Annotated in this window: 55 protein-coding genes, 2 pseudogenes and 1 riboswitch (2 of these 58 only partly in view); of the genes and pseudogenes, 28 read left to right on the forward strand and 29 right to left on the reverse strand. The window is 59.4% G+C overall.

What is annotated here, in order from left to right; genetic code table 11:
• Together pcaC and pcaD are read right to left on the reverse strand one after the other, a co-directional pair.
• On the reverse strand, positions 1-302 hold the 5' portion of the coding sequence (gene pcaC / locus LH464_RS07995) for a 4-carboxymuconolactone decarboxylase (protein WP_226785852.1). Its footprint begins 130 nt before the window's first position; 302 of the gene's 432 nt are visible here — the first part of the coding sequence; its start codon is at positions 300-302; its stop codon lies off the left edge, out of view.
• Between the two features lie 3 nt (positions 303-305).
• Positions 306-1,103 carry a 3-oxoadipate enol-lactonase gene (gene pcaD, locus LH464_RS08000; protein WP_226785853.1) on the reverse strand — a complete coding sequence of 266 codons (798 nt, stop codon included), beginning with the start codon at positions 1,101-1,103 and terminating at the stop codon, positions 306-308.
• Between the two features lie 92 nt (positions 1,104-1,195).
• Between pcaD and pcaQ the strand changes: the two genes are divergently transcribed.
• A complete protein-coding gene (gene pcaQ, locus LH464_RS08005; RefSeq protein WP_226785854.1) occupies positions 1,196-2,122 on the forward strand; it encodes a pca operon transcription factor PcaQ in 927 nt (308 codons plus the stop codon).
• Positions 2,123-2,147: 25 nt separating this feature from the next.
• On the opposite strand, the gene LH464_RS08010 is transcribed toward pcaQ, so the two are convergent.
• On the reverse strand, positions 2,148-3,212 hold the full coding sequence (locus LH464_RS08010; protein WP_390624944.1) for an ornithine cyclodeaminase: 1,065 nt from the start codon (positions 3,210-3,212) through the stop codon (positions 2,148-2,150).
• Positions 3,212-4,132 carry an arginase gene (gene rocF, locus LH464_RS08015; protein WP_226785855.1) on the reverse strand — a complete coding sequence of 307 codons (921 nt, stop codon included), beginning with the start codon at positions 4,130-4,132 and terminating at the stop codon, positions 3,212-3,214. The genes LH464_RS08010 and rocF overlap by 1 nt, the downstream gene beginning before the upstream one ends.
• Before the next feature lie 112 nt (positions 4,133-4,244).
• On the opposite strand from rocF, the gene LH464_RS08020 reads away from it, so the two are divergent.
• Positions 4,245-4,682 (forward strand): Lrp/AsnC family transcriptional regulator, encoded by a 438-nt coding sequence (locus LH464_RS08020; protein WP_226785856.1) that lies wholly within the window; start codon positions 4,245-4,247, stop codon positions 4,680-4,682.
• A gap of 40 nt (positions 4,683-4,722) precedes the next feature.
• Here LH464_RS08020 and LH464_RS08025 read toward each other — a convergent pair whose 3' ends face one another.
• A complete protein-coding gene (locus LH464_RS08025; RefSeq protein WP_226785857.1) occupies positions 4,723-5,061 on the reverse strand; it encodes a hypothetical protein in 339 nt (112 codons plus the stop codon).
• A 134-nt stretch (positions 5,062-5,195) separates the two neighbouring features.
• On the opposite strand from LH464_RS08025, the gene LH464_RS08030 reads away from it, so the two are divergent.
• Positions 5,196-6,452, forward strand: coding sequence for a glycerate kinase type-2 family protein (locus LH464_RS08030; protein ID WP_226785858.1), 1,257 nt, complete (start codon positions 5,196-5,198; stop codon positions 6,450-6,452).
• Here LH464_RS08030 and LH464_RS08035 read toward each other — a convergent pair.
• Positions 6,421-7,335, reverse strand: coding sequence for a helix-turn-helix domain-containing protein (locus tag LH464_RS08035; RefSeq protein ID WP_226785859.1), 915 nt, complete (start codon positions 7,333-7,335; stop codon positions 6,421-6,423). The two genes, LH464_RS08030 and LH464_RS08035, sit on opposite strands and share 32 nt — an antisense overlap.
• 110 nt (positions 7,336-7,445) lie before the next feature.
• Here LH464_RS08035 and pobA point away from each other — a divergent pair, with 110 nt between their 5' ends.
• Positions 7,446-8,615 (forward strand): 4-hydroxybenzoate 3-monooxygenase, encoded by a 1,170-nt coding sequence (gene pobA, locus LH464_RS08040; RefSeq protein WP_226785860.1) that lies wholly within the window; start codon positions 7,446-7,448, stop codon positions 8,613-8,615.
• Positions 8,616-8,621: 6 nt separating this feature from the next.
• Here pobA and LH464_RS08045 read toward each other — a convergent pair whose 3' ends face one another.
• Entirely contained in the window at positions 8,622-9,032 is a 411-nt protein-coding gene (locus LH464_RS08045) for a TIGR02588 family protein (protein WP_226785861.1), read from the reverse strand.
• Positions 9,033-9,039: 7 nt separating this feature from the next.
• Positions 9,040-9,909, reverse strand: coding sequence for a TIGR02587 family membrane protein (locus tag LH464_RS08050; protein ID WP_226785862.1), 870 nt, complete (start codon positions 9,907-9,909; stop codon positions 9,040-9,042).
• Between the two features lie 186 nt (positions 9,910-10,095).
• Between LH464_RS08050 and LH464_RS08055 the strand changes: the two genes are divergently transcribed.
• The gene (locus LH464_RS08055) at positions 10,096-11,817 is read left to right on the forward strand and encodes a sensor histidine kinase (protein WP_226785863.1); all 1,722 of its coding nucleotides are present in this window, start codon (positions 10,096-10,098) and stop codon (positions 11,815-11,817) included.
• Positions 11,818-11,834: 17 nt separating this feature from the next.
• Here the strand turns inward: LH464_RS08055 and LH464_RS08060 are convergent, their stop codons facing one another.
• The 8 genes from LH464_RS08060 to LH464_RS08095 all read right to left on the reverse strand — a co-directional run bounded on the left by LH464_RS08060 (position 11,835) and on the right by LH464_RS08095 (position 19,276).
• A complete protein-coding gene (locus LH464_RS08060) occupies positions 11,835-12,614 on the reverse strand; it encodes a DUF1194 domain-containing protein (protein ID WP_226785864.1) in 780 nt (259 codons plus the stop codon).
• 120 nt (positions 12,615-12,734) lie between these two features.
• On the reverse strand, positions 12,735-12,893 hold the full coding sequence (locus LH464_RS08065; RefSeq protein WP_226785865.1) for a YqaE/Pmp3 family membrane protein: 159 nt from the start codon (positions 12,891-12,893) through the stop codon (positions 12,735-12,737).
• A 152-nt stretch (positions 12,894-13,045) separates the two neighbouring features.
• Positions 13,046-13,486 (reverse strand): type II 3-dehydroquinate dehydratase, encoded by a 441-nt coding sequence (locus LH464_RS08070; RefSeq protein WP_226785866.1) that lies wholly within the window; start codon positions 13,484-13,486, stop codon positions 13,046-13,048.
• Positions 13,487-13,498: 12 nt separating this feature from the next.
• The gene (locus LH464_RS08075; RefSeq protein ID WP_226785867.1) at positions 13,499-14,800 is read right to left on the reverse strand and encodes a TRAP transporter large permease; all 1,302 of its coding nucleotides are present in this window, start codon (positions 14,798-14,800) and stop codon (positions 13,499-13,501) included.
• Entirely contained in the window at positions 14,797-15,315 is a 519-nt protein-coding gene (locus LH464_RS08080; protein ID WP_226785868.1) for a TRAP transporter small permease, read from the reverse strand. Before LH464_RS08080 ends, LH464_RS08075 begins: the two co-directional genes overlap by 4 nt.
• A gap of 90 nt (positions 15,316-15,405) precedes the next feature.
• Complete coding sequence (gene dctP / locus LH464_RS08085) at positions 15,406-16,392, reverse strand: TRAP transporter substrate-binding protein DctP (RefSeq protein WP_226785869.1); 987 nt, start codon at positions 16,390-16,392, stop codon at positions 15,406-15,408.
• A gap of 113 nt (positions 16,393-16,505) precedes the next feature.
• Positions 16,506-18,395: a bifunctional sugar phosphate isomerase/epimerase/4-hydroxyphenylpyruvate dioxygenase family protein gene (locus tag LH464_RS08090; RefSeq protein WP_226785870.1), complete on the reverse strand. Its 1,890-nt coding sequence runs from the start codon at positions 18,393-18,395 to the stop codon at positions 16,506-16,508.
• Complete coding sequence (locus tag LH464_RS08095; protein WP_226785871.1) at positions 18,392-19,276, reverse strand: shikimate dehydrogenase; 885 nt, start codon at positions 19,274-19,276, stop codon at positions 18,392-18,394. Before LH464_RS08095 ends, LH464_RS08090 begins: the two co-directional genes overlap by 4 nt.
• A gap of 186 nt (positions 19,277-19,462) precedes the next feature.
• On the opposite strand from LH464_RS08095, the gene LH464_RS08100 reads away from it, so the two are divergent.
• From LH464_RS08100 to thiD, 10 genes and pseudogenes are all read left to right on the forward strand, one after another.
• Positions 19,463-20,137 (forward strand): TetR/AcrR family transcriptional regulator, encoded by a 675-nt coding sequence (locus LH464_RS08100; RefSeq protein ID WP_226785872.1) that lies wholly within the window; start codon positions 19,463-19,465, stop codon positions 20,135-20,137.
• Positions 20,138-20,247: 110 nt separating this feature from the next.
• A pseudogene (locus tag LH464_RS08105) lies at positions 20,248-20,621 on the forward strand (GFA family protein).
• A gap of 197 nt (positions 20,622-20,818) precedes the next feature.
• Positions 20,819-21,274 (forward strand): MarR family winged helix-turn-helix transcriptional regulator, encoded by a 456-nt coding sequence (locus tag LH464_RS08110; protein ID WP_226785873.1) that lies wholly within the window; start codon positions 20,819-20,821, stop codon positions 21,272-21,274.
• A gap of 115 nt (positions 21,275-21,389) precedes the next feature.
• Positions 21,390-22,970 (forward strand): MFS transporter, encoded by a 1,581-nt coding sequence (locus LH464_RS08115; RefSeq protein WP_390624947.1) that lies wholly within the window; start codon positions 21,390-21,392, stop codon positions 22,968-22,970.
• Between the two features lie 28 nt (positions 22,971-22,998).
• Positions 22,999-24,090 carry an HlyD family secretion protein gene (locus LH464_RS08120; protein ID WP_226785875.1) on the forward strand — a complete coding sequence of 364 codons (1,092 nt, stop codon included), beginning with the start codon at positions 22,999-23,001 and terminating at the stop codon, positions 24,088-24,090.
• A gap of 149 nt (positions 24,091-24,239) precedes the next feature.
• Entirely contained in the window at positions 24,240-25,922 is a 1,683-nt protein-coding gene (locus LH464_RS08125) for a glycoside hydrolase family 13 protein (RefSeq protein ID WP_226785876.1), read from the forward strand.
• A 93-nt stretch (positions 25,923-26,015) separates the two neighbouring features.
• The gene (gene treZ / locus LH464_RS08130) at positions 26,016-27,968 is read left to right on the forward strand and encodes a malto-oligosyltrehalose trehalohydrolase (protein ID WP_226785877.1); all 1,953 of its coding nucleotides are present in this window, start codon (positions 26,016-26,018) and stop codon (positions 27,966-27,968) included.
• 42 nt (positions 27,969-28,010) lie between these two features.
• Positions 28,011-28,108, forward strand: a riboswitch (TPP riboswitch).
• Between the two features lie 44 nt (positions 28,109-28,152).
• On the forward strand, positions 28,153-28,959 hold the full coding sequence (gene thiM / locus LH464_RS08135) for a hydroxyethylthiazole kinase (protein ID WP_226785878.1): 807 nt from the start codon (positions 28,153-28,155) through the stop codon (positions 28,957-28,959).
• Entirely contained in the window at positions 28,956-29,591 is a 636-nt protein-coding gene (gene thiE, locus LH464_RS08140) for a thiamine phosphate synthase (RefSeq protein WP_226785879.1), read from the forward strand. Before thiM ends, thiE begins: the two co-directional genes overlap by 4 nt.
• Complete coding sequence (gene thiD / locus LH464_RS08145) at positions 29,588-30,385, forward strand: bifunctional hydroxymethylpyrimidine kinase/phosphomethylpyrimidine kinase (RefSeq protein ID WP_226785880.1); 798 nt, start codon at positions 29,588-29,590, stop codon at positions 30,383-30,385. The genes thiE and thiD overlap by 4 nt, the downstream gene beginning before the upstream one ends.
• Positions 30,386-30,407: 22 nt before the next feature.
• Here the strand turns inward: thiD and LH464_RS08150 are convergent, their stop codons facing one another.
• The 11 genes from LH464_RS08150 to ehuR all read right to left on the reverse strand — a co-directional run bounded on the left by LH464_RS08150 (position 30,408) and on the right by ehuR (position 41,885).
• The gene (locus LH464_RS08150; protein WP_226785881.1) at positions 30,408-31,904 is read right to left on the reverse strand and encodes an acetyl-CoA hydrolase/transferase family protein; all 1,497 of its coding nucleotides are present in this window, start codon (positions 31,902-31,904) and stop codon (positions 30,408-30,410) included.
• 345 nt (positions 31,905-32,249) lie between these two features.
• A complete protein-coding gene (gene doeB, locus LH464_RS08155; RefSeq protein ID WP_226785882.1) occupies positions 32,250-33,257 on the reverse strand; it encodes a N(2)-acetyl-L-2,4-diaminobutanoate deacetylase DoeB in 1,008 nt (335 codons plus the stop codon).
• Positions 33,258-33,264: 7 nt separating this feature from the next.
• The gene (gene doeA / locus LH464_RS08160; protein ID WP_226785883.1) at positions 33,265-34,446 is read right to left on the reverse strand and encodes an ectoine hydrolase DoeA; all 1,182 of its coding nucleotides are present in this window, start codon (positions 34,444-34,446) and stop codon (positions 33,265-33,267) included.
• A 33-nt stretch (positions 34,447-34,479) separates the two neighbouring features.
• On the reverse strand, positions 34,480-35,472 hold the full coding sequence (eutC, locus tag LH464_RS08165) for an ectoine utilization protein EutC (RefSeq protein WP_226785884.1): 993 nt from the start codon (positions 35,470-35,472) through the stop codon (positions 34,480-34,482).
• Positions 35,469-36,470 (reverse strand): hydroxyectoine utilization dehydratase EutB, encoded by a 1,002-nt coding sequence (eutB, locus tag LH464_RS08170; protein WP_226785885.1) that lies wholly within the window; start codon positions 36,468-36,470, stop codon positions 35,469-35,471. The genes eutC and eutB overlap by 4 nt, the downstream gene beginning before the upstream one ends.
• Before the next feature lie 4 nt (positions 36,471-36,474).
• Positions 36,475-37,254, reverse strand: a complete 780-nt coding sequence (gene eutA, locus LH464_RS08175; protein ID WP_226785947.1) for an ectoine utilization protein EutA — start codon at positions 37,252-37,254, stop codon at positions 36,475-36,477.
• 1 nt (position 37,255) lies between these two features.
• A complete protein-coding gene (gene ehuD, locus LH464_RS08180; RefSeq protein WP_226785886.1) occupies positions 37,256-37,915 on the reverse strand; it encodes an ectoine/hydroxyectoine ABC transporter permease subunit EhuD in 660 nt (219 codons plus the stop codon).
• Between the two features lie 2 nt (positions 37,916-37,917).
• Positions 37,918-38,577: an ectoine/hydroxyectoine ABC transporter permease subunit EhuC gene (gene ehuC, locus LH464_RS08185; RefSeq protein ID WP_226785948.1), complete on the reverse strand. Its 660-nt coding sequence runs from the start codon at positions 38,575-38,577 to the stop codon at positions 37,918-37,920.
• A gap of 110 nt (positions 38,578-38,687) precedes the next feature.
• Positions 38,688-39,536: an ectoine/hydroxyectoine ABC transporter substrate-binding protein EhuB gene (gene ehuB / locus LH464_RS08190; RefSeq protein ID WP_226785887.1), complete on the reverse strand. Its 849-nt coding sequence runs from the start codon at positions 39,534-39,536 to the stop codon at positions 38,688-38,690.
• Positions 39,537-39,591: 55 nt separating this feature from the next.
• On the reverse strand, positions 39,592-40,377 hold the full coding sequence (ehuA, locus tag LH464_RS08195) for an ectoine/hydroxyectoine ABC transporter ATP-binding protein EhuA (RefSeq protein ID WP_226785888.1): 786 nt from the start codon (positions 40,375-40,377) through the stop codon (positions 39,592-39,594).
• A gap of 122 nt (positions 40,378-40,499) precedes the next feature.
• Positions 40,500-41,885 carry a MocR-like ectoine utilization transcription factor EhuR gene (ehuR, locus tag LH464_RS08200; protein WP_226785889.1) on the reverse strand — a complete coding sequence of 462 codons (1,386 nt, stop codon included), beginning with the start codon at positions 41,883-41,885 and terminating at the stop codon, positions 40,500-40,502.
• An 87-nt stretch (positions 41,886-41,972) separates the two neighbouring features.
• Here ehuR and LH464_RS08205 point away from each other — a divergent pair, with 87 nt between their 5' ends.
• From LH464_RS08205 to LH464_RS08220, 4 genes and pseudogenes are all read left to right on the forward strand, one after another.
• Positions 41,973-42,464 (forward strand): Lrp/AsnC family transcriptional regulator, encoded by a 492-nt coding sequence (locus LH464_RS08205; protein WP_226785890.1) that lies wholly within the window; start codon positions 41,973-41,975, stop codon positions 42,462-42,464.
• Between the two features lie 120 nt (positions 42,465-42,584).
• Positions 42,585-44,081: an NAD-dependent succinate-semialdehyde dehydrogenase gene (locus LH464_RS08210; RefSeq protein WP_226785891.1), complete on the forward strand. Its 1,497-nt coding sequence runs from the start codon at positions 42,585-42,587 to the stop codon at positions 44,079-44,081.
• Positions 44,082-44,108: 27 nt separating this feature from the next.
• The gene (locus tag LH464_RS08215; protein ID WP_226785892.1) at positions 44,109-45,488 is read left to right on the forward strand and encodes an aspartate aminotransferase family protein; all 1,380 of its coding nucleotides are present in this window, start codon (positions 44,109-44,111) and stop codon (positions 45,486-45,488) included.
• Between the two features lie 10 nt (positions 45,489-45,498).
• Positions 45,499-45,814: pseudogene (locus LH464_RS08220) on the forward strand (alcohol dehydrogenase catalytic domain-containing protein); the annotation flags it as partial.
• A 27-nt stretch (positions 45,815-45,841) separates the two neighbouring features.
• Here the strand turns inward: LH464_RS08220 and LH464_RS08225 are convergent.
• Both LH464_RS08225 and LH464_RS08230 read right to left on the reverse strand, forming a co-directional pair.
• Positions 45,842-47,062 (reverse strand): metallochaperone AztD, encoded by a 1,221-nt coding sequence (locus LH464_RS08225; RefSeq protein ID WP_226785893.1) that lies wholly within the window; start codon positions 47,060-47,062, stop codon positions 45,842-45,844.
• 544 nt (positions 47,063-47,606) lie between these two features.
• Positions 47,607-47,924 (reverse strand): helix-turn-helix transcriptional regulator, encoded by a 318-nt coding sequence (locus LH464_RS08230; RefSeq protein ID WP_226785894.1) that lies wholly within the window; start codon positions 47,922-47,924, stop codon positions 47,607-47,609.
• A 164-nt stretch (positions 47,925-48,088) separates the two neighbouring features.
• Here LH464_RS08230 and LH464_RS08235 point away from each other — a divergent pair, with 164 nt between their 5' ends.
• From LH464_RS08235 to LH464_RS08275, 9 genes are all read left to right on the forward strand, one after another.
• On the forward strand, positions 48,089-51,007 hold the full coding sequence (locus LH464_RS08235) for a monovalent cation/H+ antiporter subunit A (protein WP_226785949.1): 2,919 nt from the start codon (positions 48,089-48,091) through the stop codon (positions 51,005-51,007).
• Positions 51,007-51,345, forward strand: coding sequence for a Na+/H+ antiporter subunit C (locus LH464_RS08240; RefSeq protein ID WP_226785895.1), 339 nt, complete (start codon positions 51,007-51,009; stop codon positions 51,343-51,345). The genes LH464_RS08235 and LH464_RS08240 overlap by 1 nt, the downstream gene beginning before the upstream one ends.
• Positions 51,342-52,970, forward strand: coding sequence for a monovalent cation/H+ antiporter subunit D (locus LH464_RS08245; RefSeq protein WP_226785896.1), 1,629 nt, complete (start codon positions 51,342-51,344; stop codon positions 52,968-52,970). The genes LH464_RS08240 and LH464_RS08245 overlap by 4 nt, the downstream gene beginning before the upstream one ends.
• A gap of 3 nt (positions 52,971-52,973) precedes the next feature.
• Positions 52,974-53,450, forward strand: a complete 477-nt coding sequence (locus LH464_RS08250; protein WP_226785897.1) for a Na+/H+ antiporter subunit E — start codon at positions 52,974-52,976, stop codon at positions 53,448-53,450.
• Positions 53,447-53,728, forward strand: a complete 282-nt coding sequence (locus LH464_RS08255; protein WP_226785898.1) for a K+/H+ antiporter subunit F — start codon at positions 53,447-53,449, stop codon at positions 53,726-53,728. Before LH464_RS08250 ends, LH464_RS08255 begins: the two co-directional genes overlap by 4 nt.
• Positions 53,725-54,123: a monovalent cation/H(+) antiporter subunit G gene (mnhG, locus tag LH464_RS08260; RefSeq protein ID WP_226785899.1), complete on the forward strand. Its 399-nt coding sequence runs from the start codon at positions 53,725-53,727 to the stop codon at positions 54,121-54,123. The genes LH464_RS08255 and mnhG overlap by 4 nt, the downstream gene beginning before the upstream one ends.
• Before the next feature lie 145 nt (positions 54,124-54,268).
• Positions 54,269-55,042, forward strand: coding sequence for an amino acid ABC transporter substrate-binding protein (locus tag LH464_RS08265; RefSeq protein WP_226785900.1), 774 nt, complete (start codon positions 54,269-54,271; stop codon positions 55,040-55,042).
• Between the two features lie 172 nt (positions 55,043-55,214).
• A complete protein-coding gene (locus LH464_RS08270; RefSeq protein WP_226785901.1) occupies positions 55,215-55,895 on the forward strand; it encodes an amino acid ABC transporter permease in 681 nt (226 codons plus the stop codon).
• Positions 55,892-56,440, forward strand: partial view of an amino acid ABC transporter ATP-binding protein gene (locus LH464_RS08275; protein ID WP_226785902.1) — the 5' portion only. The gene runs 207 nt beyond the window's last position; the window shows 549 of its 756 coding nt (coding positions 1-549); the start codon lies at positions 55,892-55,894; its stop codon lies off the right edge, out of view. Before LH464_RS08270 ends, LH464_RS08275 begins: the two co-directional genes overlap by 4 nt.

The raw sequence follows: 56,440 nt of genomic DNA on the forward strand, positions 1-56,440 counted from the left end.
GCTTCGCAGATGTCCTCTCGTGTCGCACCCGTCCTCGCGGTTGCCCGGACGTGCATCGCAACTTCCTCATCGTGGCCCAAAGCCGCCAGAAGCGCGATGGTTACCATCGACCGCTCGCGCTTGCTCCAGCCCTGACGAGACCAGAGCGTACCCCAAGCGCCTTCGGTGATGAACTGCTGGAAGGGGCGGTCGAATTCAGTTTCACGGTTCAAGGCCCGGTCAACATGAGCGTCCCCCAGAACCGAGCGACGCGTCTTCAGCCCCTGCTTGTAACGGTCCGAACCGGCGGAAGTCTCGGCCATGTCTCAATCCCTGATGTCGTTGGAAATAAAGCCCCGCAGGAGCGCGGCAAAGGCGGCCGGCGCTTCGACGCAGGGAATGTGGGCAGCGCCTTCGATCACTTCATATCGTGCGCCGGGAATAAGATCGGCCAGCGACCGCACCAGAGCGGGCGGTGTGGATCCATCTTCAGCGCCGACGATGCAAAGCACCGGCACGTTGATCTTGGCCACAATCTCCGTGAAATCCGCATCGCGAACGGCCGCACAGGTTCCGGCATAGCCCGCTACCGGCTGACGCACCAGCATATTGCAGTAGGCGCTATAGGCCGCATTGTCAGGCTGGCGAAACGGCTGTGTGAACCAGCGCTCCATGATCGCGTCAAGCAGGCTGGCAATTCCATCTGCCTCAACGGCCGCAATCCGCTTGTTCCACATCTCCGCCGTACCGATCTTGTGGGCGGTGTCGGAAAGAATGAGCGCCTGAACGAGGTCCGGCCGACGGGCGTAGAGCCCTTGCGCGATCATGCCGCCGACCGACAGGCCGCAGACAATCACCCTGGAGAATTCCAGATGGTCCAGAAGCCCGATCAGATCGGAAACGTGGTCATCGATACTGTACGGCGCGATGCCCAGGTCGGACAGCCCATGGCCGCGCTTGTCATAGGTAAGGATGGTGAAGTCGCCAGACAGTTTCGGCAATACATGGTGCCAGATGCGACTGTCGGTGCCGAGCGAGTTGACGAACACCAGAACCGGATTGGCCGGATCAACCGTCGTCACATCGTAGGTGATCGTCACATCATTGATTTGCACAAACTGCATCGCGCGCTCCTCCGCTGAGATTGATTGCAACAAATATTTGGTTAGGTAAAATGACTTTGAAGGCATTTCTATTAACCTGAGGGTTATGGCTCGTGATCGACTCCCGCGTAAAATTTCGTCATCTGCATACATTTCTGGAGGTTGCGCGGCAGAAGAGTGTCGTCAAGGCCGCCAGCATCCTGAATATCAGCCAGCCGGCGGTGACTAAGACCATTCGCGAACTGGAAGAGGCGCTGGGGGTGGCGGTATTTGAGCGGGATGGCCGCGGAATTCGCATAACGCGATATGGGGAAGTCTTTCTACGCCATGCGGGGGCATCACTTACAGCGTTGCGACAGGGGATCGATTCCGTTTCCCAGGAGATATTCGACGCCGCAGTGCCCGTGAGGGTAGGGGCGCTGCCGACTGTTTCAACCCGCGTCATGCCACGCGCAATGTCATTGTTTCTCCCCGAGAAGACCGGCAGCCGCATCAAGATCGTTACGGGCGAGAACGCCGTTCTTCTGGAGCAGTTGCGCGTCGGGGATCTCGACCTCGTCGTCGGACGCCTGGCGGCACCGGAGAAAATGACCGGCCTGTCCTTCGAGCACCTCTATTCAGAGCGGGTGGTCTTTGCGGTTAGAGCCGGACATCCCTTGCTCGATGGCCGACAATCCGTGTTCGAGGGTATCGCCAGTTACCCGATCCTGATGCCGACACGCGGCTCGATCATCCGGCCGTTTGTCGAGCAGCTGTTGATCGCCAACGGCGTCGCCAATCTGCCAACCCAGGTGGAGACGGTTTCCCATGCGTTCGGACGGGCCTTCGTGCGCTCGAGCGATGCCGTCTGGATCATTTCAGAAGGCGTGGTGGCCGGCGATATCGCCGAGGGACTGCTGGCTGTGCTTCCAGTCGACACCAGCGAGACAAAAGGCCCCGTCGGACTGACGCTGAGAGCCGATGTCACGCCATCCGCACCCCAGGCAATCCTCATGCAGACAATTCGGCAAGCCGCCAACGAAATATTCCCAAAGCGCTAGAATGACCCTGCAATCTGCGACCGCGTCACGCCACCTGCGGTGTCATCAAGATAGACTGACGCCGCAGCAGCATCCCATAGAGGTCGCGCGGTTCGTCCGGATCGGCCAACAGGTCCAGTTCCGCGAAATGCTTCGTGCCCTGGAGCTTGTCATAGACGTAGCGTAACGCAGAGAAGTCTTCCGTCGCAAAGCCGACACTGTCGAAAAGCGTGATTTGACGGGTATCGGCCCTGCCATCCGACAGACCGGCGATGACACGCCACATCTCCGTGACCGGGTGGTTCGCGTCGAGTTGCTGGATTTCCCCTTCGATGCGGGTCTGCGGCGGATATTCCACGAAAATGCCGGAGCGCAGCAGGATATCGCGGTGCAATTCCGTCTTGCCAGGGCAATCGCCACCAACCGCATTGATGTGGACCCCCGGCCCAATCATGTTGTCAGTGAGGATGGTGGCATTCTGCTTGTCGGCCGTTGCCGTTGTGATGATGTCTGCCCCCTCGACCGCTTCTTCGGCGGTCCGACACGCGGTGATGGTCATACCCAGCCCTGCAAGGTTACTCCTGCATCGCTCTGTGGCTGACGGATCGATGTCGAAAAGGCGGAGGTTATCGACGCCCAGCAGCGCGTGGAAGGCGCGAGCCTGGAATTCGCTTTGCGCACCGTTGCCGATCAGCGCCATGGTCCGGGCATTGGCTGGAGCGAGATAGCGAGCGGCCACGGCAGACGTTGCTGCCGTTCTCAGTGCAGTGAGGATCGTCATTTCCGACAACAACAACGGGTAACCGTTGTCGACATCGGCGAGCACCCCAAATGCGGTGACGGTCTGCCTGCCTGACCGGGTATTTTTCGGATGGCCGTTGACATACTTGAAGCCATAGAGCCGCCCATCACTCGTTGGCATCAATTCGATAACGCCCTCGGCCGAGTGAGAGGCGACGCGTGGGGTTTTGTCGAAGTGCTCCCAGCGGCGGAAATCCTCCTCAAGATACTCCGAAAGCTCGACCAGGAACGTATCTATGCCGATTTCGAGCACGAGATCCATCATGTGCTCGACACTGACGAAGGGTACGAGGTTCAGGCTTTTCGACATCAGTAGCTCCTGGTCGGTCGGTCGAGGACTTTGCGGCCCATCAGGCTGGCCGTCAGATCGACGAGCAGCGTCGCAGTACGGCCACGCTCATCGAGGAAGGGGTTTAGCTCCACCAGATCAAGGCTTGAGACCAGGCCACTGTCGTGCAGCATTTCCATCACCAGATGGGCCTCGCGGAAGCTCGCCCCACCCGGCACCGTTGTGCCAACTGCGGGCGCAACCGTCGGATCCAGAAAGTCGACGTCGAGGCTGACATGCAGCAAACCACCAGCCTCAGCCACGCGATCGAGAAAGGTCCGCAGCAGGACTGCAATGCCATGCTCATCAATCGTGCGCATGTCGTGAACAGTAATTTCCGTGGCGTTGAGAGCAGCCCGCTCCGCCGGGTCGACGCTTCGGATACCGATCATGCAGACATTCGAGGTCGCGACCGCTACCGCCAGCGGAGGAAAATAGCCGTCAAAACCGTTGCCGCCGGTAAAATAGGCGACCGGCACGCCATGGAGATTGCCGCTCTCCGTCGTGTCCAGAGAATGCAGGTCGGTATGAGCGTCCAGCCAGAGAACGAAAAGTGGGCGGCCTATCTCGGCAGCTCGTCGTGCCATCCCTGACACGGTTCCCGCAGATAGCGAGTGATCGCCACCCAGGAAGATGGGCATCCCGTCGCCACTTTCCCGATAGGCGGCATCGGCGAGTATGCCTGTCCAGGCGGAAATCTTATCGAGATTCTGGATAACATCATTCGGATGAAGTTCCACCTTGCCCGTTGGGGCAGAGAGGTTGCCGAGGTCGCTCACTTCATGGCCTAGACCACTGAGAGCTGCCGCCAGACCTGCAACGCGCAACGCACTTGGGCCCATTTCACAACCGAGCTGAGACGCCCCTTCCTGGAGCGGAACCCCGATCAACTTGCAATGCATTTGAGTCTCCTTTCGCAATAGACACCATGGCCACCCGGCGGATCGAACAGCAAGAATTGCCGAATGATCGGATTGTTGTTATCAAAACGGCAGCGAAATTGGACGATTTGGCATGGATGCTCTCGACGAAAAGCTGATTACGCTGCTGCGCCACAATGCCAGGCGCAGTATTTCCGATATCGCCATCGACCTGGGCACCTCCCGGGCTACAGTGCGCGCCCGCATGGAAAAGCTGGAAAGAAACGGCAGCATCATCGGCTATACGGTGATCCTGCGTGCTGATGCGGTAGAGCTGCCTGTTCGCGGTATCATGATGATCGAGATCGAGGGGCGAGTGACAGATCGGGTCATCACTGCCCTCGGGGCATTTCCGGAAATCTCGTCCGTTCATACCACCAATGGTCGCTGGGATCTGATCGTCGAGCTTGGTGCCGCCACTCTAACCGATTTTGACGGTGTCCTGCGTCGTATACGCTTGATGCCCGGCATAACCGCCAGTGAAACCAACCTCCTGCTCGCCACGCCCAGAAGCACGAAAGCCCGGCTGTAGTGCCGGGCCCTTGGCGCCATTGAACTATAGATACCCACTACTAGGCGGCCGCCCTGCTCAACTCAGGAAACATCCGGCCCATGTCATCCAGGTTCTTGCAGACGACGTTTTCGGCACGCAGGGTGACTGCAATGTTGTCTGCAACATTGAGGGTTTCTTCGAAGCGGACGGGAATTGGCTCGCCGCTCTTCCTCAGCAGCAACGCCTCATGCCGGAAGCCATGCTTGAGCAGCCAGTCGCGTGGCGCCGTCAGGCTTAGAGCGACATGGATCGTCCCGTCGTCTTCCTTGCTGGCCTTCAGCTTATAGCTCACCGGCGAGCGATCGCCCTGGATGTCGATTTCACCCGGATAGCTGGTCTGCGTGAGATGTTCACTCATGCTTTCGTGCTCCTCCGTTACTGTCACGCAGGGACAACCCACCATATGCGGCTTTGTTCCAGCCCCGGCGAGCCACGGTTGACGGGCACCTTCGCAACGTGCTCGAAAGACTTTACGGAAGCGGGGGGTGCATCATGAACGATCGGGATCTGCTGGCGAGCCTGTTTAACGCTGCAGTTGCCGCGGCTGACCCGGTGGAGGGTATCCGCAGGCACCTCCCGACGCCACCAAAGAGCGGCAAAACCGTCGTCGTGGGGGCAGGCAAGGGTGCGGCGCAGATGGTTGCGGCACTTGAGGGCCTGTGGGAAGGACCTCTTTCCGGTCTTGTCGTGACGCGCTACGGCTACGGCTGCTCCACCCGGGTCATCGAAGTGATCGAGGCAGCACATCCAGTGCCCGACGCCGCTGGAATGGCGGGCTCCAGGCGATTGATTGAAGCGATCCACGGCCTGAGCGAAAACGATCTGGTGATCGCGCTGATCTGCGGCGGCGGCTCCGCACTCTTGCCGGCCCCCCCACCAGGCGCCACACTGGCCGACGAGATCGCATTGAACGAACAGCTGCTCGCTTCGGGAGCGCCGATTTCTGCCATGAACGTGGTGCGCAAGCATCTGTCTACGATCAAGGGCGGACGGCTGGCGGCGGCGACCAAGGCGCGGGTGGTGAGCATGATCGTGTCCGACATACCCGGAGACAATCCCGCCTTCGTCGCCTCCGGCCCCACCATAGCGGATGCCACGACGCGACATGACGCACTGGACATCGTGGCGCAATACCGGCTCGATTTGCCCGACACGTTGGTTGCCCATCTCAACTCACCGGCCGCCGACGCACCTCTTCCCGACGACCCGATCTTCGCACGCAACGAACAGCACATCATTGCATCGGCCGGCGTATCACTGGAGGCAGCAGCCGACATGGCGCGTCACCACGGGCTGACCCCTCACATTCTTTCAGATTCGATAGAAGGCGAAGCCCGCGAAGTCGCACTCATGCATGCTGCAATCGTCCGTGAAATGATCGCCCGCGACCGACCATTCCGCAGGCCAGGCATCCTGCTGTCCGGTGGGGAAACGACGGTCACCTTGCGCAGCAAGGGAGGGCGCGGAGGGCGCAACGGAGAATTTGCTCTCGCCCTCAGCCTGGCAATTGATGGCCAAAGCGCCACAGCACTTGCAGCCGATACTGACGGCATCGATGGATCTGAATCGAATGCCGGTGCATTTGTCGATGGCACTACGGCGCGACGCCTGCGGTCCGCCGGTTTGGACGGTCGCCGGCTGCTTTCGGAAAACGACAGTTTCACTGGCCTGGATAAAATTGGCGATCTCTTCGTCACCGGACCGACCGGCACCAACGTCAACGACTTCCGGGCAATTCTGGTGCGCTAATGTCGTCGCCAAACTTGAGACGCTCGGCACGGCGATAGTTTCCAGGTGTCAGTCCGGTGCGATGCCGAAAACAACGCGAGAAGTAGGCGGGATCGGAAAACCCGAGACTACCGGCGACCTGCTGAATGCTTGCCGGAGTGAAGACCAATGCCCGGCGGGCTTCATCGATGACTCGTGCCATGATCAGGTCATGCACCGTTGACCCTGTCACCTCGCGCACCAGGCGACTGAGATGGGTCGGCGAAAGACCAAGGAGGCGAGCGTATCCCTCCGCCGGCATCTGATCGCGGAAATGTCGGGCAATCAGCCCTTTCAATGCCTCGACGCGGTTTCGCTTTACGTCCCCATACGCGTTTTCCGTTACAGGACGGGCCGCGCGGCCCACCAGGAGGATGGCGGCGGTGAGATAGGCTTCCAACAGATCGTTGCGGCTGTTGCGCCGTTCGTCGAACTCCTCGGCGATCCGGCGGATCGTGGCGTCGAGATAGGCTTGGTCTTCGCCCTCGAGCGCTACCACTTGTGGCGCCCACAGACCGCCTCCCGTACTCTTTGATGAGCCAGCTGTTGCCCGCAACTGGTCGGCAACGACCGTAACCACGAAGCCCTCGACATCCTGCGAAAAGCGATATCCGTGACTAACGCGCGGAGGCATGATGACGACGCATGGAGGCACAAGCGCCGTCGCATTGCCCTTGAACAGGGCATCGCCCGATCCGGTTCGAATGTACAAGAGCTGGAAGAAATTCTCATGCCTATGAAGCCCGATTTCCCAGTGATGGGCACTGCTCCGGGCAGCGATCGTTTCACAATGCACCCAGAATTCCGGGCGCTCAGCCCGCTGCTCGCCGTAAAGGCCGTATGTTGGAACGGAAACAGCACCCATCGTCAGCCCTCGATCAATGTTCGTTTTGTCCCACAAGATGACGGAAAAGTCCATTTCAGCCGGCGTTCCCGCGAACTAGCATTTCTCAAGTGCGTTCGGGAGGATGATGGATGCGAACCAAGGTTGTTATTATTGGATCTGGCCCGTCAGGCCTGTTGCTGGGCCAATTGCTCACCAATGCCGGCATCGACAACGTCATTCTCGAGAGGGTGAGCAGAGACTATGTCCTTGGCCGAGTACGCGCCGGCGTGCTGGAGGAAGGCATGGTCAGCCTGATCGACCGTGCCGGGGCCGGCCAGCGGATGCATGCCGAGGGCTTACCGCATGACGGGATCTCACTCGCCTTCGACGGGCGCGATCACCGCATCGACCTGCACGGCCTCACGGACAAGCGGGTCCTCGTCTATGGCCAGACGGAAGTGACCCACGACCTGATGGACAAGCGCGACGCAAGCGGTGCACTCTCGATCTATGAGGCAGGCAGCGTAACCCCCCACGACTTCGCGAGCGATCATCCCTATGTGACCTATGAGAAGGACGGCCTTACGCTTCGTATCGATTGCGACTTCATCGCCGGTTGCGACGGCTACCATGGCATCAGCCGAAAATCGGTGCCGGAGACAGCCATTCAGACCTTCGAAAAAGTCTATCCTTTCGGTTGGCTTGGTATCCTTGCGGATGTTCCGCCCGTCAGTCACGAGTTGATATACGCCAATCACCCGCGCGGCTTCGCACTCTGCTCGATGCGCTCTCAAACGCGCAGCCGATACTATATCCAGTGCGCTCTGGACGAGCACATCGACGACTGGAGCGACGAGCGCTTTTACGACGAGTTGCGCCGCCGCCTGCCCGCCGAGCATGCCGAGGCCCTGATCACCGGGCCATCGTTCGAGAAGTCGATAGCACCACTCCGATCATTCGTTGCCGAGCCGATGCGTTTCGGCCGCCTGTTTCTCGTTGGTGATGCTGCACACATAGTTCCACCGACCGGGGCTAAAGGTCTCAATCTCGCGGCCAGCGACGTTCACTATCTCTTCGAAGGCCTGCTGGAATATTGCAATGAAGGGTCGGCGGCAGGTATCGATGCCTATTCCGGCCGCGCATTGAAGCGTATTTGGAAGGCAGAACGCTTCTCCTGGTCCATGACGATGCTGCTGCATCGTTTTCCCGACACGGGGGAATTCGGCCAGAAGATTCAGGAAGCGGAACTCGACTACCTGGTGCATTCCACCGCCGCATCCACGGCACTCGCGGAGAACTATGTCGGCCTTCCCTACTAGAGAGAATCAGGGGTCGGTATAGCCGATGGCACGAAGACGTATCTCCCGTCCGGCGGGATCCTGCGCAAATATGACTCCACCGTTGGCCTTTGAATTGCCCGGCACGTAATCGAAGGTTACCTCGGCGGTTTCTGCCGGGCGCCCCGCCTCCATGATCTCCGCTCGGACCACGACAGCCGCGGCTGTGGTGGTCCCTTGGTTGGAGATTTCAAATTCCACCCGGTGTCCTCCCTCAACCACCGTAATTGCGCGCACCTGCGAGCGAAAGCTTGGGGCCGTCACCTCTTGGACGAGGGCCTCCCCTGCAATCCATGCGACCATCCCCAGGATCAGGACCGCCGACACCGCCCCGGTCATCCATTCGATCCAATGCGGCTGCTGTGTTTCGGTATGACGGTTTTTCGAGGTGGTGGTCATGGAAACCCTAAAGGATAAGTCGCGCAGCGGCGGCGCCTATGGAAGCCGGAAAGCCCAGCACAATTGCGAATGTGAGAATTTGCCCGAAAGCCACGTCGTCCAGCCGGCCGAACGTCCACAAGACATAGAGGCTGATCGCGATGGCGACGACATATCCCGGCAACGTGAAACGGATAAAGGCGTGCCAGCCAGGCGTTTCTTTCGTCAGTTCATGCGTGCCACGAAAGGCGACCGCATAGACAAATCCATGCATCAGAACGATGGATAGGACGAGCAGCGCGATTGCATGCCAAGGCGTCATCTTGAACGCGATCAGGATGATCTCCTCGGTTGGTGCCACGTTCAGGCTGAGGAACAGCGCGCCAACCGCCATCATGAAGAGTTCGCGGCCATAGCCTGTGCTGACCTCGCTTCCTTTATTCTCCTCATCCTGCTGCTCGCTCTTATCCAACTCACCACCGAGTTGCGAACGCCCCAGGAGTGCGCCGATACTGGCTGGAACCGCCTGTATCGCGATCTTTCCGAGAACTTCCATCAACAGCATGTCCGGCCGGATACTGCCGAACAGGGTCAAAACCAGCGCGCTCATGACGAGTGCAATCCCATAGGCAATCGTGGCGTCCCGTATCGCCTCACGCCATGTGAACGTTTCTTCGAAACCAACCCGATGGGCGAGCAGGATGAGCAGAGGGATGTTGGCGATCAACAGAAGGAGCAGGCGGTACCGTTCGATGTAAAAACCAAGGAACCAGAGCTCCATCGTCATCAACATGGGAACGCCGAAGATCAGCGCTCCCGCCGCGCCACGGCCAAGCCCGATCAGAAATCGGCGCGCTTCATCGGGATCCCGCTCCCCTCTCGAAACGGTTCCTGCCACGGCCACATCCTCGTCCATAACGTTGATCTACCTTTAGTTAGCTTGGTCGCGAACCGCGTCAAGGGACCGACAATCCTTGAGCGAATGCCATGGCCCGATCCGTCGCCATAGGGATGTTGCGAGCTTTGCCACCGGGTGTTTTTGCTCTAGAACAATTCGAGGGTGCCGTGTCTTGCGGGGAGCGCGATGAGGAAAATGTCCGTCACGGGGCGGTTGCTGCTTTTGACCCTGCTGGCGCTGATGCCTGCCATGCTTGTGCTGACATATAACCTTTTCTCCGCGCGGCAGGCCGCCTACGGCGAAATTCACACCACCGCCCTGACCGCAGGCCACCTTGCATCGCTTGAGATGCGCCGCATTGTCTCATCCGTCCGCAGTACACTCGACGTCCTGGCGACAGTTCCGATTATTCGGACCGGTCTGGGGCAACCGTGCAGCGACTACGTCCGCCTCGTGGACGACAAGCTCGACATGGTGGAGAACATCACGGTTCTCGATGCTGCCGGACAATTGCAATGTACATCGAAGCCCTCGACCGTCACGGATTTCTCGGATCGGAGTTATTTTCACGAAGCGGTAGAGAAGCAAGACTTGGTTGTCGGAACATACATTATCGACCGGATCACCAAGCGTGCTGCCTTGCCGCTGTCGCTGCCGGTGACCGAAGGGGGTTCCATCAAGAGGGTCATCGTCGCCTTCGTCGATCTCGAATGGCTCGGGGCCTGGGTCCGGGAGCGGGAATTCTTCGGAGGCAACGCCCTGACGATCGCCGATCGCAACGGGGTCATCCTCGCTCGCGAACCTTACCCGGAGCGCTTCGTGGGCACCAGGATTCCGGACGAGTACCAGCACCTTGTGCGCGGTACGACACCTGGCACCCTTGAAATGACGGGCCAGGACGGCATGCGACGGATAATCGGATACTATCCGGCGCGTGATACCTTCTATGTCAGCGCCGGCCTGTCGGTTGACGGAGGCCTTGAACAGGTCAGCAAAGTTACGCGTTTCGGACTTGCAGTGATTGCCCTCGCCATCGTCGGTCCATTCTTCGCTGTCTGGTGGGCCGGCTTTACGCTTATCCGCCGGCCGGCGCGGCAGCTCGTGCACTCGATCAACGCCTGGCGAAAGGGCAACGAAAACGTTCGGACCGGCATGACGGGCTCCGGCACGTTCGAGACGATCGGCTCCGCGATCGATGCGTTCATGGACGAACTCGCCCTCAGGCGTGAGCAACAGTTGAAGGACGACCGAATGCGGCAGACGCTCATCCATGAGCTTGATCACCGCATCAAGAACATCCTCAGCATGGTTCAAGCTGTCGCGCGACAGACCTTCCGCTCCTCTCAGTCGATGGATGAAGCTTCCGATGCGTTCTTCCGCCGCCTGCACGCCATGGCTGGCGCTCACCAACTGCTGACGAAGAATTGGCAAAGTGCCTCGTTCAGGGCGACCGTGGAAGCGGCGATTGCACCTTTTGAAAATCCCGCCGCTCCCCATTTCACGGTCGAGGGCGCGGATTTCGAGGCAGCTGCAGCAATTGCTCTGTCCCTTTCGATGGCACTGCACGAACTGTGCACCAATGCCGCAAAATACGGGGCATTGTCGGCCGACCGCGGCCATATCGACATCGGATGGACGCTCGGGGAGGGTGAGCAGGACTCCTTTGTATTCACCTGGAAGGAACGCGGCGGTCCGATGGTCAAAATTCCCGAGCGCGAGGGCTTCGGAACCTTGATGATCGAGCGTGTGCTGTCCCAGCAGCTACACGCCAAGATCACGCTCGACTATCAGCTGGACGGCCTCTTCTGTGAAATTCGCGCGCCAATGGCCCGTTTGTTGTCGACCGCCCAGGACGAGGACGAGCGATCGGCAATGAACGGCGACAATGAACTTTTCAGGTCCGTCTAAGCCGCAAGCCCCGGAATTCAACGGTCAAGAAAATGCTGCCACTGCCGTTCGCCAACCAGGCAATCCGGCTCCGTGGCCGCCACTTTTCGTGACGTGGCTGGCGGGAGCGTACCGCTGATTTCCAGCACCAGCTTGCGTCGTACGGCGACGGCGAAGTCCTCGATACGGTGAACGGGGAGCACAAAGGCCCCCGGGCCGCCAATGACGCAGTCGCCGTAATACTCGTCCAGCGAGGAAGGGGTTCCGGATGGCCGCAGCATAATCGCAAGCCCATTGATGACGATACCGGCTTCCACCGCCTTGTCTCGCACCGGAATAACCGGTTCGCCTACATTGTTCGGCCCGTCGCCCGAGACGTCGATGACGCGGCGCATTCCCTCGAACTGGTTGGAGACGATCATGACGGTACCCTCGGCAATAGCCGCGGATATTGAGGTGCGCCTCTGCGTGTTGATCGGTCGTGCCTGCAACTTGTCTGCGAAGGCTTCGGCATCCGCAGTCTTTTCAATGACCTGCCAGCCTAGGACAGATGCAGGATCCACAGCACCCGCCCATTCGTAATAGGCAATCGCGATTCGGCCTATCAGTCCGCTTCGGACTGCATTGATGAAGTCCGGATGCCGGATGGCCGCAACGTAGCCCTCGCGCTGGATACTTACCTCTTCAAAATCCATCGACCGCGAAACATCCACGGCCAGAACCAGCTCGACATCGACGTTCCCCCCGTCGGGAGACTGGACGACGAGCATTTCTGGAGTTCCCGAAAGACCAAGTAGCATCGCAAGTGTGGCCAACATCGCCCCGATCCCTGCCTTGTCAGGGGAAGACTGTACCACAGTATCCGTTCGTCGCGATTGGACTGCCGCAGACGCCCTTCAACTTTGAGTGAAACGCACCCTGGCTTGATTGGCCGATTGCTATTTCTTCAGGATGACCCACAGGGCATGCACGATACCGGGCAGCCAACCCATTAGCGTGAGGAGGATGTTCAGCCAGAAGTGCAGTCCGAGGCCGACCTGCAGAAAAACGCCGAGCGGCGGCAGCAGGAAGGCAAGAAGTATGCGAACGATATCCAAAGCCCGTCTCCATAGAATGTTGTTCCGCACAACAACGCCAATGGCGGCCTCTGGTTCAATTCATCGGGACTGGCGGAGTTAACGGCGACGGACCGACTAGGCCGTGAACTCCCATAACGTGACAATGGCGATCGGCCCTGGAGCGGGAGCGTCTAGCGCCGCTCGTCCGCAATCAGCGATTCCAAAGCCCTGACGGCCAGCGGATATCCCTTTGCACCGAGCCCTGCCATAACTGTCGTCGCCGTCATCGAAACATAGGAGCGGTGGTAGATCGACTCACGACGATGGACATTGCTGATATGGAACTCGATGATCGGACCCTTGAACATCTTGAGCGCATCGAGCAGTGCCAGGGACGTGAACGTGAACGCTGCCGGGTTGATGATGATGCCGGCACCCTCGTCGATCGCCTCATGCACCCAGTCGATCAGCCGTTCTTCGCTGTTCGTCTGTCGAAACTCGATCGGCCGGTCTCCGGCCACCTCGCGGCACATGGCTTCGACTTCCGTCAAAGTCGTCGTGCCATAGATCTCCGGCTCCCGTTTTCCGAGACGGTTGAGGTTTGGTCCATTGAGAATGTAAATCGGCTTCATTTGATGCCCCCCTTATCCCTGATAACCCATGAGGCGCGGCAGCCAGAGGACTGTCTCCGGAACGAACGTGATGATCGCCAGGCACACCACCATCCAGAACAGGAAAGGCAACGCATCACGGATGATGTCCTTCACGGGAGCACCTGAAATATTGGTCATGATGAATAGCAGCAGGCCATAGGGCGGCGTCACAAGACCCAGCATGATGTTGACGACCACGACCACGCCGAAGTGGACCAGATCGATCCCAAGTGCCTGCGCCGTCGGTATGAAGACCGGCACGATGATCAGCAGGATCGCAGTGCCTTCCAGAACGCACCCAAGCAGCAGAAGGATGACGTTGACAAGGATCAGGAAGCCGAGGGGCGACAGATCAAGACCTGTCAGCATGACCCGCAGACTGTCAGGGATGTTTTCGATCGTGACCACGTAGTTGAACACCAGCGCGCCTGCGATGAGCATGCCGATCGAGGCGGAGGATTTGCCGCTGACCAGAAGGGAGCCGTAGAAATCCTTCAGACTGATGCTGCGATAAATGACGATCGAGATAACAAGCGCATATGCTGCGGCAATGGCTGCCGCCTCGGTCGGCGTGGTGATACCGGTGTAGATACAACCGAGCAGCACCACAGGCATCATCAGGGCCGGGAAAGCCCGCACCGTAATCCTGGGAACCTCGCGAAGCGGAATGGGATCCTCGACCGGAAAATTCTTCCGGCGCGCGGTAATTGCCACCTGCATCATTTGCAGTGCCGCCATCAGCAGACCGGGAACCATGCCGCCAAGGAAAAGGTAGCCGATCGATGCATCTGAAACGAGCGCATAGATGATCATCGGGATCGACGGGGGAATAATCGGGCCGATCACCGAGGTGACCGCAGTCAATGCCGCAGCATAGCTTGGCGTATAGCGCCCGTCGCGCGTCATCATATTCTGCATCATCCGGCCGCTACCGGCCGCATCGGCGATCGCCGAGCCCGACATGCCCGCGAAGATGATGCTCTGCACGACGTTGACCTGAGCCAGGCCGCCCCGAAAACGCCCGACGAGCACGTTGCAGAAAGTGAGAAGCCGTTCCGTCATGGACCCGACGTTCATGAACTCGGCGGCCAGAATGAAGAGCGGCACGGCAAGGATCACATAGTTGGAGTACATGCCGTTGAGGAACTGTTCGGCGACGATCCCCATGTCCGCTCCCACGAGGAACAGGTAGAGCGTCGAACCCGTGATCATGGCAAGACCAATTGGGAGACCGAGAAAGGCGAGAACAGTGATGACGACAATCGAGATGGAAAAAGGACTTGCGAGATTCATACGCCTGAGCCTGCCTTGGTCGGATCGAATGCCTCTGGTGCCCGGCCCCGGATAGCTTGGATCCCAAGCCACATGTACCGAATGATCATAGCCACCGCGAAAACCACATAGATGGAATAGAGATAGTCAAACCGAACCTTCAGGTAGGCAGTGCTTTCCACCTTCATGAAGGTTACGTAATCGATGATCCCCGGAAGAGAGATGCCGAAAAGGATGACGAGGGCAGCTGCGCAGATGATCTGCATGACGCGCCGACTGTTGTCTCCGACACTGCCCCAGATGAGATCGAAGCGGATTTCATCCGCCTCCCGGATCACAAAGGCAGATCCGAACAACACGATCCAGATCCATATTGCGACGCTGATTTCGTGTGTCCAGCCGATCGCCAGGTTCAGCGCGTAGCGAAAGACGATCTGCATCACGAAGACGACAAACATCGCCAACAACATGAGGCATAGGCAGTTCTCGGCGCGCCGCCGCAGCCACTCGCCGGCGGCCAGATATTTCGGAGCCATTCAATATTCCCTCCCGGAAAAGAAGCGGGCGATGCTATCGCACGACCCGCTTCCGCCGTTCTTAGCGGTCTTACGTCGGAAGATGCGGGCTTAGAGCGCCGCCACCTTCTCCAGAACACCTTCAGGCCAAGATTTGGCGAGGTCCGAGGCAAGGTACTTTTCCTGAGCGAACTTGCGGAAAGCAGCAATATCCGGTTCGTAGATATCGAGCCCTGCCGCTTTGAATTCTTCCAGAAGCGCTTTCTCCTGCGCAACGTGTTGCTCTTCGCTCCACTTCATTGCGCTGTCGGCTGCTGCCTGGAAGGCCTGCTGCTGCTCGGGTGCCATCTTGTTCCACACGTCACTGGAGATCACCAGCAGATCGTAGCCGATCAGGTGGGACGTCAGCACGATCTGCGACATCACCTCATAGAACTTCATGTTCTTGACGTTCGGCAGCGGGTTGTCCTGGCCATCGATGGCACCGGTTTGCAGCGCCGTGTACACTTCGGCATAAGCAACCGGAACCGGGTTTGCGCCAATTGCCTCGCCGAGGAACTGCCAAGCGTCGCCGCCCGGCATGCGAAGCTTGATCCCGGACATGTCCTGCGGCGTGCTGATCTTCTTCGTCGGCTTCAGGCCGACTTGGCGGGCGCCAAAATAGGTCGGGCCGAGAACGTGAATGCCGAGTTTTTCCTCAGCCATTTTCTTGAATTCAGTGCCTACTTCGCTGTTGAAGAAGGCGCTCACATGCGCCGCATCACGGAAGAGATAGGCCGAGGTCAGCACCGACCATTCCGGTATCTGCTTGGAGATATCCTGCGGAGCGACGTTGCCCATCTGCAGGTTGCCACGCTGGATTGCAACAAGCTCGGTACCCTGCTTGAAGAGATTCCCGCCGTAGTAAGGCTCCAGCTTGAAGTTTTCGGCGATGCCTTCCGCCAGTTTCTTCGTCATCTCTGCGCGAATGTCCTGCTCGGAGAACACTGCGGAAAATTTCAAGGACGGCTTGTCCTGCGCCATCGCAGGCAAGGTTAGGCTCGCTGTTGCCAGCATCGTGGCGCCCAGAAAATTGCGGCGCGTCAGATTGATCCTCATGGAATTCTTCCTCCTGGTTTCCCTTTCATCCTGACGGATGATCCTCCCGACCAATGACCCTTGGGTCCTGCTCGAATTCAGAATGTACGAAATAGTTCGTTTAGTCAATTAAGCTACTTGGCAGGCATACCCTCTGGTCTGATCTGCTTCTTGAGTGCAGCGATGCGGAAGATAGCGTTGGCAGCACCATAACCGCGATAGTTTCGGCGCTCCACGATCTCGAAGAAGAAGCCTTCGCCATACGTGCCGCTGTAGAGCTGAAAGTATTCTCCGTGTTCGTCACGATCATACAGGATGTTCTCTGCCTTCAGCCGCTCTGTCAGCTCGGGGTCAAGACCAAAGCGCGCTTCCACATCACCATAGTAGTTCGGCGAGATCTGCAAGACTCTGAATCCGTTGGCCCTGAGCGCCGACGAGGTGGCGAAGATATCGTCGGTTCTCAAGGCAAGATGCTGAATGCCGGAGCCAAATTTCTCCGCGATGAAGCGGCCCGCCAACGTGCGCCGGTTTTCGGCACCGTTCATCGTGATGCGGAGTGTGCCGGTGTCATTCTGGATGACCTGACTACGCACCACGCCGGCAGGATCGATAATATCGACCACCGGAGTTTTCTCCGTTTCGAAAATCGATGTGTAGAACAGAAGCCAGGTCAGCATTTCGTCATAGGATACGGTCTGCGCTATGTGATCCACGGCCTGCAGATGGGCGGGCTGCGGAGCGTTATCGTCATCGACGGCCGTGAAGTCGATATCCCAGATGCGGCCGAGGTCGGCTTTGGCATCGATCAAATAGACAAGTCCGCCACCCACGCCCCGAATTGCCGGGATCTCCACTTCGCTCGGACCAACAGGCTGGCTGAACGCCTCGGCGCCGAGTGCAACCGCACGCGCCATGGCGTCTGCCGCGTCCGGTACCTGGAGAGCCATGGCATATGCGGAGGTGCCATGCACCGCGTAAGCAGCGTTGGCAAAACCTGCCTCGTCGGTATTGACGAGAACCCGGATCTCTCCCTGCTGATACACATCGACTTTCTTGGTCTTGTGCACAGCCGCCTTACGGAAGCCGAGGGAGCGCAACATGGCCGTCAGCTGCACTGCATCTGCCCCGCCGGCCGAGAACTCGACAAAGCCGACGCCCGTGACAGGCTGCCGCGCCGGCATGGCTGGAAGTGTCAGGCTTGCCACGCTCGGATTTCGCCGCACCTGATCGCCGAGATAAATCAGCGACCGGTGGCCGTCCGCAGCAATTGCCTTTGGCAGGCCGCCGCGGAACTGATCGTTGAAGATCTCCAGCGAAAAATAACCGTCATACCCGGTCTCGGCGACCGCCGCGACAAAGTCGGCTACCGGCAGGTCACCCTCGCCGGGCATGTTCCGGAAATGACGGCTCCAGTAGAGAAGGTCCATATCGATCAGCGGTGCATCGGCAAGCTGGACGATGAAGATTTTGTCTTTCGGGATCGACCGGATCGAGCCAATATCGATCTTCCTGGATAGCGTATGGAAGCTGTCGAGGATGAGGCCGATGCTCGCGTGATCGGCGCGTCGGACGATCTCCCAGGCATCGCGATGGTCGAAGATGTGCCGCCCCCAGGCCAGCGCCTCGTAGCCTACCCTCAAACCACGTTTTGCCGCCCGCTCGCCCAGTTCATGGAAATCGGCCGCGGCCCTGTCGATACCACCCAGAGAGACTGGAGACACGTTGGAGCAAACGAGCACAAGATCCGTTCCCAGTTCCTGCATCACGTCGAACTTGCGCTCGGCACGGTCGAACGTCCGCGAGCGGTGGGGCTCCGGCATTCCTTCAAAATCGCGGAAGGGCTGAAACAGCGTAATTTCCAGCCCGAAGTCGCGAACCATGCGACCGACATCTCGGGGACTTCCGTCGAAGGCGAGAAAGTCGTTCTCGAAGATCTCGACCCCGTCGAACCCTGCGCTCGCGATTGCCTCCAGTTTCTCCGGAAGCTCACCACTGATCGATACCGTCGCGATCGAAGTCTTCATCCCATCATCCCGCTGGTCAATTGCCGCCCCTCGCCATCGCCCGTCAACTCAGCAAAGTGCCGCTGCATGCGTTCTGGATCAGGCTCGACATTCGTAAACAGATGGAAGGCTTTGACCGCCTGAAACACCGCCATGCCTCCCCCATCCAGCGTGCGACAACCTCGGCTGCGCGCCTGCGCCAGCAATTCCGTAATCAACGGGAAATAGACAATTTCCGCAACCCATTGAGCGGGGCGCAACATATCTGGATCGAGCGGTAGCCCAGGATACTTTGTCATTCCGGTCGGCGTTGCATGGATCAACCCCGATGCTTCAGCCATAGATGCGCCGAGATCGACGCCAGCCTGAACGATGGCGGCAGGAAAATAACGGCGCATCGTCTCAGCCAGGGCTTCTGCGCGGCTTTGGTCCCTGTCGAAGATGATGAGCGCGCCGGCGCCGGATCGAAGAATGGCGAACGCAGTCGCGGCTCCCGCTCCGCCCGCTCCAAGTTGCACCACGCAGCCAAGGTCTGCATCCATTAGCCCGCGTCGGAAACTTGCGGCAAAGCCCCACCAATCCGTGTTGTGGCCGAAGCGGCGACCATCCCTGAACACGATGGTATTGATCGCGCCTAGCACACTTGCTTCCTCGGAAAGATCATCGACGAAGGAAATGGCGGACTGCTTGCAGGGATGGGTGACATTGAGACCGGCAAAGCCATCTCTTTCACAGTCCGCAATAAGCTCTGGAAGTCGCTCCGCCCCGCCCTCTATGCCATCGAGGTCGAGAAGTTCGTAGCGATAGGAAAGTCCCTGGGCCTTGCCCTCGGCCATATGCATGGCCGGCGTCAACGAGGCCTGTATACCGTTACCGATAAGGCCGACCCGATATGCTGACATAATCCAAGCCCACTCCCTTACATGCGTCATGGTGACGCCTCGCTCCTTGATCTGGATTAATGTACTAACTAGTTCGTGTCAATTATCGAAGGCATTGAAAGCCAAGCGCAAGCCCAATATGAAGAAACGGCCATAGCTTGCGGGGCGGGCACCACGCGCTCCGTTGATTGATGGGATAAATTGATTGTGACGAACCCGACTTCAGAGCGCGAAAGCCGAAAGAACGATCCCGAAAAGACCAGGGAAGACATTCTTGCGGTCGCCACCGAAGAATTTGCTGCGTTTGGTCTGTCGGGCGGTCGCGTTGACGCAATTGCGGAAAAGACGCGCACATCCAAGCGGATGATCTATTATTACTTTGGCAGCAAGGAAGACCTCTATCTCGCCGTGCTGGAGAAGGCCTATCGCAAGATCCGCTCTCTGGAGGCCGATCTCGAGCTAGCAGGCATGCCTCCCGTGCAGGCACTTCGCACGCTGATTACGACCACGTTCGACCACGACGAAAAGAACCCCGAGTTCGTACGCCTCGTCAGCATCGAGAACATCCACCACGCAAATCACATGAAGCGATCGTCGGAAATCGGCGAACTCAACATTTCGGTGATCCGTACCATAAGCGACATCCTGGAGCGGGGCCGCAGGGACGGTACGTTCCGCCACGATATCGATCCGATCGACCTTCACATGATGATCAGTGCGTTCTGCTTCTTTCGCGTCTCCAACCGATACACCTTCGGCACGATCTTCCACCGCGATCTTTCGGCACCGGAATTCTACGAGCGCCACAGGACGATGATCGCAGATGCCGTACTGGCTTACGTCACGACGCGGGACGGCGAAGCCACGCCTCAGACGAAGTAGCTTCAACACCGCAAACAGGAACGAAAAGGCCCAAACCTCCGTTCTGCCTCCATCAACCGGATCCGGGTCCCGGCGGTTGATACTGGCAGATCAATAAGAGGAGGCGGGACATGATCATCCGTTCGGGAAGCTGCCTCTGTGGCGCCGTTCGCTACTCCGTCAAAGGCCCGCCGCTCAGGACCGGACTTTGCCATTGCGCCGATTGCCGAAAGGAAAGCGGCTCAAGCTTCGTGACATTCGCCGTGTGGCCAGCACACGCCTTTGAGAGCAGTGGCCAGATCAAGATCTTTGAAGGACGCGGTTTCTGCATCGACTGCGGCTCGCGATTGTTCAATCCGGGCGAAGGCGAAGTCGAGATCCGCGTCGGCTCTTTCGACATGGCACCCACCGATATCAGCCGACCTACGAAATATGGACCAAGCGGCGGGAGGACTGGCTGCATCCGCTTGTCGGGGCAGAGCAGTTCGAGGAGGATCGGCAGTAAGCCCCCGGCGAGCAAATCCGTGTTCGATCCGTCAAGCGCCGCCCCGCACGTCATCGACGTGCCGACTCCATCAATAGCGGCCAGAAGCCTGCTTCGCTGATACCAGATTCCACTCATCCGCCTCCTTGAAACAGGATGATTGCGGTGCTAACTATAGCGCACATATAGTTAGCACCCTAACAATTTTGAGTTTCGCCATGAACAAGGACGCGCTGACCTCGGAGTTTCTCGAGGCATTGACGAATGCCAGCCGAAAGATTCGAACAGCCTTTAACCAGAGGGTCACGGCCCACGGCCTTACCTACCCCCGCGCCCGCGCACTGCTCAGGCTTTCCAAGAAGCCCGGCATGACTCAAAGCGAGCTTGCCTGTGAGCTGGAACTCGAGCAGGCGACGATGGTTCGCATTCTGGATCGAATGGAAGAACACGGTCTTGTCGAACGGCAACCGGACCCCAAGGACAGACGAGCCAAACTTATTGTCCTGACACCGCGTGGAACGGAACAGGCCGCTCTGGTGACGTCCATCGGACATTCGATGCGACTGGAGATTTTTGCTGACATCAACTCCGAGGATATCGCGGCCGGAATCCAGCTACTCAACAAGCTTGGCGAGAGAGCAATGCTCATGGAGGACCTTCGTGACCTCACGTGAAGCCCTTGCCACAACGGCTCACCTGGAAAGATCGGGCGACGTGCCCATAGCAGGCGCATCGGTAGAAGCACCGGCTGCATTGCGGGAACAGCAACCTTCTGCCCCCCCTGCTTTCGTGCCCAGGTCGCCGCTGCTGACAGCAGGCTACATCATCGCTGCAACCATCGTTGCCCTGACCCAAGGGCTCGGATTGAGTTTCATTTCGACAAACCTGCAACAAATCGCCGGGCCGATGCACCTTACCCAGGGCGAAGCTGCGTGGCTGATGGCCGCCTATCTGTTCCCCAATGTCAGCCTTTCGCTGCTGCTGTTCAAGCTGCGAACCCAGTACGGCATACGCAATTTCTGCGAGGTGGCCATTGTCGCTTATGTTCTGGTTTGTATCGCTCATCTTTGGGTGGAAGGCTACGAGAGCGCACTGGTTTTGCGCTTCTTCGCCGGCATCGCCGCCGCGCCGATGTCTTCCATGGCTTTTCTTTACATGCTGGAGTCAGTGCCGCCGCACAGAAAACTCAACATCGGCCTTTGTCTGGCGTTGACGGCGCTGGCCCTTCCCACACCTGTGGCGGGTCTCATTTCACCCGCCTTGCTCGATATCGGCGGCTACCACGCGCTCTACGTCGTCGAATTGGGGATGGCGATGATTTCGCTCGGCCTCATCTATCTGCTGCCCCTCACCTCGCCGCCCCGCGAGAAAGTGATCAGCCTTCTCGACGTCATCACGTACTGCTTCCTCGCCATGGCGATGGGCTTGTTCGCCATTGCTCTCGTGGTCGGGCGTTTTTACTGGTGGACAGAGGCTGACTGGCTCGGCTGGCTGATCGTCGGCAGCATTATCTCGGCCATGGTGGTGGCGGTGATCGAGCTGAACCGCAAGGATCACCTGCTCGATATCCGCTGGCTGACATCGCGGGAAATCATCCACATCACCGGCGCGTTGCTGGTATTCCGCATCATCCTGTCGGAGCAATCCAGCGGCGCAATCTATTTCCTGCGGACAATGGGTCTTCAGAATGAGCAACTCGCAGGCCTTTACTGGGTCATTCTAGGTGCATCGGTTTTGTCCGGCCTCGTATGCGCAGCCGTTATGAAACCAGGCCGGGAGGCTGCGATCCACGCCGTTTCGTTGCTCCTTCTGGCGATCGGCAGCTATCTAGACAGCCATTCGACCGCTCTTACTCGTCCGGAGCAGATGTATCTCAGCCAGATGCTTATCGGATTTGCCGCCGGGCTGTTCCTGCCACCCGCAGTGGCCATCGGTTTGACATCGGCGCTGAAACGGGGACCGAAATACGTCCTGTCCTTCATCATCGTTTTCCTGACGACGCAAAAGGTCGGTGGGTTTATCGGCAGCGCCTTGTTCGGCACGTTTGTCCAGTGGCGAGAACAGTTTCATTCGTTCCGCCTTGTCTCGGATCTGCAATCCACCGACCCGCTTGTCGTTCAACGCCTTCGCCAGCTCGGCGCCGCCTACGGGAAGGTGATGAGCGATCCGGCCCAGCAGAACATCCAGGGGGCTCAGCTCCTTGCAAGGCAGACAACGCAGCAAGCGTATGTCCTTGCCTACAACGACGCGTTCCTGATGACAGCGCTTCTCGCGCTTTTTGCGCTGTTTTCCCTGCTCATCCATGTGGCTTGGCGAAACCGCGAGCGTTGGCTGCAACGGCAGCCGTCCGCTCAGCCCGCCATCGCCTGACACAAGATCTCATTGAGTGATAGAAGCCATGACCACGATATTCCGTTCCCTTGCCACCTATGTCGCCATCCTTGTCGGCCTCGCCGGCGTCGGCGTCATCCTCTACACATGGAACCTGCCTCCATTCCACGGCACGGTCGAGATGACCGACGACGCCTATGTCCGCGGGCAGGTAACGCTGATCAGTCCGCAACTCGCCGGCTATCTGGTCGAGGTGCCGGTGCAGGATTACCAGAAGGTCAAGCAAGGCGATGTGATCGCCCGTATCGATGACCGCATCTACAGGCAGAAGCTGGAACAGGCCAAGGCGTCACTTGAGACTGCAAAAGCGTCACTGGCCAATTCCGACCAGAGCGAGAAGAGTGCCGATGCAAAGATCGTTTCGGCCCGGGCGCAGCTCGAAGGCGCCAAGGCCGCGTTCGAGGCTGCAAGGACGGCAGACGAGCGCACGCGGTTGTTACTCGCGAAGAAAATAGCAACCCAAAGTGACGCGGAAAAGACGCAGGCCGGCTTCAATCAGGCCCTGGCCACCGTCCATCAGGCGGAGGCCGCTCTTCTTGTCGCCGAGCAGGATCTGAATACCACGGTCGTATCCCGACGCTCCCTGGAAGCTTCCGTTGAAAGCGCCCGCGCCGCGGTAAAGCTTGCGGAAATCGACTTGCAGAATACGCAGGTTGTTGCACCGCAGGATGGAACGCTGGGTGAAGTAACCGGACGGTTGGGCCAGTACGTCACCGCCGGCACCCAGCTTGGGTCGATCGTGCCAAGCCGGATCTGGGTGGTGGCCAACTTCAAGGAAACCCAGCTTGCTGGTATGGCAGCCGGACAGATCGTCACCTTTACGGTCGACGCATTGGGCGACCATGACTTCGTCGGCCGCATCGAGCGTTTCGCACCGGCTACCGGTTCGGAATTTTCCGTTATCAAGGCGGATAATGCCACCGGCAATTTCACCAAGGTAGCGCAACGTATCCCGGTCCGGATTGCGATTGAACCACAGCAGCCGGTGACAGAAAGGCTGGTGCCGGGCATGTCCGTCGTCGCACACATCGATCTTGCTCAAGATGGTCCGGCACTGGCCGCTGTCGATCACACTGACGCTGTCTCCAAGCAACAGTAACGGCCCGCGCTGACAAATACTCGCGGGCGTTTTCTCGGATGTATAGCTCTGCCCTCCTTAGTGGCCCTTCCGCGCAATGTTCCCTTCGACAAGGAACCGCTCTGCAGATGGCACGTTGCAGACGGATCCCATCGACTCCGGAGCTGTCCATGAGCCAGTCAGCCCATCCGCCGCTTGCTAATTCCGGCATCGAGCGAAAATGGTGGCACACCGCCACCATTTACCAGGTCTATCCACGCAGCTTCTGCGACAGCACCGGAGACGGGGTAGGCGATCTGCCGGGCATCATTGAGCGACTTGATTATCTGCAAGCACTCGGGATCACCGTCATCTGGCTATCCCCGATCTTCGTGTCCCCGATGGACGATAACGGCTACGATATTTCTGACTATCAGGACATCGCGCCGGAGTTCGGCACGCTCGCCGATTTTGATCGGCTGGTCGCGGAAGCGCGCAAGCGCGGCATTGGTATCCTGCTCGATTTGGTCGTCAACCACACGTCTGACGAGCATCCGTGGTTTATTGAAGCGCGCCGGTCGAAGGATAGTCCTTTTCGCAACTACTATATCTGGAGAAAGCCCGATCCCGACGGCGGCCCGCCGAATGATCTGACGTCCTCGTTCGGAGGCGCTGCCTGGACCTTGGAACCTCAATCAGGCGAGTACTATCTGCATCTGTTTTCCCGCCGGCAGCCGGATCTTAATTGGGAAAACCCTGAAGTGCGCGACGCCATTTACCAGATGATGAACTGGTGGCTTGATCGCGGCATTGCCGGCTTTCGCATGGACGTCATCGACCTCATCGGAAAACAGGTGGATGCCCGGATAACGACGGACGGGCCACATCTGCACGATTACCTCCAGGAGATGAACCGCAAGACGTTCGGAAACCGGGACGTCCTGACGGTTGGAGAGGCCTGGAGTGCCACCCCTGGTTCGGCGCTCCTGTACTCCGGTCGCCGGCGAGGCGAATTGTCGATGGTCTTTCAGTTCGAGCACGTCACGCAGAGCTGGGATGAAGTCTATGGCAAGTGGCGTCCGAAACCCATCGATCTGGTGAAGCTGAAATCGGTGCTCGGAAAATGGCAGCACGCGCTGGCCGACGACGGCTGGAACTCTTTGTTTTGGGGCAATCATGACCTGCCACGGGCCGTCTCGCGCTACGGCAACACTTCTGGCTACCATGTGGAGTCCGCCAAGATGCTGGCAACCGTGCTGCACCTGATGAAGGGGACGCCCTTCATTTATCAGGGGGAAGAGATCGGCATGACCAATGTGCCCTTTACCTCCATTGAGCAGTACAAGGACATTGAGACGCTCAACATGCATCGACTCCACGTCGAGGCTGGCCGTTCACCGGAACAGTTTATCCACGGTGCGAACCAGAGTGGCCGCGACAACGCCCGCACTCCAATGCAGTGGAGCGCTGCCCCGCACGGCGGCTTTACGACCGGCTCGCCGTGGATCGAAGCAAATCCGAACTATCCGACGCTGAACGTCGAGAGCCAGGTAACCGATGACCGGTCGATCTGGAACCACTATCGACGGCTCATTGCGTTGCGCAAACAGCATCAGGTGATCGTTTACGGTCAGTACCAGTCCTGGTTTGATCAACATCCGGATGTTCTGGTCTACACCCGCACGCTGGATGATGACCGGTTGATTGTAATCGCCAATTTCACCTCTCGCGATGTGACCATCACCGTTCCGAACGAGTTGCAGCTATGCGGCAGCTGCCTGGTCAGCAACTACCCATTCGTGGACGACATATCGGAAGAGCTAAAGCTACGTCCTTATGAAGCGTTCGCGTTACTCTGCAACCCGGCGGAGTGATCCGGAACTTGCGTGTACCAAAAGCGTTGGACCGTTCACCGGAGGCGCAGAGCGCCGCGGCTCAACATCACTCGCCCCAGGTGGCCTGAAGCCATGAGACCGACCGAAGCAATCAATTCTGCCCGCCGCTATCCGGTCGGCGCTGAGGTTGTGGGGGATGGCGTCTCGTTTCGTGTCTGGGCACCGTCGAAAAAGTCCGTGGCCGTTGTTCTGGACGATAGCCGTGAGATTGAGGCCCACGCCGACCTGGACGGTTACTTTTCCCTGTACATGGATGGCCTAAAGGCCGGCGCCCTTTATCAACTTCGCCTGGAAGACAGCAAAGAGCTCCTCGCTGATCCCGCATCGCGCTTCCAGCCGAGAGGTCCACGTGGTCCGTCGATGGTGGTTAATCCTTTCGCCTACCACTGGCACGAAGCGGGTTGGTCCGGCGTGCAGCGGCGCGGCCAGGTGCTCTACGAAATGCATGTTGGAACCTTCACCGCGGAGGGTACGTGGAGAGCTGCAATGGCAAGGCTACCCCAGCTTGGAGAGCTTGGGATAACCTGTCTTGAAATGATGCCGGTCAATGAGTTCGATGGGACCTTCGGCTGGGGCTACGACGGAACTTTGCTTTACGCCCCGACGCGCCTCTATGGCTGCCCCGATGACCTGCGCGCATTCGTTGATGAGGCGCATCGACTTGGCATCGGTGTCATCCTCGATGTCGTCTACAATCACTTCGGTGCGGGGGAGCGTTTCGCCGACTTTACCCCCGACTACTTCACCGACCGCTATGCCAATGAATGGGGCAAGTCCATCAACTTCGACGGCCCTAACAGCCTTGGCGTTCGGGAATACGTGGCCGGCAATGCCGCTTATTGGATCGACGAGTACCACTTCGATGGGCTCAGGATCGATGCCACCCAGGCACTCTTCGATGCCACGAAGGAGGAGCACATCGTGGCCCGTATCGCCAGAGCCTGTCGGGAGACTGCCGGAACACGGCATGTTCTTCTCGTCAGCGAGAACGAGCCGCAGGAAGCGCGAATGGTCCGACCGCCGGAGCATTATGGCTACGGTCTCGATGCATTGTGGAACGACGACTTCCATCACTCTGCAACGGTCGCTCTGACGGGACGCAATCAGGCCTATTATCACGACCACCGCGGCACTGCGCAGGAGTTCGTCTCGGCCGCCAAGTTCGGATTTCTGTTTCAGGGCCAGAGGTACGATTGGCAGGATGGTCCACGAGGCACGGCCGGTCTCGACCTGAGGCCCTGCAATTTCGTGCATTTCCTGCAGAACCACGATCAGATCGCCAATTCAGGCACCGGGCAACGGGTTCATCAGATGACCTCACCCGCGCGCATGCGCGCAATGACGGCACTCCTGCTGCTCGGACCGCAAACACCTATGCTGTTCCAGGGCCAGGAGTTTGCCGCATCCAGCCACTTTCACTATTTCGCCGATCGCCGCGGTAACGATGCGGATGAGGTAAGAGCGGGACGTCGGGAGTTCGTCAGCCAGTTCCCGAACCTCACTGATCCGCAGCTGTTACGGCAAGTGGCAGATCCGTGCGATCGCGCTACGTTCGAGGCTGTCAAGCTCGACTGGTCTGAATGGGATCGTAATGCACATGTGGTCGCACTCCACCGGGATCTTCTCTCATTACGACGAACCACGGCAGCGTTAGCTGCTCAGCCCTCGGCGCGTGATGGTCGGCTCGATGGAAGTGTCATGTCGTCGTCGGCATTTCTACTGCGCTTTTTTGCCGACCGGCCAGAGGATGAACGGCTTCTTCTGTGCAATCTGGGACCGGATCTGGAGGTTGAAAGCCTTGCCGATCCGCTTTTCGCTCCACCACCCGGCCTGCAATGGTCCATCGTCTGGTCGAGCGAGGATCCGGCTTATGGCGGTACGGGTCGACGACCGGTGGATGTTCGCAAGCGCTGGGCAATAAGCGGCGAAAGTGCCGTCGTCATGGCACCGCTCCCCCTCGACGAGCTCGAAAAGCCCAGCAGCGAAGCGATGCACCTCTGGCAGCAGGCGATTTCGAACATTTAGGCGGGATTCGGTGATGACATCGCGCCGATTTACTGTAATTCTGCCCGTCGACAGGGGCGTCTGCGCGGTGCGTAGGCTGAGAAGAACCCTTTGAACCTGAACCAGATCATGCTGGCGGAGGGAGTCGTTCGGGCCATTGATCGGATGTTGCCCCGCGCCTGCCCCGCCGTTGAAAGGGCATTCCATGACACCCATTTCGCCAGGCTGCGGAGCGCTGCTTGAGGCGATGCGACACACGAACCCGCTCGTGCAATGCATCACCAACGACGTCTCCATGAACATCGCCGCCAACGTCCTGCTTTCGGCCGGCGCCTCTCCGGCCATGGTTAGCGCCGAAGAGGAAGCCGGCGAGTTTGCCCGGATAGCCTCTGCGGTCACGATCAACATCGGCACGCTGTGGGCAGGCGGGGTGCCTGGCATGAAGGCTGCGGCAAAGGCCGCCAGCGAGACAGGCAAGCCGTGGGTTCTCGATCCCGTCGCCCACTATGCCACTGGTTTCCGGCGGGCTGTGGTCGTCGAACTTCTCGACCTGGAGCCGACGGTGATCCGCGGAAATGCGTCTGAAATCATGACCCTCGCCGGCATCGAGGCGCGGGGCCGCGGCGTAGACAGCGGCGACAGCAGCAGTTCGGCAGAAACCTCTGCCCTCTCCCTGGCGCGACAGCAAAACTGCGTCGTCGCCGTAACCGGCGAGATCGATTTCGTCACCGACGGCAACCGATCGGTACGAATCGAAGGAGGCTCGCTGTTAATGCCGAAGGTGACCGCACTTGGCTGCGCCCTTACCTGCCTTGTGGGCGCCTTTGCCGGGGCGCTCCCAGAAAATCCGTTTGAAGCCAGTGTCGCGGCACTCGCCATGTTCGCCGTCTCCGGCGAACAGGCAGGTCTCACAGCGCGAGGACCCGGCTCCTTCCAACCGCTGTTCCTGGACGCCCTGTCGGTAATCGACGGGGCGCGTATCGACGCCGAAGCAAGGATCACCGCCGCATGAAAAACCTTGATCTTTCTCTCTACCTCGTCCTGGATCCGGATCTCTGCCGTGAAATCGGCGTTGCTGAAACCGCCCGGCTCGCTGCCGAAGGCGGTGCGACCATGGTGCAGCTGCGCGACAAGCTTGCCGACACCAAGGCCATGATCGAGACCGGAAAGGCACTGAAGGCCGCACTTGCCGGAACACGCGTGCCGCTCATCATCAATGACGACGTGGAAGTAGCGATCGCCATCGGCGCCGACGGCGTACATGTCGGCCAGAGCGACCTGCCGGCAGCGATGAGCCGTGCCTTGTTGGGAGCGGACATGATACTCGGCCTTTCCGTGGAGACGATTGACCTCGCAAATCGCGTCGATCCGGCGATCGTAGACTACGTCGGTGTCGGCCCCGTCTTTGCGACCGCCACAAAGCCGGACCACAAACAGCCGATCGGTTTCGAGGGGCTGGCAAGGATCGTCGCAGCGTCCCCTGTGCCCGCTGTTGCTATCGGCGGCTTGAAGTCAGGACATGCAGCATCAGTGCTTGCCGCCGGCGCGCGTGGCATGGCGGTCGTCTCAGCCATCTGCGGCACTGCAGATCCGAAGGTTGCCGCCAGGCAGCTGCTCGCTGAAATTCAGGAGGCCCGCCGATGACCGCCAACATTCTGTCCATCGCCGGCTCCGACCCCTCGGGAGGCGCCGGCATCCAAGCCGACCTGAAGGCGTTCGCTGCCCGCGGAACTTTCGGAATGGCGGTTCTGACGGCATTGACCGCCCAGAACACTCAAGGCGTATCGGGGGTCCATCTGATCCCGGCAGCCTTTGTGGCCGACCAGATCCGGGAGGTCTTTTCGGACGTCAGGGTCGATGCCGTAAAAATCGGCATGATTGCCAGCGCAGAGATCGCCGAGGCCGTAGCGGATGTCCTTAGCGAGCACCCAGATGTCCCCCTGGTGCTGGATCCGGTGATGGTTGCCAAGGGCGGACACTCTCTGTTGGCGACAGATGCGGTCGATGCCCTCAAACGCCGACTGCTGCCCCTCGCCACGTTGATCACGCCGAACCTGCCGGAGGCAGCCGCACTTCTGGGAACAGCAGAGGCAAAGGATCGCCCGACGATGACAAGGCAGGCCGAACAGCTGCTTTCGCTTGGTGCGAAGGCCGCGCTCATCAAGGGAGGTCATCTGGAGACTGCCGAAAGTCCGGACGTGCTTACCGGCCAACACGGATCGGTATGGTTTGAGGCAGCCCGCATCGCAACCCCCAACACCCATGGAACCGGCTGCACCCTGTCAAGTGCGGTGGCAGCAGAGCTGGGCAAAGGAGCTGACCTCGCGGACGCCGTGCGCACCGCGAAAGCCTATCTGGCTGGAGCGATCGCTCGTTCAAACGCGTTGACGGTCGGCTCCGGCCACGGTCCGGTGCACCATTTCCATGAGTGGTGGTAGCCCGATCTATTTAATACCCAAATCAGGTCTCAGCGCGCATCGAACCTGTCTGCCGCATCCGCTCATGCCAGGAGAAAGCCTCTTCCAGCAGATGCGGCGTATGCCCGCCGCGCTCACACGCACGCTCGAAATAATCCAGCAGCTCGCCGCGGTATTGCGGATGAACGCAGTTCTGGATGATTTGGACCGCCCGCTCGCGAGGAGCCAGTTCCCGCAAGTCGGCAAGCCCGTTTTCGGTAACGATGATATCGACGTCATGCTCGTTGTGGTCGACATGCGTTACCATCGGCACGACTGAGGAGATCCTGCCGTCCTTGGCAAGCGACTTCGTCACGAAAATGGAAAGATACGCGTTGCGGGCAAAATCCCCGGAGCCGCCAATGCCGTTCATCATATGCGTGCCGTTGACATGCGTGGAGTTTACATTGCCGTAGATATCGATCTCGAGCGCTGTGTTTATGCCGATAACGCCCAGCCTGCGGATAACCTCCGGATGGTTGCTGATCTCCTGCGGCCGGAGCACCAGATGCTCCCGGTATTTATGGAAATTGCCGAAGACGCGGTCAGCGCAGGCAGAAGAGAGCGTGATCGACGAGCCGGACGCAAACGCAAGCTTGCCCGCATCGAAGAGATCGAACGTGCTGTCCTGTAGTACCTCGCTATACATGCGCAGGTGATGAAAGGGGCCGTCGGCAAGGCCCGTCAGCACCGAGTTTGCGATCGTGCCTATGCCCGCCTGCAGCGGCTGCAAGGTCAGGTCCAACCGCCCCTGTTTTACTTCGTCCTCGAAGAAGTGGATGAGATGGGCAGCAATCGCGCCCGTGTCGTCATCCTGGGGCTCGATGGTAGATGCGCTGTCCTTGTCGTCGGTCACGACGATTGCAGCGATTTTCTCCGGATCGATCGGCACATAGGGGAAGCCGACGCGACTATCGCAGGTGACAACCGGAATCGGCACGCGCGACGGCCGCTTTCCGGGAAAATAGATGTCATGCAGGCCTTCGAGCTCCGCCGGCTGGCTCAGGTTGATCTCGACGATGATCTTCTTCGCCAGCACCGCAAAGCTTGCTGAATTGCCAACCGAGGTCGAAGGTACGATGCCGCCGTCCTCGGTGATCGCCGCCGCTTCGATGATCGCATAGTCGATCGGTCCCAGCTGGTTGGAACGAAGATGCTCGACCGTCTCTGACAGATGTTGGTCGATGAACATCACCTCGCCCCGGTTGATTGCGGCGCGGAGCGTTCGATCGGCCTGAAACGGCATGCGTCGGGCCAGCACTTTTGCCTCAGTCAGGATTCGATCCACGTCATGGCCGAGGGAGGCGCCAGTTATCAGCGTTATTTTGAAAGGGTCTGTCTTTGCTCGAGCGGCCATGGCTATCGGAACCGCCTTCGCGTCACCGGCCCTGGTAAACCCGCTCATCCCGATGATCATGCCATCCTTGATCAGAGCTGCAGCTTTTTCGGCGGTGGTGATTTTGTCCATCAAGGCGGGGCGGCGGATGCGATCAGCGATCATTTTAGTCTCTTCTCAAATACAACAGGCCACCTTTTTCCTCCGCCATTGCAGAAGTCAAGGGGATGTCCACCTCATGCTCGAAGTGGACGAAGCTATGATCGTAAGGGCACGCTGACATTGATCAAAGTCAAGGCCACAGATCTTCGAAGACTTTTGCAGGCCCGGACTGAGCTCCTCAACCCAACCTATTCCGCAGCTTTAAGGCTGTGACAGCGATGAGGTCTGCCTATCGACGGAAACTGCCTTGTCGGGTAATCCTGCTACGAGGCCATTGTTCCGGCACAGCGCGCATAAGCTTGGCGGTGCCATAAACGGCGCTTCGTTCCACCAAGCGCCGTCAGTTTGTCAGCCGACCGATACCGCAACGACCGACACGCAGTCCCCTGCTTTGACGAGACCTGGGAAATGTCGGGCGCAGAGGACGCCATCCATCTTCGCACGAATTTCGCTGGGCGGCGCACCCGTGCGGCCGGTCTGGTAGATGCGGGCAACAATGTCACCACGCTTGACCGACTCACCGAGATCGACGGTGAATTCGATGAGGCCATTTTCCTCCGAAAAGGAAAAGCAGTCTCCATCCGGCATGTCCAACCAGGTAGTGGACCCTGCCTCCACCGGGCCTGCGACGATGCCCGCATAGCGGAGAAGATTCATCACGCCGCGCTTTGCAATCCCGGCGCTTTTAGCGGTCGCTGTCCCACCGCCACCGAGTTCGGTGGTGATGAAGATCTTGCCCATCTCCTCGGCGGCCGTGTCATACATACCGACTGCGTCAATCTCCAGCATCTTCATCGAGTAGGGCGCCGAAAATGCCCTCACCAATTCGAAGGCTCGCGCCTCCTGGCTCTTGTCGGGCAAGACGTGCGCCGCACAGAAGGGAAGAAAATCAAGCGTCCTCCCACCCGAATGAAAATCGAGGACGATGTCGGCGCGCGGAAGAAGCTCACGCTGGAAATAGTCCGCAATCTTCTGCGTCACAGTCCCATCCCGTCGGCCGGGGAAACTGCGATTGAGATTGCCCTTATCGATCGGCGAAGTCCGCGTACCGGCAAGAAACGCCGGGTAATTCATGGCCGGCACGATGATCACAGTGCCCGTCACATCCTCTGCCTTCAGGCCGCAGGCGAGGTCGAAGAGCGCGATTGGCCCTTCGTACTCATCCCCATGGTTGCCACCCGTCAGCAGTGCCGTCGGCCCCTCGCCGCTTCGGATGACGGTGACGGGGATCATCACTGATCCCCAGGCAGAATCGTCACGGCTGTAGGGCAGCCGTAAAAAACCGTGCTGTACACCCTCGGCCTCGAAGTCGACCGTTGGGCTGATCGGCGAAGGCCTCAATGCTGACATTGTCATTCCCACCTCAATCCTTGACGATCAGCTTGCGCGGTACGTTTGCAAAGCATTCGACGCCGGTATCGGTGATCAGAATGCTCTCCGTCGTCTCGAAGCCCATGCCCTCGAGCCAGAGACCTGTCATGAAATGGAAGGTCATTCCGGGCTTGAGCTCCGTACGATCACCCGGGCGCAGGCTCATCGTGCGCTCGCCCCAATCCGGCGGATAAGACAGACCGATCGGGTAGCCGGTACGATTGTCTTTCACGATCCCGTATTTCTTGAGGACCGTGAAGAAGGCATTGGCAATGTCTTCGCAGGTATTGCCGGGCTTGGCGACTGCAAGACCGGCCTCCATCCCCTCGAGCGTCGCCTTTTCGGCGTCGAGGAATGCCTGCGTTGGCTTGCCGAGGAATACGGTGCGCGAAAGCGGCAGATGGTAGCGATTATAGCAGCCGGCAATCTCGAAGAACGTGCCCTCCCCCTTCTTCATAGGCTTGTCATCCCAGGTGAGGTGAGGTGCTGAAGCTTCCTTGCCCGACGGCAGGAGTGGGACGATCGCCGGATAGTCGCCACCTATGCCGTCAACACCGCGGGTCCCGGCATCATAGATTTCAGCCACCAGATCGCATTTGCGCATACCCACCTCGATCTTGTCGAAGATGCGCTGATGCATTGCTTCAACAATCCGCGCGGCGTTACGCATATACTTAATCTCGGTCTCGCTCTTGACCGCGCGCTGCCAGTTCACGAGCGCGGTTGCGTCAACGAAGCGGGCGTTCGGCAGGTGCTTCTGTAGTGATGCGAAAGCTGCCGCCGAGAACCAGTAGTTATCCATCTCGACGCCGATCGCCAGCTTGTCGAGACCGCGCTCAGCCAGCTTGCCCGAGAGATAGTCCATCGGGTGCCGCTCCGTGGACTGCACGTAATGGTCCGGATAGCCGATGATGTTTTCATGTTTCAGATAGGCCGTGAACTTGGCGCCGTTGGCATCCTGCCCACGGCCGTACCAGATCGGCTCGCCCGTTGGCGGCACGACAACGCACTGGTGCACGTAGAAGGACCAACCGTCGTAGCCCGTCAGCCAGTTCATGTTCGATGGATCGCTGACGATCAGAACCTCTATGCCCTTGGCTTCCATGGCACGCCGGGTCTTTTCCAGCCGTGCGGCATATTCCTCGCGGGAGAACTTCAGATTAGGTCCAGTCATACTCTTCCCTTCCTGCCCGGCATTCCAGCCGGCTCAACTTTCAATTGGCGTACCGGCGCCGGCGGCATTTGCCCGCGCGAAGGCGTTTGTGGCGATGGCGGTGTCCTGGATGCCGGTACCGGTGAGGTCGGCAAGCGTGATCTGGTCAACGCTCGCTCTGCCGCGATGAAGCCCGGCGACGACCTCGCCCAGTTGGGCGAATTCAGCGTCGGCGGAGACAAGCCCTGCTTCGATTGCGTGATGCAGCTCCCCGAGCCGCCGCGTCTGCTTCAGGCTGTCAGCGACATAGACATCGACATTGGCGATGACCGACGGATCGATCTCGTTCTTGTGTTCGGCATCCGAACCCATGGCCGTCACATGCTGGCCGGATCGAAGCCACCCTGCCTTCAGGATCGGCGTCTCCGACGGAGTCGTGGTCACGATGATATCGGCGCTTGCAATTGCAGCCTCAGGATCAGCTTCCGCTCTCACCGGAAAACGGAGCTTCGCGGTCAGTTCTGCGGCCGCGGCCTCCGCCTTGGCCAGATCACGCGCCCAAATGCGCGCCTCGCTGATAGGGCGAACCAACACCAGCGCCTCGAGCTGAAGCTTCGCCTGCATGCCGGCACCAAAGACCGTGGCAACCCTGGAATCCGGACGTGAAAGGTATTTGGCTGCAACGGCACCCGCCGCGGCGGTTCGCACATCGGTCAGGTAACCGTTGTCCAGTAATAGTGCCTGCACAAGTCCGGTCTTGGCCGACAGCAACACCATCATTCCATTGGTGCTGGGCAGGCCGATCTTCGGATTGTCGAAAAAACCGGGGCTGATCTTGATGGCGAACCCGTCCAGACCCGGCACATAGGCAGTCTTCACATCCACTTCGCCTCGATGTTCAGGAATATCGAGCCGCAGGATGGGCGGCATGGCCACAGGTTTGGTAGCCAGGGCATTGAAAGCCCCCTCGACACAAGCGATCGCATCCAGATCCAACTGCACCAGCCGGCGCAACTCCCGCTCGGTCAGAATGATCATCCGGCTCATGCGGCATTCCTTCCATAGATGTCATCGCCGTTGATGATCCGCCGGTGACGCTCCATGTCGATGTTGCGACCGGAAAGGATGGCAACCATCGGCCCGGAACTGCCAATTTTGCCTGCTAAAATCGCGGCAATTCCCACGGCGGCAGCGCCCTCGATGACCTCGCGTTCCACGGCATATGCATGGCGAATACCGGCCGCGATTTCCGCTTCGGACAAGAGGATGACGTCATCTAGAAGATCGTGACACATGGCAAAGGTGACGCGGTTGTCGAGACCAACGCCACCGCCAAGCGAATCGGCAAGGCTCGACACCTCCTCGACCAGCACGGGCTCGCCGGCATCGAGACTTGCCTTCATCGCGGCACCACTTTCCATCGTAAGGCCGATGATACGTACCGAGGGCTTCAGGCCTTTGACTGCCGCTGCAACGCCGGCCGCAAGACCTCCGCCGGAAAGCGGTACCAATAGGGTCGCAGCGTCGGGCAGCTGGTCGAGAATTTCGAGACCCAGTGTCCCCTGCCCGGCAACCACCGCCGGATGGTCGAACGGCGGCACCATCACCAGCCCCTCTTCCGCCACCAGGCGATCGACCTCCTTCTGTGCCTCGTCCTGCGAACGTCCTACGATCCGGACATCGGCGCCCAGCCGGCGGATTTCCGAGACCTTGTTTTCCGGCACAAGTGACGACATGCAGATCGTTGCTCTCGAGCCCTCCGCCTTGGCGGCAAAGGCAAGGGCGCGACCGTGATTTCCGGTGGAAGCAGCCACCACACCGCGCACCCGCTCTTCTGCGTCGAGCGAAAGAACCGCGTTGGTCGCACCGCGCAGCTTGAAGCTGCCGGTTGTCTGATGATGCTCCAGTTTCAAATGAACCGGCGAGCCCGCCAGCTCGGTCAACAAGGCGGACTGGATCATCGGCGTCACCAACACGCGGCCATCAATTCTCGCTGACGCGGCACGGATGTCGTCCAATTGAACCGGCAATCTCCTTGTGTTCATGACATCAACCTTCCGGATACGGCTTCGTCATCAGCGTGCCCAGTTCGGGGCGAGCCGCCGTCTCACCGCAGAGCCTCAGGCAGGCCCATGCCGTGGCGAGATTGCTGCTGACCATGGGTTTGCCGATTTCTGGTTCGATGCGTGCCGCGACCTGAGCAGCTCGTACTGCCGTGCATGAAACGAACAGCGCATCTGACTGCGGCGCCGTTGCAGCAACAGCAGCCGAGACCAGCTCGTCCGAAGCAATCCGCGCCATTTCCCGGTCATCGTCGAGGCCGAGGCAGGTAAAGCGGTCGATCTGAAAACCGAGGCCTGCGAAATACTGCGCCATCGGGCGACTGGTTTCGACAGTGTATGGCGTAAGTATCGAGATGCGCCGTGCACCTACTGCCTTCAGCCCCTTGACCGCTGCCGCCGTCGGCGTCACGACGGCGACACCGGGCTTGGCCTGCCGGATGGCACTTTCGATCTTTTCGTCACCAATGACGACCGAAGCGGAGGTGCACGAATACATGACGACGTCCAGCGCCTCCCCCGGCAGAATGAGGGAAGCGCCCTGCGTCAACACCGGCTGCATCTTCAGCAGGTTCTCAGGCGTCGTCGGATTGGCGTAGGGGATGCGGCTCACGTAAACACCGATGCGCTCGCTTGCCACAATCCGCTGGAAATCGACTTCCGTCGTGTGATCGGTAGCAAGGATCAAGAGCCCGATGCGCTTTGCAAGCGGCCTGTCGTCCAGTCGCGGTTTGGCGTTGGTTTGTATTATTTCAACAGCACCGCCCATGTCAGTCGTCCATTCGTGCATAACGCTCCTCCAGCCAACGCAGTCCGACAACCGAGATCAGGCTGATCACCAGGAAGAAGATCCCCACCAGCGTCATCGGCTCGATGTAGCGATAGTTGCTGTTGGCGATGCTCTTGGCCTGGTTCATCAGTTCCAGCACCGTGATGGCGGAGAGCAGCGGGGTCTCCTTGAACATGGCGATGAAATAATTGGCGAGCGCCGGGATCATTGGTGGCAGCGCCTGCGGCAGGATCACGTGGACCCAGGTCTGTGGCGTCGTGAGGTTCGCCGCCTTGGCAGCTTCCCACTGTCCGCGCGGCACATTCTCGATGCCCGCGCGATACACCTCGGCGGTGTAAGTCGCGTAGTGGATGCCGATACCAATGACGCCCGCCACCAGCGGTGATAGCCGGATGCCGATGTCCGGCAGGACGTAAAAGATGAAATAGAGCTGCACCAAGAGAGGCGTGCCGCGAATGAACTCGGACACGAAGCCCACCGTGCGCGAGACTGCCGGGATCGGCGACCGGCGCATGATCGCCAGAAGAAGACCGACCACAGCCGCTACGGCAGCTCCCAGCACCGTGGCCAGGATTGTGATCTTGAACCCTTCCAGCAGGGTCGGCATGATCTGCCAGACGAATGCCCAATCCCATTCCATCGTCAGGACCTCACGCCATCAAGGTTTCTCGACATCCGACGTTCCAACCAGCGCATGGCCGTGGAGATTGTCCATGACATCGCAAAGTAGAGGATGAGGATCATCGTGAACGGAATGAGCGTATTGCCGGTCTGCGCCCGCACGACCTGAGCCTGGAAAGTCATGTCCGTGAGCGATATCAGTGAGACCACCGCGGTCCCCTTCAAAAGCTCGATTGCGTTGTTGCCAAATGTCGGCAGCATGAGCGGAAGGGCCTGAGGCAGGATCACATACCGCATGCGCTGGTACCGCGAGAGATTTAGGGCCACGCATGCCTCTGTCTGCTCGCGCCCGATCGCCTTGACGGCGCCGCGCACGACCTCGGCACCGTAGGCGCCGACATTGAGGCCGAGAGCCAGCACACCGGCCTGCAGCGGCGTCAGGGTCAGACCCGCCAAGGGAAGTACGAAATAGACCCAAAAGAGCTGGACGAAGATCGACGTGCCGCGGAAGAACTCGATATAGGTCGTAGCAAGGGCGCGCACCGCGAAGATGCGTGACAGCCGGCCAAGCCCTGCCAGGAACGCCATGACCAGTGCCAGAGCCGAGCCCATAATGGTCAGCTGCAACGTTACCAGTGCGCCCTCAAGAATGAGCGTCAAATAGCCGGACCATACCGACATCAGCGATTGCTTTCCATCGTCGAGGTTATCGAAGAAATTGCGGTGAGGGAGGCGAGCCTCCAATCGAGGCCAGGCATCCTTGCCCGGCCCCGAGGGACTTCAACTGACACTCACTGCGCAGCGCACTGCTTGTCGCGGCTGGTCGATATGGCGGCGGCGGCGGAGAAGCCGTAGGGTTCGATGAGCTTTGCAAACTCACCGGATTCCTTGAGCTTCTTCAGTTCGACGTCGAACGCGTCGCGAAGGGCTACGTCATCCTTGTGGAAGGCGGCGCCATCGCAATAGACCGGTGCACCCTGTACCGGCGCGACGACCTCGAGGTTCGTATCGTTCGCCTTCTTGACAAGGTCGTGGATCGACAGCACCGGCAGCGAGTAGACGTCGATGCGGCCGTCCTGCAGCATCTTGATGCCGCTCTGGCCGTCCGGAACGACGATCACGCGATCACGCGGAACACCAGCCTCAAGCGCCAGCTTTTCCTCGGTTCCACCGCCTGGAGCACCGATCTTGGCGTCCGGATTGTCGGCGATGTCCTTGTAGCTCGCGAACTTCAGCGGATTACCCTTTTTGACCGCGAAGGCCTCGGCGTCGCAAAGCACGGGCTCCGAATAGGCCACCGCATTGCACCGTTCCGGCTTCATGAACAGGCCCGCGGTAATTGCATCGTGACGACCGGCCTGCAGCCCGGGGATCATCGCACCGTATTCAGAGATGGATGCCACGACTTCCTTGACACCCATGCGTTCGAAAATGACCCGGGCAACGTCTGGAGCGGCACCCGATACTTTGCCGTCCGCACCTACCGCCGTGAAGGGCGGCTCGTTGGCGATCGCGATGCGGACAAAACCCTGTTCCTTGAGCTCTTCCAGCTTGCCGTCATCAGCCATTGCATGCGTCCCGGCAGCGACAGAAAAGAGCGCCGAGAGACTGACGGCGGTCATCAACACTTTCATTCGCATGTTCCCTACTCCTTATGAGTTTTTCTGTTTCAGGCAGTGTCGGCCGTGAACGCGGTCAGACGCGGTGCCCCGCCGCTATGATCTTGCGCAGGAAGGTTTGCGTGCGCTCCTGCTTCGGGTTTCTGAAGATCTCTTCCGGCTTGCCTTGCTCGACGATCTTGCCACGATCGAAAAACAGCACGCGGTCGGCAAAGTCGTGGGCGAACCCCATCTCATGGGTCACCAGCAGCATCGTCATGTCCGTTTCGGCAGCGAGGTGTTTCATGACGTTCAGCACCTCCTCCACTAGTTCCGGATCCAGTGCGGACGTCACTTCGTCGAACAGCATGATCTTGGGTGAAAGAGCCAGGGCACGAGCAATCGCCGCCCGCTGCTTCTGCCCTCCGGAAAGCTGCGCCGGGACACTCCTTGCCTTGTCGGCCATGCCGACCATGTCGAGCAATTCCATTGCTCGTTTCTCGGCGTCGCCGCGCTTGACGCCCTGGGTGAGCATCGGCGCAAGAGTGACGTTGTCGAGGACGCACTTGTGGGGAAAGAGATTGAAGTGCTGGAAGACCATGCCGATTTTGCTGCGCATCCGACGGAGATGAGCCTCATCGGCGGCAACAAGATCCGCACCTTTTTTCATGTGATAGAGCTGATCGCCGTCGATCTGGATATGACCGCCGCTGATCGTTTCCAGCGTCATCAGGATCCGCAGGATCGTCGTTTTACCAGAGCCCGACGGGCCGATGAGCGCAAGCTTCTCCCCTGGCATCACGTCCATCGACAGACCGTCCAGTACGGTCAGCGGGCCGTACCTCTTCACGATGTTGTCGATCCGGATGATAGGCTGCGGCATTCATGTCTCTCCCTGTTGAGACAAGCACTGCGCCTACGATGGAGGCCTCACAAAATCATGTCAATTCGGAAAATAATATCATGACAATATTTATGAGTGTGCTCAATTGCTGAGCGTTTACTTCAAATCGCAAGCAAGAGTGCTTCCGGGTCCCCAAGCGCCAGCGATGCCACAACGCCTAGACCGGTCCTCAGATCCGCTTCAGAGGTCGAGCCCAGTGAAATGCGGACAGCGGGCGCCCAGCCCTGGCCGGCAGTACGGAACGATGTCCCCGGCGCGATTGCCACGCCGTGCAATCTCGCTTGGGAGACAAAACCCTCTTCCGTGTGCGCTCCCGAAAGCGGCAGCCAGACATGCAGGCCCTGCCGATGGGTGTAGTAGCGCAATCCCGCAAGGGTGGTCTGAGCAATCTCATGGCGAGCCAGGAGCGCGCGGCGCTGCCACTCCACCAGCTCCATCGCCGTTCCGTCGCTGACCCAGCGGGTCGCGATTTCCGCCATCGCAGGGGTTGCCATCCAATTCAAGACCAGATGCCGGTTCGCTACCGCCGCGACGTAGCGATCCGGCGCCACGAGGTAACCGATCCGCAGACCGGGTACCGTGATTTTGGTAAAACTGGTGACGTAGAGCGTGCGTTCCGGCGCATAGGCTGCAATGGGTGGAGGCCGGTCCGTCACCAGCGGCCCGAGAATGTCGTTCTCGATGATGGCGATGTCATGCCGGGCCGCGACCTCGGCCAAGGCTTCACGGCGCCCACTGCTCATCAGCGTCGCACGCGGATTGATGACCGAAGGCTGGAGGAAGACCGCACGGATGGGACTTCTTCGGCAGGCCTCGTCCAACGCCTCGGGGATCATTCCCTCGTCATCGACCGCCAAGCCCTCCAGATGGATGCCCAGATAGGTTGAAAGCGGCACCAGTGTGTGGTGACTGACCGCTTCCGCCGCGACAATCGCGCCGGGCGGAGCAACGCTCATCAAGGCCACGGTCATGCCGGATGTAGCCCCGTTCGTGACATTCACGTTGAGCGGAGATACCTGTAGGCCACACAGGGAAAGCCATTCGGTAGCAACGGCGCGATGGCGGGGAAAGACCACGTTTGGCCGGAAGGACAGGGCCGAACTCGACGGCAGGTTCTCGCCGAGCCATTCGAAAGCCTGGCGCATCCTCTCCAGATGGATGTGGTCGCACACCGGCTTGAGAATGGAAAGGTCGATGACCTCGCCCAGGCGCTCGGGCAAGTAAGGCGGCTCCAGTTCCTGGCGCTGGGTTTGCACAAACGTTCCACGCCCGATCTCCCCGGAAATCAGCCCGCGACGGATCAACTCATCATAGGCCCGACTTACGGTCTGGACGGAAATGACCAGATCCTCTGCCATTTTCCTGTGGGTCGGCAGTTTTGCGCCGTGCAACAGCCTGCCATCCTGAATGGCGCGAGCGATCTGCTCCGCCAAAGAGAGATAGGCCGGACGGCTGAGTTGGGTGGGATCTGGACGCCAATTTGTCATGATTCAAATCTGCGAGAAATCAGTTCAATTGACAATGAGAAAATGACTTCCCATTGTCATCCTCAACAGCAGTGAATGGAATTTCCCATGAAACTTGACGCCATCGACTTGCGCATTCTGGAAGCTGTCCAGAACGATGGCCGCATTACCAAACTGGCGCTGGCGGAAAAGGTAGGGCTATCGCCTACGCCGTGCTGGTTGCGCCTCAGGAAACTGGAGAAGGCGGGCATCATCACAAGTTACCATGCCCGCGTTTCGCCGCGACGCATCGCACCTGTTGCCAGCGCCATGGTGGAGATCACGCTTTCCAACCACCGACAGACCGATTTTGAGCGTTTCGAGCGCGCCGTCGCGGCCATTCCAGAGATCACCTGCTGCTGGTCGGTCGGCGGCGGTGTCGATTATATCCTGAAGGTCGTAGCAACCGATATCGACGCCTATCAGCGGCTCATCGACGGGCTTCTCGATCGGGAACTCGGCATCGAGCGCTATTTTACCTACATCGTGACGAAGACCGTCAAGGAGACGGATCTGCCTATCGCGACCATATTCGCTCCGGAAACTGGTGCGATTTCATAGACCATCTCGGTGCCTAAGCGCGGGCATTTTAGACAATCTCTCTAGGCTCTCCGCGGGAATTGGACAATCTCTCCTCGGCAGGCGCGGGATAATCCAGCTTACTCAAACGAGGAGCTGGCCATGACTGCCGTTTTTGCTCGCCTTGACTATCATGAGGCTCTGACTCAGCTCTCGGATCGCCAGTTGCTGCGCGATCTCGCCTATGTGAACGGCCGCTGGACATCCAGCAAAGGTGGCCACAGCTTCCAGGTCACGGACCCGGCATCGTCTGCCACCCTCGCCTGGGTCGCAAGCCTCGATGGCGAGGAAACAGGCGCTGCGGTTGATGCGGCGGCATCCGCCTTTCCACGGTGGCGCAGGATGCTCCCGCAGGAGCGCTCTGTCATCCTGCGGGAGTGGTATCGCCTCATGCTGGCTGCAAAAGAAGATCTCGCTCTCCTCATGACGCTGGAACAGGGCAAGCCGCTGGCGGAGTCGCGTGGTGAGATCGACTACGCCGCGTCGTTCCTCGAATGGTATGCGGAGGAGGGAAAACGCCTCAACGCAGAAAGCGTCACCAGCCATCTGCCGGATACGGAGATGGTCGTGCGGCGCGAACCCCTCGGTGTCGTCGGCGTCGTCACGCCGTGGAACTTTCCTTGCGCGATGGTCACGCGGAAGGTCGCGGCAGCGATCGCCGCAGGCTGCACCGTAGTCGCCCACCCCTCGTCCGAAACGCCGTTATCCGCCTTGGCGCTCGCCGAACTGGCAGAACGTGCCGGAATGCCGCCCGGCGTCTTCAACGTGGTCACCGGTGATGCTGCAACGATTGTCGGCAGGCTTTGCGAGGAGCCGAGGGTTCGAGCCTTGAGCTTTACCGGTTCCACGGAAATCGGCCGGCTGATCGCCGAGCAATGTGCGCCGACCATGAAGCGACTGGTGATGGAACTTGGCGGACATGCGCCGCTGATCATTTTCGACGATGCCGATGTCGAACGAGCCGCCGACATTGCCATTGCCGCCAAATTCGCAACGTCAGGGCAGGACTGTCTCGCAGCCAACCGCATCTACGTGCAGCGGCCAATCTTGAAGGCCTTTACCCAGGCATTTGCAAAGCGCATCGCTGCGCTTGAAGTGGGCCAGGGTCTCGGCGGCGATGTGGATATCGGGCCGCTCATGCACGAGCGCGCCGTCCAGAAGGTGGAAGCTCAGGTGAAGGACGCAATCGACCGAGGCGCAAAGCTCTCCGCCGGCGGCGGGCGGCATCATGCCGGCTCGCTATTCTTCGAGCCGACGCTTCTGGTCGATGTGCCCGACGATGCAGCCATCATGCGTAAGGAAACCTTCGGACCCGTTGCTGCCGTGACGGCTTTCGATACCGAAGAGGAAGTCGTCGCTCGCGCAAACGACACCGAATACGGCCTCGTCGCCTACGTGGTGACCGCAAACGGCGCTCGTCAGATGCGTCTCGGTCGCAACCTCGAATACGGCATGGTGGCTATCAACCGGGTCAAGATCACCGGCGGCCCTGTTCCTTTCGGCGGCTGGAAACAGTCCGGCGTTGGACGAGAGGGCTCCCGGCACGGTCTCGAGGCCTTCACCGAACTCAAATATCTTTGCATCGACACCGCCGCCTGAGCGGCCGCAACATCAAGGAATTCCCCCATGCTCGACAGAAACAACGAACTCACCGCCTGGGACCGGGACCACTTCTTCCATCCGTCCACCCACATGGGTTCGCATGCCCGTGGAGAAACACCCACGCGCGTGATCAAAACCGGCGAAGGAGTCTACATCACCGACCGGGACGGTCGCACCAGCCTCGATGCCTTTGCCGGCCTGTACTGCGTCAACGTCGGCTACGGACGCACGGAGATTGCCGAAGCAATCGCCAAACAGGCGAAGGATCTCGCCTACTATCATGCCTATGTCGGGCATGGCTCGGAGGCGTCCATCACGCTCTCCAAGATGATCATAGATCGTGCGCCGGAAGGCATGAGCCGCGTCTATTTCGGGCTCTCCGGATCGGACGCCAACGAGACGAACATCAAGCTCATCTGGTACTACAACAACATTCTGGGCAGGCCCGGGAAAAAGAAGATCATCTCGCGCTGGCGCGGCTATCACGGCTCGGGTGTGATGACCGGTTCGCTGACTGGCCTTGCGCTCTTCCACAACGCCTTCGACTTGCCACGTGCACCAATCCTTCACACGGAAGCGCCCTATTATTTCCGCCGCCCTGACCGATCCATGAGCGAAGAACAGTTCTCGCAATATTGTGCCGACAAGCTGGAGGAGATGATCCTGTCTGAAGGCCCGGACACGATCGCGGCTTTCATCGGCGAACCGATCCTCGGCACCGGCGGCATCGTTCCTCCGCCGCAGGGCTACTGGCAGAAGATCCAGGCTGTTCTCCAGAAGTACGACATCCTGCTTGTGGCCGACGAGGTCGTTACGGGTTTTGGCCGACTGGGCACCATGTTCGGCTCAGATCACTACGGCATGAAGCCCGACCTCATAACCATCGCCAAGGGCCTGACGTCGGCCTATGCGCCGCTTTCCGGCACTATCGTCTCGGAGAAGGTCTGGCAGGTGTTGGTGCAGGGGTCCGATCAAATGGGGGCACTGGGCCATGGCTGGACATACTCGGCCCATCCAATCTGCGCCGCGGCAGGCGTCGCCAACCTCGAACTGATCGATAAGCTCGACCTCGTCCGCAATGCTGGCGAGACCGGAGCATATTTCCGCAGCGAACTCGCCAAGGCCCTCGGTGAGCACCGACATGTCGGCGAGGTTCGCGGCGACGGCATGATGGCAGCTATCGAATTCGTGGAAGACAGGGACGATCGCAAGTTCTTCGATCCGTCGCTGAAGATCGGCCCTCAGGTCTCCGCGGCACTCCTGGAACGAGGCGTCATCGGTCGGGCAATGCCGCAGGGTGATATTCTCGGCTTTGCACCGCCGCTGTGCCTGACACGCGAGGAGGCAGATACCGTCGTGAAGGCGGCGGCAGAGGCCATCGACAGCGTCTTTACCAAACTCTGAAAGAGGCGCGATGCATTCCGCACCCGAAACGATGGTAGCCGTGCTTCTCACCGGTCACGGCGGCCTCGACAAGCTCGTCCATCGTCAGGATGTTGCTGTACCATGGCCGACCGCCGGGGAAGTCCTCATCCGTGTAAGGCCTGTGGAATGAACAACACCGACGTCTGGGTTCGCGAAGGTGCCTACGGCACCGAGGATGATCCCGGCGCCGTCTCCACATGGCGGTGGCAGGGCATACGCTCAGCTTCCCGCCCATACAGGGCACGGACACGGCAGGCCACATCGTCGCTGTCGGCGACGGTGTGGATGCCGGCCGGATCGGAGATTGCCTCCCCCGTTCCTATTAGGCAAAATCAGTGACGGACGCCCGATCCACCGATTGCCACTATGTTGAACGGCATGCCTTTTACAGGGAAACTGCGAGCTTCCTGCAGCGTTTTCGCATCAAGGATGCGAACCAGTTGCTCGCGGGGATCTGTCACTGCGATCTCATCGCCCATGACGGCCAGCCGCGGACGTGGATCGCGCCAATGTCCATCCTTGCTGTAGGGTTGCGTGATTTGCTGCGACCGGCTGAGTTTACCCGTGAGGACGTCGAGGGTGTGGAGCTTGCCGTCTTCAGTGAAAACATAGGCCGTCGTCACACGTTTTGAATCGAGCGCAAAGTCGACCCGCCGTCCTGGCAATTGGACCAGACGGAAGGCCTCTTCTGCTGAGGGATCGATCACGACGACCTTGTCCTCTCCGTAATTGCCAAGGAAGAATTGCATGGCCTTGCCGCCGAGCAGCGTGCCGACTTTCCCTTCCGGCATGTCCTGACCGTATTGCAGCATCTTTACTTCAGGCGGCTTGGAGCCGTCACCGCTTGCAACCAGAACCCCTTCCTCGCACCCGAAGGCGACCACGCCGATCGAACTTGCCTCCCCATGGAGACCGGTGCAGGGGGCGATATCGCCGACCTGCTGGCCTTGGGCATCCGTAACCTTGAGGCCAAGTCGCGGCGGTAGTTCATCAGGTTTCGTATCGACCGTCATATTTGGCTCGGACATAAGCATGTACGATCCGAGCGGCACAACGATCCCGTGATGCGGAGCTGTTGTCTTGACCCGCTCATAGTCCGTTTTACCTTCAAGAAGTTCGTTCTCCCGGACGACGCGGGCTTCGCCCTCCAGATCGAAGAACTGCAAGATCTCCCCACCATGAGGAACCGCGTGGACCGGCCGCTTGCCTTCCATGCGCACCGGCAACAATGCCGGATCCTCGAGTTCGATATCCCGATGCTCACCGTGGTCACCGAGGCTGACACCAGTCTTTATGACATCCACCGCGTTGCCATCCATCTGGACCGCGAACACGGTCTGGCCGCTTTCACTGGGAACGAGATGCGTGGCGTAGCCCTTCAGCGGAAACTCTGCCAATTGCTCACCGGTTACCCCATTGATCGCGGTCAGCTTGGCGGCCTGCTGATCACCGACGAACAGTCGCCACGCCTCCACATCATTTGCCTGGGCTGTTGTTACGACGCCGAGCGGAATGGCCACCGAAAAAAGAAAACGGGAAAGGGTTCGATTCATAAAAGACTCCTCCTGTAATGTAATAGCATTACATCTAGAGGGCAGACTTTGGTCTGTCCAGCTATTTTGTGCCTCCCTCGACGAGGTCGAGCAGGGGAAAAATGCGGCTCTATATTGGCGATGGTCAAACGCCTCATCCGAGCGCGAGCAAAACTAGGCGCAAGCGCCTGCTGCGCCGGAAGGTGATCTTGCTTCGGGGAAGTCGTTGAACGGATAATGCCAACCGTGAACGATCACGCTCGGCCGAACGCACGAAGAACTCAGCGTTCTTTGCTGGCGCTCGCCTCTGCGAGAGAGAGCTTCTCCAGGAGATGCTGGAAGGAGCCTGTATCCTGCAATAAGTGAAATACGGACAGAGATTGAAGGTGCCGCCTGACCTCGGCATTGCCAATATGGCGATAGTACGGTTTGTCACTGCCTGCTTTGAATTCGCTATTCATGCCGCTCACTGCAAATATCTGATTTGCGATCAAAACTATAAAGTTGACGTCTCGTTCCCATATTTTCGACTAAAACGACAAGCGCCGGGGCTCTGGAGCAGCCGTCAATCATCTGCGCTGGCACCAGAAGCCCGCATCTGCTCCTCAGCGTCGTCGCCGGTAACGTCTCCATCGGATTTGCAACAAACGCCCGGCCCGTAACCTGGAACCAGGGTAAACACGACGCCGCCCTCCTCGAAAGCCCGGCGTATTTGCGTTGCCGTCGATCGGTGCAGCTGATGCCGGCATCCCTCATAGTCTCGAATCGTACTGCGAGAGACTTCCGAGCGCTCAGCCAATTGCTCCTGCGTCCAGTTGAGCAGGCCGCGCGCCGCGCGACATAATGACGGCGTCAGATTTGCGTCCAAAACTTCTTGACCCATGCCACCTAACCCACCATATTGGCGAATATACCCCATTTTGGGGGAAATTCAAATATGGTGTCGCAAGGCGGAAAAGCTATACTTCGGGACCCGTAGCTGCGTACTGCAGATGCGAATCAAGGTTCTGCGGTCACTGGCGGCCAGGAGATTATAAGGTTGGGGTAATCACGCAGTCGGCTCTTCTCATACTGGTGATGGCACTTCCTTTTGTCGGAAGCATCCTCATTGCACTCTTGCTCAGGACGAATTCGAGGCTTTTGCCCGCGTCGGTAGCCGGCTTTATCGCGGCAACAGTCGCGATTGCCACAGCAGCTCTCTATCCTTTCGTAAGAAATGGCGGTGTCGTTCGCTTCGAAGCCGAATGGCTGCCACAGCTTGGGGTCAACCTCACGCTGCGAATGGACGGGTTCGCGTGGATGTTTGCCATGCTGGTGGCGATCATCGGGCTCATGGTTGTCCTTTATGCCCGTTACTATATGTCCGAGGACGATCCCGTCCCCCGGTTCTTCTCCTTCCTGCTCGCGTTCATGGGTTCGATGCTCGGCATTGTCGTCTCCGGCAATGTCATCCTGCTCGCGGTTTTCTGGGAACTCACAAGCCTCTCGTCCTTCCTGCTGATCAGCTACTGGCACCAGAACCCGGCAGCCCGCGACGGCGCGCGCATGGCGCTGACCGTCACCGCGACCGGCGGTTTCTGCCTGCTCGTCGGCCTGTTGATCCTTGGAAACATCGTCGGCAGCTACGATCTCGACGCCATCCTCGCCGCCGGTGACCAGATCAAGGCTGATCCGCTTTACCTCACAAGCCTTGTCCTCATCCTCCTTGGTGCCTTCACCAAGAGCGCGCAGTTCCCGTTTCATTTCTGGCTGCCGAACGCCATGGCGGCACCGACCCCCGTTTCCGCCTACCTGCACTCGGCGACCATGGTGAAGGCCGGCGTATTTTTGCTTGTGCGCCTTTCCCCGGCTCTTTCCGGTACGTACGAGTGGTTCATACTTGTCGGGCTTGCCGGCATCACCACCCTTGTCCTCGGCGCCTATTTCGCGATGTTCCAGCAAGACCTGAAAGGCTTGCTGGCCTATTCCACGATAAGCCATCTTGGGCTCATCACGACTCTTCTCAGCCTTGGCAGTCCTGTCGCGACAGTTGCCGCCATATTCCACATGATGAACCACGCCACATTCAAGGCGTCGCTCTTCATGGCCGCAGGCATTATCGACCATGAGACCGGCACCCGCGACATGCGGCGCTTGAGCGGACTCTTACGATATCTTCCGATCACCGGGCGGCTGGCCATGATCGCCAGCGCCGCGATGGCCGGCGTACCTCTTCTGAACGGCTTCCTCTCCAAGGAAATGTTCTTTGCCGAGGCCGTCGAAACCCATGCGGATTCGTGGCTTGACACTGCGCTGCCCTATCTTGCCGTCATCGCAAGTGCCTTCAGCGTCGCCTATTCCCTTCGCTTCATTCATACGGTCTTCTTCGGCCCGCCACCGGTCGATCTCCCAAATCCCAAGCCGCACGAACCACCACACTGGATGCGCTTTCCAATCGAGTTTCTGGTTGTCGCCTGCCTTGTCGTCGGTATCGTTCCGAATTTCACCATTGGGCCTTTCCTTGAGGTCGCAGCTTTCAGCGTACTGGGTGAATCCACGCCGGAGTACAGCCTCTCGATCTGGCACGGCTTCAATATCCCGCTGATGATGAGCCTGCTTGCCCTCTCAATGGGCATCGCGATCTACGTCGTATTCCGGGATTACTTCTCGCGATGCGATGACGGGCCTCCGTGGTTCCGCCACCTGCGTGGTCAACGTATCTTCGAGCGCGTCCTCGTCACACTTTCCTGGCGTTGGGCAAGAAGCCTTGAAGGACGGCTCGGAACCAGGAATCTGCAGCCACAGCTGAGATGGGTGACCTTTATCGGGTTCATGGCCGCGCTCCTGCCCCTGTATTTGTCTGGTTTCCAGCCGCGCATGATTGCCCCTTCCGGCGTGGATGCCCCATTCCTCGGGATGTGGATCGTCGGAGGGTGCCTGGCCATCGGAACCGCCTACCTTGCTAAGTATCATCGTCTTGCGGCCCTTGTGATGCTTGGGGGCGTCGGACTGATCGTATGCACGACTTTTGTCTGGCTCTCCGCCCCCGATCTGGCCGTAACGCAATTGCTGGTGGAGATCGTCACCACCGTGCTGATTCTGCTTGGCTTGCGTTGGCTCCCCAAGAGGGCGAACACACTCAAGGACGAGCTGACATTCCGCGCCCGCTTCAGACGTTTCCGGGACTTCCTTCTGGCATCGATCTGCGGGGTCGGCATGGCTTTCATAGCCTACGCCGTGATGACCATGAGGGTCCCCGACGCGATCGCCAATTTCTTGCTGGAGAACGCCTATACGCAGGGTGGTGGGCGCAACGTCGTCAACGTCATCCTCGTCGATTTCCGTGGCTTCGATACGCTCGGAGAGATTACCGTTCTCGGCATTGTGGCACTCACGGTCTATGCCCTGCTGCGCCGCTTCCGTCCGGCCTCCGACAGCATGGCGCCGCCTGAGCAGCAACGGGCTCAGTCAGTATTTGATGAACAGCAGCCGGATCGCGATGTCGGCGATACCGTACGCGACTACCTGCTCGTGCCGTCAGTGATCATGCAGTGGCTCTTCCCGGTCGTCATCACGCTGGCAATCTACATTTTCATCCGTGGACACGATCTGCCGGGTGGCGGCTTCTCCGCCGGCCTGACAATGTCGATAGCCTTCCTGCTGCAATATCTTGCGGGCGGCACCCGCTGGGCGGAGGAGCGCATCCGCATCCTGCCGCTGCATTGGATGGGGTCTGGACTTCTGGTCGCAGCGGCAACGGGAATTGGCTCCTGGTTGCTTGGCTACCCCTTCCTCACATCGCATTCGCGCTATCTGGACCTGCCCTTGATTGGAAAAGTACCGGCCGCCAGCGCAATGTTGTTCGATCTCGGCGTGTTCCTTCTCGTCGTGGGCTCGACAGTGCTCATCCTCGTCGCACTGGCACACCAGTCGGTCCGTATCAACCGGATACGCGCGATCGATGAATCAAGAGAGGAGCCCAGCTGATGGAACTCGTTCTCGCAATTGCCATCGGTATCATGACCAGCTGCGGCGTATGGCTGATCCTGCGCCCGCGCACCTATCAGGTGATCATAGGGCTTTCTCTCCTTTCCTATGCCGTGAACCTCTTCATCTTCGGAGTCGGCGGGTTGAAATCGGATGAGCCGCCTCTTCTTGTCGACGGCGTGGCGATCGAGACACTCACCGATCCCGTTCCTCAGGCGCTTGTCCTGACGGCCATTGTGATCGGGTTCGCCACGACAGCCCTGTTCCTCGTCGTTCTCCTGGCTTCCCGGGGCCTCACCGGCAGCGACCACGTGGACGGAAGGAGCGATCGCCGATGATCGAGCTTTCACACCACCTGATTGTCCTGCCCATCCTTATCCCGTTGATTACGGGAGCGGTGCTGCTTTTCATTGCTGACCGACAGCGCGTCCTGAAGGCGTTGGTCAGCCTTACCGGTACTGTCGCGCTGGCCGCTGTCGCTCTGCTGCTCATCGGCATTGTCGCCAGCGAAAACAGCTTCGACGGGGTCTATCTCCTGGGGAACTGGGCATCACCCTTCGGCATCGTGCTGGTAATCGACAAGCTGTCCGCACTCATGGTTGCCTTGACGGCGATCATGGCCGTTCCGGTCCTCGCCTTCTCACTAGCACGCTGGCATTCCGCCGGGGCACACTTCCACAGCCTCTACCAGTTTCTCCTGATGGGCTTGAACGGAGCGTTCCTCACCGGGGACCTGTTCAACCTTTTCGTCTTCTTCGAAGTGATGCTGGCGGCGTCCTATGGCCTTCTCCTGCACGGCTCAGGCCCGCTGCGTGTGAAGGCAGGGATGCACTATATCGCCGTCAACCTGGCTGCGGCGCTGCTGTTCCTGATCGGCGTCAGTCTCATCTATGGCACCGCGGGCACCCTCAACATGGCAGACCTCGCTGCCCGCATCCCGACGATCGAGCCCGATCGCCGGATGCTGATGGAGGCAGGGGCCGCCGTTCTCGGCGTCGCATTCCTGACCAAGGCCGGCATGTGGCCGCTCTGCTTCTGGCTGCCCAGCGCCTACAGCGTGGCGGCTGCCCCCGTTGCCGCCATTTTCACGTTGATGAGCAAGGTTGGCATCTACATCATCCTGCGTCTGACAACGCTCCTGTTTTCCGAAGGTCCGTCTGCCGGCTTCGGGTCCGACGTTCTGCTCTACGGCGGCATGGCAACGCTGGCGTTCGGAACGATCGGCGTCCTGGCATCGCAGGCGTTGGGTCGCATCGGAGCCTATTCGGTGCTCGTGTCCTCCGGCACATTGCTGGCCGTCATTGGCCTCGACGATTCCGCGGCTATATCCGGCGGACTTCTCTATCTTCTTAGCTCCAGCCTCACGCTCGGCGCGTTTTTCATGCTGGTCGAGCTGGTCGAGCGCGGCCAGGACGCGGGTGCATCGGTTCTTGCCGTCACCATGGAGGCTTATGGCGACGCGGACGACGAGATTCCGGAGGAAGGAGAAGGCGTCACCATGCCGGGGACCCTGGCCGTGCTCGGCATTTGTTTTGCCGCCTGCGCCATCCTCCTGTCCGGTCTGCCGCCACTGTCCGGGTTCGTGGCCAAGTTTGCGATGCTGTCGGCATTGATCGGCACCGGTTCTATCGGCGTCCCCCCCACAGCTCCGGCACTCGCCGTCGTCACGTTGGTCATCCTCGGCGGACTTGCCACGCTTATTGCCCTGACCCGCGCTGGTATTCGCACTTTCTGGAGCTCTATTGAGGGAACCGTGCCACGGGTGCTGGTCATCGAGATCGTTCCCGTCATGTTGATCCTCGCACTGACGGCCGCACTGACAGTAAAGGCTGGCCCGGCACTGGCCTTCATGGAAGCAACCATCCGAGGGGTGACTGGACCGCAAGCCTATATCGGAGCCGTGGAGAAGACCGTGCCGCTGCCCTCGTGGCGGGACCTGCAGCCGTCGGCAAAGGGGGATTGACGAATGTTCCCTTATCCACTTCTCACTATTGCCCTGCTGGTGATGTGGCTGCTGCTCAACGACTTCACGCTCGGCCATCTTCTGCTTGGCAGCATCGTCGCCGTCTTCGCCTCCTGGGGCATGGCGGCGTTGCGTCCGGACAAGCCGAAGCTGCGCAAATGGTATCTGCTGCCAAAGCTTTTTGCCATCGTCATGGTGGACGTCATCCGTTCAAACCTGGCGGTCAGCTGGGTTATTTTGCGCGGCCGCACGAGGGGGCACCACGCCTCGTTCATCAACCTGCCGCTCGATATCGATGATCCGACGGCACTTGCCGTTTTTGCCGTCATCATAACAAGCACGCCCGGTTCGGCCTGGCTGGAATATGACTCTCGCCGGCGCTCCGTACTCATCCATGTCCTCGACCTTATCGACGAGGACGAGTGGCGGGACCAGCTCAAGAACCGCTACGAAAAATTGCTGCTGGAGATCTTCTCATGAGCGCGATCATCATCTTCACCTCCGTCAGCATTGCCCAGGTGATACTCATGATCGCCATGGCCATATCCTCGGTGCGCATGTTTTACGGACCGCGGGCTCAGGACCGCATCATCGGCCTTGACGCACTTTACGTGAACGCCATGCTGTTGCTGGTAACGTTCGGCATTGGCACCGGGCGGACCGTCTACTTCGAGGCGGCGCTGGTCATCGGACTTCTTGGCTTCGTCTCGTCCGTCTCTCTCGCGAAATTCCTTATGCGAGGGGAGGTGATCGAATGATCTACTCCGCAGCCGACGTACCGGTCTGGGCAGCCGCCGCGATTGCCTTCTTCTTGCTGTTCGGCGCGCTCCTCGCCTTGATCGGCGCCATCGGCTTCCTGCGCCTTCCGACGTTCTACGAGCGCATCCATGCGCCGACACTTTCGACGAGCTGGGGCACTGGCGGCATCATGACGGCCTCGATCCTGTTCTTCAGCATCGCCGGAGGCCGCCTCGTTGCACATGAAATCCTGATCGGTATCTTCATCACCGTCACCACCCCGGTAACCTTCATGCTCCTGGCACGTGCGGCTCTCCATCGCGACCGTGTCGAGAACCACCCCGACGTGCCCACCAGGGCCGAGCTCGTGGTGAGCACCATCCAGGACAGAGCATCGGATGAGAAAGGCGCATAAGCAGCATTTTGCCCTAAAAACCGGCAACCACCTAATTCATGGCAAAATATTTGCCTCGCATGCAGTAAATTGCAGTTTTCTACCGCTCATCCGTTCCTAGTTTCTGGCAATTAGATGTCATCACCGACTTCTGAAAGGAACTATAATGAACCTGTTCAAGACTTTTGCCGCGGCGGCTATCGTTCAGGTCATCGCGATGGCGCCTGCTTACGCGGGCGAGAACCTCGACCAGATCAAATCGGCCGGGGTCATCAAGATCGGCACGGAGGGGACCTACGCTCCCTTCACCTTCCACGATGCAAGTAATGAGCTGGTCGGCTTCGATGTCGAAATCGGCAAGGCGGTTGCCGAAAAGCTCGGCGTAACTGCCGAGTTCGTCGAAGGCAAGTGGGATGGTCTTATCGCTGGACTTGATGCGAGCCGCTACGATGCCGTTATCAATCAGGTGGGCATCACGGAAGCACGCAAGCAGAAGTACGACTTCTCCGATCCCTACATCGCATCGAAGGCCGTGCTGATCGTTCGCGAGAACAACGATGAGATCAAAGGCTTCGAAGACTTGAAGGGCAAGAGCTCGGCACAATCTCTGACCAGCAACTTCGGCAAGCTGGCGCAGGACGCCGGTGCAGAGCTCGTGGGAACGGATGGCTTCGACCAGTCCATCCAGCTGGTCTTGACCGGCCGTGCCGATGCCACGATCAACGACAGCCTCTCCTTCCTCGACTTCAAGAAGCAGAAGGCCGACGCGCCTGTGAAAATTGTGGCCGAGAAGCCTGACGCCGATTATTCGGGCATCATCGTCCGCAAGGGTGATCCAGAGCTTGTAGCGGCAATCAACAAGGCGCTTGCCGATATCAAGGCTGACGGCACCTATCAGGCGATCTCCGAAAAATACTTCGGTCAGGACGTTTCCAAGTAAACTCGAGTTTGGCGCAAAGCCCCTCCCCAAAAGGGAGGGGCTTAACCTGTACCACGCTCGCTGTTATTGATTTTAGCGGTCGTCTTTGGCCTCCTCCCATTGTGGGGGAGATGGCAGGCAGGCCGGAGGGGGACTTTGCCCCTGCCCTACACCTCACAGGCGAGAAACCAACGTGCCTCACTGGCTTCAATTGATGATGGATTCGCTGCCCACGCTTTTGTGGGCAGGGGTAAAGTTCACCATACCGCTGACGCTACTCTCCTTCACACTAGGCCTGATTCTGGGTTTGGTGACGGCAGTGACGCGGCTGTTCGGACCTACCCCACTCGTTCTGATCGCCCGATTCTACGTCTGGGTCATTCGCGGCACGCCGTTGCTCGTGCAACTCTTCGTCATCTTCTATGGCCTGCCGAGCATCGGCATCCTGCTCGATGCCTTCCCGGCCGCTCTGATCGGTTTCACGCTCAATGTCGGCGCCTATTCGTCCGAAATCATTCGCGCCGTCACTGCCTCGGTTCCAAAGGGACAGTGGGAGGCCGCCTATTCGATTGGGATGAACTGGCGCCAGGCAATGACCCGGACAATCCTTCCCCAGGCCGCACGCGTGGCGGTCCCGCCGTTGTCGAACACCTTCATCTCGCTGGTCAAGGACACCTCGCTGGCGGCAGCAATCACCGTTCCGGAACTCTTTCAATCTGCCCAGCGGGTCGTTGCCACGACCTATGAACCGCTCATCCTGTATATCGAGGCGGCGCTGATCTACCTCGCCATGAGTTCGGTTCTGTCATCTCTGCAAGCCCGCCTCGAGGTACGCTTTGCCCGCTATGGCGGCATGCTGGAGGCGAACCGATGATCGAGCTCACCAATATCGAGAAACGCTTCGGCGACGCGGTCATTCTCAAGAATATCTCCCTTCGTTTCCCTGAGGGCAGCGTCACTGCATTGGTCGGCCCCTCCGGCGGGGGCAAGAGTACGCTGCTGCGCTGCATCAACCTTTTGGAACTGCCAAGCGCCGGTGCCGTGCGCATCGGCGACGATCGCATCGAATTCGTCCCGGAGCGCAAGGTCCCGTGGCAGGCGATCCAGAAGATCCGCCGCCAGACAGGTATGGTGTTCCAGAACTTCCAGCTGTTCCCGCACCGGACCGCACTTGAAAACGTCATGGAAGGGCTTGTCACCGTTCTGAAATGGCCCCGCGAAAAGGCGCAAGCGCGCGCTATGGAACTGCTGACCAAGGTGGGAATGGCGCACAAGACGGACGCCTGGCCTGCAACACTGTCCGGAGGCCAGCAGCAGCGCGTGGCTATTGCACGGGCACTTGCCCCTTCGCCTCAGGTACTGCTCTGCGACGAACCAACTTCAGCTCTCGACCCTGAACTCTCGGCTGAAGTCGTAGAG

It is taken from the genome of Pseudorhizobium xiangyangii (genome assembly GCF_020531965.1).
Classification (GTDB): domain Bacteria; phylum Pseudomonadota; class Alphaproteobacteria; order Rhizobiales; family Rhizobiaceae; genus Neorhizobium; species Neorhizobium xiangyangii.

What these genes read in the sequence shown, in the direction of transcription:
- pcaD (WP_226785853.1), bottom strand. Translation starts at nt 1,103, where the DNA reads ATGCAGTTTGTGCAAATCAATGATGTGACGATCACCTACGATGTGACG.
- LH464_RS08010 (WP_390624944.1), bottom strand. Translation starts at nt 3,212, where the DNA reads ATGTCGAAAAGCCTGAACCTCGTACCCTTCGTCAGTGTCGAGCACATG.
- rocF (WP_226785855.1), bottom strand. Translation starts at nt 4,132, where the DNA reads ATGCATTGCAAGTTGATCGGGGTTCCGCTCCAGGAAGGGGCGTCTCAG.
- LH464_RS08020 (WP_226785856.1), top strand. Translation starts at nt 4,245, where the DNA reads ATGGATGCTCTCGACGAAAAGCTGATTACGCTGCTGCGCCACAATGCC.
- LH464_RS08025 (WP_226785857.1), bottom strand. Translation starts at nt 5,061, where the DNA reads ATGAGTGAACATCTCACGCAGACCAGCTATCCGGGTGAAATCGACATC.
- LH464_RS08030 (WP_226785858.1), top strand. Translation starts at nt 5,196, where the DNA reads ATGAACGATCGGGATCTGCTGGCGAGCCTGTTTAACGCTGCAGTTGCC.
- LH464_RS08035 (WP_226785859.1), bottom strand. Translation starts at nt 7,335, where the DNA reads ATGGGTGCTGTTTCCGTTCCAACATACGGCCTTTACGGCGAGCAGCGG.
- pobA (WP_226785860.1), top strand. Translation starts at nt 7,446, where the DNA reads ATGCGAACCAAGGTTGTTATTATTGGATCTGGCCCGTCAGGCCTGTTG.
- LH464_RS08045 (WP_226785861.1), bottom strand. Translation starts at nt 9,032, where the DNA reads ATGACCACCACCTCGAAAAACCGTCATACCGAAACACAGCAGCCGCAT.
- LH464_RS08055 (WP_226785863.1), top strand. Translation starts at nt 10,096, where the DNA reads ATGAGGAAAATGTCCGTCACGGGGCGGTTGCTGCTTTTGACCCTGCTG.
- LH464_RS08060 (WP_226785864.1), bottom strand. Translation starts at nt 12,614, where the DNA reads ATGTTGGCCACACTTGCGATGCTACTTGGTCTTTCGGGAACTCCAGAA.
- LH464_RS08070 (WP_226785866.1), bottom strand. Translation starts at nt 13,486, where the DNA reads ATGAAGCCGATTTACATTCTCAATGGACCAAACCTCAACCGTCTCGGA.
- LH464_RS08075 (WP_226785867.1), bottom strand. Translation starts at nt 14,800, where the DNA reads ATGAATCTCGCAAGTCCTTTTTCCATCTCGATTGTCGTCATCACTGTT.
- LH464_RS08080 (WP_226785868.1), bottom strand. Translation starts at nt 15,315, where the DNA reads ATGGCTCCGAAATATCTGGCCGCCGGCGAGTGGCTGCGGCGGCGCGCC.
- dctP (WP_226785869.1), bottom strand. Translation starts at nt 16,392, where the DNA reads ATGAGGATCAATCTGACGCGCCGCAATTTTCTGGGCGCCACGATGCTG.
- LH464_RS08090 (WP_226785870.1), bottom strand. Translation starts at nt 18,395, where the DNA reads ATGAAGACTTCGATCGCGACGGTATCGATCAGTGGTGAGCTTCCGGAG.
- LH464_RS08095 (WP_226785871.1), bottom strand. Translation starts at nt 19,276, where the DNA reads ATGTCAGCATATCGGGTCGGCCTTATCGGTAACGGTATACAGGCCTCG.
- LH464_RS08110 (WP_226785873.1), top strand. Translation starts at nt 20,819, where the DNA reads ATGAACAAGGACGCGCTGACCTCGGAGTTTCTCGAGGCATTGACGAAT.
- LH464_RS08120 (WP_226785875.1), top strand. Translation starts at nt 22,999, where the DNA reads ATGACCACGATATTCCGTTCCCTTGCCACCTATGTCGCCATCCTTGTC.
- LH464_RS08125 (WP_226785876.1), top strand. Translation starts at nt 24,240, where the DNA reads ATGAGCCAGTCAGCCCATCCGCCGCTTGCTAATTCCGGCATCGAGCGA.
- treZ (WP_226785877.1), top strand. Translation starts at nt 26,016, where the DNA reads ATGAGACCGACCGAAGCAATCAATTCTGCCCGCCGCTATCCGGTCGGC.
- thiM (WP_226785878.1), top strand. Translation starts at nt 28,153, where the DNA reads ATGACACCCATTTCGCCAGGCTGCGGAGCGCTGCTTGAGGCGATGCGA.
- thiE (WP_226785879.1), top strand. Translation starts at nt 28,956, where the DNA reads ATGAAAAACCTTGATCTTTCTCTCTACCTCGTCCTGGATCCGGATCTC.
- thiD (WP_226785880.1), top strand. Translation starts at nt 29,588, where the DNA reads ATGACCGCCAACATTCTGTCCATCGCCGGCTCCGACCCCTCGGGAGGC.
- LH464_RS08150 (WP_226785881.1), bottom strand. Translation starts at nt 31,904, where the DNA reads ATGATCGCTGATCGCATCCGCCGCCCCGCCTTGATGGACAAAATCACC.
- doeB (WP_226785882.1), bottom strand. Translation starts at nt 33,257, where the DNA reads ATGACAATGTCAGCATTGAGGCCTTCGCCGATCAGCCCAACGGTCGAC.
- doeA (WP_226785883.1), bottom strand. Translation starts at nt 34,446, where the DNA reads ATGACTGGACCTAATCTGAAGTTCTCCCGCGAGGAATATGCCGCACGG.
- eutC (WP_226785884.1), bottom strand. Translation starts at nt 35,472, where the DNA reads ATGAGCCGGATGATCATTCTGACCGAGCGGGAGTTGCGCCGGCTGGTG.
- eutB (WP_226785885.1), bottom strand. Translation starts at nt 36,470, where the DNA reads ATGAACACAAGGAGATTGCCGGTTCAATTGGACGACATCCGTGCCGCG.
- eutA (WP_226785947.1), bottom strand. Translation starts at nt 37,254, where the DNA reads ATGGGCGGTGCTGTTGAAATAATACAAACCAACGCCAAACCGCGACTG.
- ehuD (WP_226785886.1), bottom strand. Translation starts at nt 37,915, where the DNA reads ATGGAATGGGATTGGGCATTCGTCTGGCAGATCATGCCGACCCTGCTG.
- ehuC (WP_226785948.1), bottom strand. Translation starts at nt 38,577, where the DNA reads ATGTCGGTATGGTCCGGCTATTTGACGCTCATTCTTGAGGGCGCACTG.
- ehuB (WP_226785887.1), bottom strand. Translation starts at nt 39,536, where the DNA reads ATGCGAATGAAAGTGTTGATGACCGCCGTCAGTCTCTCGGCGCTCTTT.
- ehuA (WP_226785888.1), bottom strand. Translation starts at nt 40,377, where the DNA reads ATGCCGCAGCCTATCATCCGGATCGACAACATCGTGAAGAGGTACGGC.
- ehuR (WP_226785889.1), bottom strand. Translation starts at nt 41,885, where the DNA reads ATGACAAATTGGCGTCCAGATCCCACCCAACTCAGCCGTCCGGCCTAT.
- LH464_RS08205 (WP_226785890.1), top strand. Translation starts at nt 41,973, where the DNA reads ATGAAACTTGACGCCATCGACTTGCGCATTCTGGAAGCTGTCCAGAAC.
- LH464_RS08210 (WP_226785891.1), top strand. Translation starts at nt 42,585, where the DNA reads ATGACTGCCGTTTTTGCTCGCCTTGACTATCATGAGGCTCTGACTCAG.
- LH464_RS08215 (WP_226785892.1), top strand. Translation starts at nt 44,109, where the DNA reads ATGCTCGACAGAAACAACGAACTCACCGCCTGGGACCGGGACCACTTC.
- LH464_RS08225 (WP_226785893.1), bottom strand. Translation starts at nt 47,062, where the DNA reads ATGAATCGAACCCTTTCCCGTTTTCTTTTTTCGGTGGCCATTCCGCTC.
- LH464_RS08230 (WP_226785894.1), bottom strand. Translation starts at nt 47,924, where the DNA reads ATGGGTCAAGAAGTTTTGGACGCAAATCTGACGCCGTCATTATGTCGC.
- LH464_RS08240 (WP_226785895.1), top strand. Translation starts at nt 51,007, where the DNA reads ATGGAACTCGTTCTCGCAATTGCCATCGGTATCATGACCAGCTGCGGC.
- LH464_RS08245 (WP_226785896.1), top strand. Translation starts at nt 51,342, where the DNA reads ATGATCGAGCTTTCACACCACCTGATTGTCCTGCCCATCCTTATCCCG.
- LH464_RS08250 (WP_226785897.1), top strand. Translation starts at nt 52,974, where the DNA reads ATGTTCCCTTATCCACTTCTCACTATTGCCCTGCTGGTGATGTGGCTG.
- LH464_RS08255 (WP_226785898.1), top strand. Translation starts at nt 53,447, where the DNA reads ATGAGCGCGATCATCATCTTCACCTCCGTCAGCATTGCCCAGGTGATA.
- mnhG (WP_226785899.1), top strand. Translation starts at nt 53,725, where the DNA reads ATGATCTACTCCGCAGCCGACGTACCGGTCTGGGCAGCCGCCGCGATT.
- LH464_RS08265 (WP_226785900.1), top strand. Translation starts at nt 54,269, where the DNA reads ATGAACCTGTTCAAGACTTTTGCCGCGGCGGCTATCGTTCAGGTCATC.